At 69.6% G+C, this 57553-nt stretch carries 54 protein-coding genes (2 of these 54 running past the window's edge); 43 read left to right on the forward strand and 11 right to left on the reverse strand.

The features are described from left to right. Positions 1 to 3, forward strand: partial view of an NAD(P)H-hydrate epimerase gene (locus tag FVP77_RS04270; RefSeq protein WP_147893393.1) — the 3' end only. It extends 708 nt beyond the left edge of the window; only the last 3 of its 711 coding nucleotides appear in the window; its start codon lies off the left edge, out of view; its stop codon occupies positions 1 to 3. A gap of 4 nt (positions 4 to 7) precedes the next feature. Here FVP77_RS04270 and glgP read toward each other — a convergent pair whose 3' ends face one another. Beyond that, entirely contained in the window at positions 8 to 2554 is a 2547-nt protein-coding gene (gene glgP / locus FVP77_RS04275) for an alpha-glucan family phosphorylase (protein ID WP_147893394.1), read from the reverse strand. A 77-nt stretch (positions 2555 to 2631) separates the two neighbouring features. Between glgP and FVP77_RS04280 the strand changes: the two genes are divergently transcribed. From FVP77_RS04280 to FVP77_RS04295, 4 genes are all read left to right on the forward strand, one after another. After that, positions 2632 to 2859 carry a response regulator gene (locus FVP77_RS04280; RefSeq protein WP_147893395.1) on the forward strand — a complete coding sequence of 76 codons (228 nt, stop codon included), beginning with the start codon at positions 2632 to 2634 and terminating at the stop codon, positions 2857 to 2859. Next, positions 2856 to 3491, forward strand: coding sequence for a CYTH domain-containing protein (locus FVP77_RS04285; RefSeq protein WP_147893396.1), 636 nt, complete (start codon positions 2856 to 2858; stop codon positions 3489 to 3491). The genes FVP77_RS04280 and FVP77_RS04285 overlap by 4 nt, the downstream gene beginning before the upstream one ends. Positions 3492 to 3533: 42 nt before the next feature. Further along, positions 3534 to 3899 carry a bleomycin resistance protein gene (locus FVP77_RS04290; protein WP_147893397.1) on the forward strand — a complete coding sequence of 122 codons (366 nt, stop codon included), beginning with the start codon at positions 3534 to 3536 and terminating at the stop codon, positions 3897 to 3899. Between the two features lie 82 nt (positions 3900 to 3981). Then, positions 3982 to 5358: an HNH endonuclease signature motif containing protein gene (locus FVP77_RS04295; RefSeq protein WP_147893398.1), complete on the forward strand. Its 1377-nt coding sequence runs from the start codon at positions 3982 to 3984 to the stop codon at positions 5356 to 5358. A gap of 122 nt (positions 5359 to 5480) precedes the next feature. Here FVP77_RS04295 and lpdA read toward each other — a convergent pair whose 3' ends face one another. After that, on the reverse strand, positions 5481 to 6878 hold the full coding sequence (lpdA, locus tag FVP77_RS04300) for a dihydrolipoyl dehydrogenase (protein WP_147893399.1): 1398 nt from the start codon (positions 6876 to 6878) through the stop codon (positions 5481 to 5483). Positions 6879 to 6887: 9 nt separating this feature from the next. Further along, positions 6888 to 7553, reverse strand: coding sequence for a copper resistance CopC family protein (locus FVP77_RS04305; protein ID WP_246133964.1), 666 nt, complete (start codon positions 7551 to 7553; stop codon positions 6888 to 6890). 82 nt (positions 7554 to 7635) lie between these two features. Between FVP77_RS04305 and FVP77_RS04310 the strand changes: the two genes are divergently transcribed. The 3 genes from FVP77_RS04310 to FVP77_RS04320 all read left to right on the forward strand — a co-directional run bounded on the left by FVP77_RS04310 (position 7636) and on the right by FVP77_RS04320 (position 9479). Beyond that, a complete protein-coding gene (locus FVP77_RS04310) occupies positions 7636 to 8136 on the forward strand; it encodes an FHA domain-containing protein (protein ID WP_147893401.1) in 501 nt (166 codons plus the stop codon). Then, complete coding sequence (ftsR, locus tag FVP77_RS04315; RefSeq protein WP_147893402.1) at positions 8136 to 8825, forward strand: transcriptional regulator FtsR; 690 nt, start codon at positions 8136 to 8138, stop codon at positions 8823 to 8825. The genes FVP77_RS04310 and ftsR overlap by 1 nt, the downstream gene beginning before the upstream one ends. A 108-nt stretch (positions 8826 to 8933) precedes the next feature. Then, positions 8934 to 9479: a MerR family transcriptional regulator gene (locus tag FVP77_RS04320; RefSeq protein ID WP_116648396.1), complete on the forward strand. Its 546-nt coding sequence runs from the start codon at positions 8934 to 8936 to the stop codon at positions 9477 to 9479. A gap of 150 nt (positions 9480 to 9629) precedes the next feature. On the opposite strand, the gene FVP77_RS04325 is transcribed toward FVP77_RS04320, so the two are convergent. Further along, complete coding sequence (locus FVP77_RS04325) at positions 9630 to 10439, reverse strand: ParA family protein (protein ID WP_147893403.1); 810 nt, start codon at positions 10437 to 10439, stop codon at positions 9630 to 9632. A gap of 74 nt (positions 10440 to 10513) precedes the next feature. Here FVP77_RS04325 and FVP77_RS04330 point away from each other — a divergent pair, with 74 nt between their 5' ends. The 3 genes from FVP77_RS04330 to def are packed head-to-tail and all read left to right on the forward strand — an operon-like array spanning position 10514 to position 16335. Continuing rightward, the gene (locus FVP77_RS04330; RefSeq protein ID WP_147893404.1) at positions 10514 to 13921 is read left to right on the forward strand and encodes a pyruvate carboxylase; all 3408 of its coding nucleotides are present in this window, start codon (positions 10514 to 10516) and stop codon (positions 13919 to 13921) included. Between the two features lie 48 nt (positions 13922 to 13969). Beyond that, entirely contained in the window at positions 13970 to 15841 is a 1872-nt protein-coding gene (locus tag FVP77_RS04335) for a MinD/ParA family ATP-binding protein (RefSeq protein ID WP_246133965.1), read from the forward strand. Between the two features lie 2 nt (positions 15842 to 15843). After that, positions 15844 to 16335: a peptide deformylase gene (def, locus tag FVP77_RS04340; RefSeq protein WP_147893406.1), complete on the forward strand. Its 492-nt coding sequence runs from the start codon at positions 15844 to 15846 to the stop codon at positions 16333 to 16335. Positions 16336 to 16426: 91 nt separating this feature from the next. Here def and FVP77_RS04345 read toward each other — a convergent pair whose 3' ends face one another. After that, on the reverse strand, positions 16427 to 18253 hold the full coding sequence (locus FVP77_RS04345; protein WP_147893407.1) for an AMP-dependent synthetase/ligase: 1827 nt from the start codon (positions 18251 to 18253) through the stop codon (positions 16427 to 16429). A 138-nt stretch (positions 18254 to 18391) separates the two neighbouring features. Here FVP77_RS04345 and FVP77_RS04350 point away from each other — a divergent pair, with 138 nt between their 5' ends. The 3 genes from FVP77_RS04350 to FVP77_RS04360 are packed head-to-tail and all read left to right on the forward strand — an operon-like array spanning position 18392 to position 21390. Further along, the gene (locus tag FVP77_RS04350; RefSeq protein WP_147893408.1) at positions 18392 to 19327 is read left to right on the forward strand and encodes an ROK family glucokinase; all 936 of its coding nucleotides are present in this window, start codon (positions 18392 to 18394) and stop codon (positions 19325 to 19327) included. A 2-nt stretch (positions 19328 to 19329) separates the two neighbouring features. After that, positions 19330 to 20043, forward strand: a complete 714-nt coding sequence (locus FVP77_RS04355) for a lysophospholipid acyltransferase family protein (protein WP_147893409.1) — start codon at positions 19330 to 19332, stop codon at positions 20041 to 20043. Between the two features lie 9 nt (positions 20044 to 20052). Next, positions 20053 to 21390, forward strand: a complete 1338-nt coding sequence (locus FVP77_RS04360) for a class II 3-deoxy-7-phosphoheptulonate synthase (RefSeq protein WP_147893410.1) — start codon at positions 20053 to 20055, stop codon at positions 21388 to 21390. 124 nt (positions 21391 to 21514) lie between these two features. Here the strand turns inward: FVP77_RS04360 and pknB are convergent, their stop codons facing one another. Then, positions 21515 to 23467 (reverse strand): Stk1 family PASTA domain-containing Ser/Thr kinase, encoded by a 1953-nt coding sequence (gene pknB / locus FVP77_RS04365; protein WP_147893411.1) that lies wholly within the window; start codon positions 23465 to 23467, stop codon positions 21515 to 21517. A gap of 85 nt (positions 23468 to 23552) precedes the next feature. Then, the gene (locus FVP77_RS04370) at positions 23553 to 24455 is read right to left on the reverse strand and encodes a LysM peptidoglycan-binding domain-containing protein (protein ID WP_246133966.1); all 903 of its coding nucleotides are present in this window, start codon (positions 24453 to 24455) and stop codon (positions 23553 to 23555) included. Positions 24456 to 24597: 142 nt separating this feature from the next. Here FVP77_RS04370 and FVP77_RS04375 point away from each other — a divergent pair, with 142 nt between their 5' ends. After that, positions 24598 to 24939: an Rv2175c family DNA-binding protein gene (locus FVP77_RS04375; protein ID WP_147893413.1), complete on the forward strand. Its 342-nt coding sequence runs from the start codon at positions 24598 to 24600 to the stop codon at positions 24937 to 24939. Between the two features lie 13 nt (positions 24940 to 24952). Here FVP77_RS04375 and FVP77_RS04380 read toward each other — a convergent pair whose 3' ends face one another. Beyond that, the gene (locus FVP77_RS04380) at positions 24953 to 26050 is read right to left on the reverse strand and encodes a polyprenyl synthetase family protein (RefSeq protein ID WP_246133967.1); all 1098 of its coding nucleotides are present in this window, start codon (positions 26048 to 26050) and stop codon (positions 24953 to 24955) included. 63 nt (positions 26051 to 26113) lie between these two features. Here FVP77_RS04380 and FVP77_RS04385 point away from each other — a divergent pair, with 63 nt between their 5' ends. The 10 genes from FVP77_RS04385 (at position 26114) to FVP77_RS04430 (ending at position 37024) form a co-directional block, all read left to right on the forward strand. Continuing rightward, on the forward strand, positions 26114 to 26500 hold the full coding sequence (locus tag FVP77_RS04385; RefSeq protein ID WP_147893414.1) for a DUF3040 domain-containing protein: 387 nt from the start codon (positions 26114 to 26116) through the stop codon (positions 26498 to 26500). 255 nt (positions 26501 to 26755) lie between these two features. Beyond that, entirely contained in the window at positions 26756 to 27187 is a 432-nt protein-coding gene (mraZ, locus tag FVP77_RS04390) for a division/cell wall cluster transcriptional repressor MraZ (RefSeq protein ID WP_147893415.1), read from the forward strand. 101 nt (positions 27188 to 27288) lie between these two features. Next, positions 27289 to 28242 (forward strand): 16S rRNA (cytosine(1402)-N(4))-methyltransferase RsmH, encoded by a 954-nt coding sequence (gene rsmH / locus FVP77_RS04395; RefSeq protein WP_147893416.1) that lies wholly within the window; start codon positions 27289 to 27291, stop codon positions 28240 to 28242. After that, on the forward strand, positions 28239 to 28811 hold the full coding sequence (gene ftsL, locus FVP77_RS04400; protein ID WP_121151775.1) for a cell division protein FtsL: 573 nt from the start codon (positions 28239 to 28241) through the stop codon (positions 28809 to 28811). Before rsmH ends, ftsL begins: the two co-directional genes overlap by 4 nt. Positions 28812 to 28815: 4 nt before the next feature. Beyond that, complete coding sequence (locus FVP77_RS04405) at positions 28816 to 30600, forward strand: peptidoglycan D,D-transpeptidase FtsI family protein (protein WP_147893417.1); 1785 nt, start codon at positions 28816 to 28818, stop codon at positions 30598 to 30600. Positions 30601 to 30620: 20 nt separating this feature from the next. Continuing rightward, on the forward strand, positions 30621 to 32033 hold the full coding sequence (locus FVP77_RS04410) for a UDP-N-acetylmuramoyl-tripeptide--D-alanyl-D-alanine ligase (protein ID WP_147893418.1): 1413 nt from the start codon (positions 30621 to 30623) through the stop codon (positions 32031 to 32033). A gap of 64 nt (positions 32034 to 32097) precedes the next feature. Then, the gene (mraY, locus tag FVP77_RS04415; RefSeq protein WP_147893419.1) at positions 32098 to 33201 is read left to right on the forward strand and encodes a phospho-N-acetylmuramoyl-pentapeptide-transferase; all 1104 of its coding nucleotides are present in this window, start codon (positions 32098 to 32100) and stop codon (positions 33199 to 33201) included. Beyond that, positions 33198 to 34754 (forward strand): UDP-N-acetylmuramoyl-L-alanine--D-glutamate ligase, encoded by a 1557-nt coding sequence (gene murD / locus FVP77_RS04420; RefSeq protein WP_147893420.1) that lies wholly within the window; start codon positions 33198 to 33200, stop codon positions 34752 to 34754. The genes mraY and murD overlap by 4 nt, the downstream gene beginning before the upstream one ends. Next, positions 34705 to 35910, forward strand: coding sequence for a putative lipid II flippase FtsW (gene ftsW, locus FVP77_RS04425; RefSeq protein ID WP_246133968.1), 1206 nt, complete (start codon positions 34705 to 34707; stop codon positions 35908 to 35910). The genes murD and ftsW overlap by 50 nt, the downstream gene beginning before the upstream one ends. A gap of 40 nt (positions 35911 to 35950) precedes the next feature. Next, positions 35951 to 37024 carry a UDP-N-acetylglucosamine--N-acetylmuramyl-(pentapeptide) pyrophosphoryl-undecaprenol N-acetylglucosamine transferase gene (locus tag FVP77_RS04430; protein WP_147893421.1) on the forward strand — a complete coding sequence of 358 codons (1074 nt, stop codon included), beginning with the start codon at positions 35951 to 35953 and terminating at the stop codon, positions 37022 to 37024. Between the two features lie 6 nt (positions 37025 to 37030). Here the strand turns inward: FVP77_RS04430 and FVP77_RS04435 are convergent, their stop codons facing one another. Then, positions 37031 to 37384, reverse strand: a complete 354-nt coding sequence (locus FVP77_RS04435) for a GntR family transcriptional regulator (RefSeq protein WP_147893422.1) — start codon at positions 37382 to 37384, stop codon at positions 37031 to 37033. A gap of 100 nt (positions 37385 to 37484) precedes the next feature. On the opposite strand from FVP77_RS04435, the gene murC reads away from it, so the two are divergent. The 10 genes from murC (at position 37485) to FVP77_RS04485 (ending at position 45765) form a co-directional block, all read left to right on the forward strand. Further along, on the forward strand, positions 37485 to 38897 hold the full coding sequence (gene murC / locus FVP77_RS04440) for a UDP-N-acetylmuramate--L-alanine ligase (protein WP_147893423.1): 1413 nt from the start codon (positions 37485 to 37487) through the stop codon (positions 38895 to 38897). Between the two features lie 102 nt (positions 38898 to 38999). Beyond that, entirely contained in the window at positions 39000 to 39842 is an 843-nt protein-coding gene (locus FVP77_RS04445; protein WP_246133969.1) for an FtsQ-type POTRA domain-containing protein, read from the forward strand. A gap of 158 nt (positions 39843 to 40000) precedes the next feature. After that, positions 40001 to 41164, forward strand: coding sequence for a cell division protein FtsZ (ftsZ, locus tag FVP77_RS04450; RefSeq protein ID WP_147893425.1), 1164 nt, complete (start codon positions 40001 to 40003; stop codon positions 41162 to 41164). A 47-nt stretch (positions 41165 to 41211) separates the two neighbouring features. Continuing rightward, on the forward strand, positions 41212 to 41901 hold the full coding sequence (locus FVP77_RS04455) for a YggS family pyridoxal phosphate-dependent enzyme (protein ID WP_147893426.1): 690 nt from the start codon (positions 41212 to 41214) through the stop codon (positions 41899 to 41901). Positions 41902 to 41932: 31 nt separating this feature from the next. Next, the gene (locus tag FVP77_RS04460) at positions 41933 to 42409 is read left to right on the forward strand and encodes a cell division protein SepF (protein WP_147893427.1); all 477 of its coding nucleotides are present in this window, start codon (positions 41933 to 41935) and stop codon (positions 42407 to 42409) included. Between the two features lie 6 nt (positions 42410 to 42415). Beyond that, positions 42416 to 42715 carry a YggT family protein gene (locus tag FVP77_RS04465; protein ID WP_116648424.1) on the forward strand — a complete coding sequence of 100 codons (300 nt, stop codon included), beginning with the start codon at positions 42416 to 42418 and terminating at the stop codon, positions 42713 to 42715. Between the two features lie 146 nt (positions 42716 to 42861). After that, complete coding sequence (locus tag FVP77_RS04470) at positions 42862 to 43491, forward strand: DivIVA domain-containing protein (protein ID WP_147893428.1); 630 nt, start codon at positions 42862 to 42864, stop codon at positions 43489 to 43491. Positions 43492 to 43500: 9 nt separating this feature from the next. Further along, positions 43501 to 44133 carry a signal peptidase II gene (lspA, locus tag FVP77_RS04475; RefSeq protein WP_147893429.1) on the forward strand — a complete coding sequence of 211 codons (633 nt, stop codon included), beginning with the start codon at positions 43501 to 43503 and terminating at the stop codon, positions 44131 to 44133. A gap of 2 nt (positions 44134 to 44135) precedes the next feature. Beyond that, the gene (locus FVP77_RS04480; protein WP_147893430.1) at positions 44136 to 45056 is read left to right on the forward strand and encodes an RluA family pseudouridine synthase; all 921 of its coding nucleotides are present in this window, start codon (positions 44136 to 44138) and stop codon (positions 45054 to 45056) included. Positions 45057 to 45192: 136 nt separating this feature from the next. Continuing rightward, entirely contained in the window at positions 45193 to 45765 is a 573-nt protein-coding gene (locus FVP77_RS04485) for a GNAT family N-acetyltransferase (RefSeq protein ID WP_147893431.1), read from the forward strand. Between the two features lie 34 nt (positions 45766 to 45799). Here FVP77_RS04485 and FVP77_RS04490 read toward each other — a convergent pair whose 3' ends face one another. Next, positions 45800 to 46273, reverse strand: a complete 474-nt coding sequence (locus FVP77_RS04490) for an NUDIX hydrolase (RefSeq protein ID WP_147893432.1) — start codon at positions 46271 to 46273, stop codon at positions 45800 to 45802. 105 nt (positions 46274 to 46378) lie between these two features. On the opposite strand from FVP77_RS04490, the gene dnaE reads away from it, so the two are divergent. From dnaE to FVP77_RS04515, 5 genes are all read left to right on the forward strand, one after another. Beyond that, entirely contained in the window at positions 46379 to 49849 is a 3471-nt protein-coding gene (gene dnaE / locus FVP77_RS04495; RefSeq protein WP_246134053.1) for a DNA polymerase III subunit alpha, read from the forward strand. Positions 49850 to 49992: 143 nt separating this feature from the next. Beyond that, the gene (locus tag FVP77_RS17020; protein ID WP_246133970.1) at positions 49993 to 51153 is read left to right on the forward strand and encodes a hypothetical protein; all 1161 of its coding nucleotides are present in this window, start codon (positions 49993 to 49995) and stop codon (positions 51151 to 51153) included. 32 nt (positions 51154 to 51185) lie between these two features. After that, positions 51186 to 52487 carry a histidinol dehydrogenase gene (gene hisD / locus FVP77_RS04505; protein WP_147893434.1) on the forward strand — a complete coding sequence of 434 codons (1302 nt, stop codon included), beginning with the start codon at positions 51186 to 51188 and terminating at the stop codon, positions 52485 to 52487. Positions 52488 to 52499: 12 nt separating this feature from the next. Then, complete coding sequence (gene nrdR / locus FVP77_RS04510; protein WP_147893435.1) at positions 52500 to 52985, forward strand: transcriptional regulator NrdR; 486 nt, start codon at positions 52500 to 52502, stop codon at positions 52983 to 52985. A 23-nt stretch (positions 52986 to 53008) separates the two neighbouring features. Continuing rightward, on the forward strand, positions 53009 to 54031 hold the full coding sequence (locus FVP77_RS04515) for a quinone-dependent dihydroorotate dehydrogenase (protein WP_147893436.1): 1023 nt from the start codon (positions 53009 to 53011) through the stop codon (positions 54029 to 54031). A gap of 6 nt (positions 54032 to 54037) precedes the next feature. Here the strand turns inward: FVP77_RS04515 and FVP77_RS04520 are convergent, their stop codons facing one another. Beyond that, positions 54038 to 54610 (reverse strand): DUF3043 domain-containing protein, encoded by a 573-nt coding sequence (locus tag FVP77_RS04520; protein ID WP_147893437.1) that lies wholly within the window; start codon positions 54608 to 54610, stop codon positions 54038 to 54040. A 45-nt stretch (positions 54611 to 54655) separates the two neighbouring features. Here FVP77_RS04520 and FVP77_RS04525 point away from each other — a divergent pair, with 45 nt between their 5' ends. The 3 genes from FVP77_RS04525 to ctaC form a co-directional block, all read left to right on the forward strand. Further along, a complete protein-coding gene (locus FVP77_RS04525) occupies positions 54656 to 56050 on the forward strand; it encodes a dipeptidase (RefSeq protein WP_147893438.1) in 1395 nt (464 codons plus the stop codon). Between the two features lie 69 nt (positions 56051 to 56119). Continuing rightward, a complete protein-coding gene (gene erpA / locus FVP77_RS04530) occupies positions 56120 to 56485 on the forward strand; it encodes an iron-sulfur cluster insertion protein ErpA (protein ID WP_147893439.1) in 366 nt (121 codons plus the stop codon). A gap of 196 nt (positions 56486 to 56681) precedes the next feature. Next, positions 56682 to 57553, forward strand: partial view of an aa3-type cytochrome oxidase subunit II gene (gene ctaC / locus FVP77_RS04535; RefSeq protein ID WP_246133971.1) — the 5' portion only. It continues 37 nt past the right edge of the window; only the first 872 of its 909 coding nucleotides appear in the window; it begins with the start codon at positions 56682 to 56684; its stop codon lies off the right edge, out of view.

A 57553-nucleotide genomic window follows, 5' to 3' on the forward strand; every position in this document is an offset into this window, starting at 1 on the left:
TGATCGCTCAGGTCGCGACGGCGACGAGACCGAGCTCCACGGCCGAGACCAGGCGATCGTGGCGGGGAACCACGCGCACCGCATAACCGAACGGACCGGTGGCGTCGAGCTCCAGGCTGCCCTCGAACACGGTCGCCGCGTCGTCCTCTCCTGCGGCCGAGAGCTCGCTCGTCGCCCGGTCCCCGGCGAGTGTGCCGTCGGCGTCGATCGCACCGGAGATGAGCTGCACCGACACATCGTCGGGTGTGAGCCCGTCGAGGTCGACGATGGCCCGCACCGAGATCCGGTCGCCCGCGCGGGCCTGGGCGGAGACGGCCGTCGCATCGACCGCTCGCACCGACACCCGCGGCCACGCATCGCGCACCCGCGTGAGGAACGCTGCGAGCTCCCGGGCCCCGGCGAACCCGTCGGCGCTCAGCGCGTGATCGTTGGCGGAGGCGGGGGTGTAGAGCCGGGTGACGTAGTCGCGCACCATTCGATCGCTCGTGGCCTTGCGGCCGAGGTCGGTCATCGTGTGACGCACGCGCTCGAGCCACCCGATGGGGATGCCGCCCTCCCGCTCGTAGAAGGTCGGCACGAGCTGGTGCTCGATCAGGTCGTAGAGGGCAGATGCTTCGGCATCGTCGCGCTCGTCGTCGTTCGCCGCGGTGTCGGCCGTGGGAATCGCCCAGCCGTTGCGGCCGTCGTACCACTCGTCCCACCATCCGTCGAGGATCGAGAGGTTGAGCGATCCGTTGAGCGCCGCCTTCATGCCCGACGTGCCGCTCGCCTCGAGCGGGCGGACGGGCGTATTCAGCCAGACGTCGCATCCGGGGTAGAGCTTCTTGGCGAGCGTGATGTCGTAGTCGGGCAGGAAGACGATCCGCTCGCGCACCTTCGGGTCGCGGCTGAAACGCACGAGCTGCTGGATGAGGGTCTTCCCGGAGTCGTCGGCCGGGTGGGACTTCCCTCCGATGACGATCTGCACCGGACGGTCGGGATCGGTGAGCAGGCGCGTGAGGCGCTCGGGATCGCGCAGCATCAGCGTCAGCCGCTTGTAGGTCGGCACGCGGCGCGCGAACCCGATCGTGAGTACCTCAGGGTCGAGCACCTTCGCCGTCCACGCCGATGTCGACGCGGATGCTGCGGCCCCGAGCCGGCGGCGGGCCTCGGCCACGAGCTCCTGCTTCATCTCCATGCGGACGCCCCAGAGCTCGCCGTCGGAGACGGCGGTCCGGTCGCGCCAGTCGTGGTCTGCGGTGAGGGCATCGCCGAACCCGCGCTCGCTCAGCGCCTTCAGCGACGGGTGCACCCACGTCGGCGCGTGAACGCCGTTCGTGATCGACGTGATCGGCACCTCATCGGAGTCGATCCCGGGCCAGAGGGCGCCGAACATGCCGCGGCTGACCTTCCCGTGCAGCAGCGAGACGCCGTTGGCGTGCTGGCCCAGATGGAGTCCGAGGACGGCCATGTTGAAGACGTGCGGGTCGCCCCCGTCGTAGTCCTCGAGCCCGAGCGCGAGGGCGCGGGTGCCGTCGATCCCGGCGAGCAGTCCCCCGGAGAGGTAGTCGGCGACGAGGGTCCGCGGGAAGCGGTCGATGCCGGCCGGCACCGGGGTGTGGGTCGTGAAGACGGTCGATGCCCGCACCTGCGCCAGTGCCACCTCGAACGACAGACCATCGCGGGCGATGAACTCCGACATGCGCTCCAAGCCCTGGAATCCCGCGTGCCCCTCGTTCGTGTGGAAGACGGCGGGCGCGGGGCGACCCGTGATGCGGCACCAGGCGCGCACCGCGCGGACACCCCCGATACCCAGCAGCAACTCCTGGTGCAGCCGGTGCTCGCCGCCGCCGCCGTACAGACGATCGGTGACGCGTCGCAGCTCCTCGGAGTTCGACGGGGTCTCGGCGTCGAGAAGCAGCAGCGGGACACGACCGATGTCGGCCACCCACACGCGAGCGAACAGGGTTCGCCCCGCCGGGAGCTCGAGGGAGATCTCGACGGGTGATCCGTCGAGCTCCTGCAACTGCCGCAGTCCCAGGCCGTAAGGGTCGAGCACCGGGTAGCTCTCCTGCTGCCAGCCGTCGTCGCCGATCGATTGACGGAAGTAGCCGGCGCGGTAGAAGAGGCCGACGCCCGTGAGCGGCACGCCCAGGTCGGACGCGCTCTTGAGGTGGTCGCCGGCGAGGATGCCGAGGCCGCCCGAGTACTGCGGGAGCGATCCGTCGACACCGAACTCGGGGGAGAAGTACGCGATGTGCGCGGGCTTGGGGTCGGCGAGACCCTGGAACCAGCGCTCGCCGGTGAGATAGGCCTCCAGGCGTTCGTCCTCGGCCCGTACGCGAGCGATGAAGCCCTCGTCGGACGCCAGCTCGTCGAGCCGTGCTTGACCGATGGTCCCGAGCAGTCGTGAGGGGTTCTCGTCGACCCTGGCCCAGAGATCGTGGTCCATCGAGGCGAACAGCGACGATGTCGCGCGACTCCACGACCACCGCCAGTTTGTCGCGAGACGGTCGAGCGGCGCCAGCGCCGGCGAGAGGACAGGACGGACGGTGAACGTGCGGAGAGCCTTCACGCGAGTGATCTTAGGTCATCGCCCTCTGTGCGGAAGGGTCGCCTCCACGGCTGATGCTTCGGACTACGCTGGGCGACATGGCACTTGCACGACTGACTGGCGGGCCGCTCGACGGCCAGGTGATCCCCCTCGAAGACGACGTCGACGACTCGCTCATCGTCCCCTACGGCGAGGGCCAGCTGGTCTACCGCCGCGGCGGCGAGCTCGAGAACACGGGCGACAGCGACGGACCCACCGAGGCCGTCTTCACCTACGCCGAAGCGACCCAGGACATCAACCCGAACGAAGACGGACGAGACGATTGAGTGCGCCGGCCTCGTCCGAACCCACGCGTTCGATCGAGGTCGAGCGCACGTACGACGTGTCGGCCGAGACCCCGCTTCCCGATTGGTCGCGCCTGCCCGGCGTCGCTCGCGTCGGTGACGCGGAGATCCGCGAACTGGACGCGCGCTATTTCGATACCGCGGCCCTCGATCTCGCCCGCGCCCGGGTCGCCGTCCGCCGCCGCGAGGGCGGCCCTGACGCCGGCTGGCATGTGAAGGCATCCGTCGCCGACGGGCGCTCCGAGTGGGGATGGCCGCTGGGAAACGGCGACGAGACCACTGTTCCGCCCGAGATCGTCGACGCGGTGGCTCACTGGGCCGAACCTCCGTTCTCTCTCCTCGCCCGCATCCGCAACACGCGCACGGCCTACGCTCTGCGCGACACCGAGGGCGGGCTGGTGGCGGAGTTCGTCGACGATCGCGTGCGCGGCCGTGACGAGCGCGGGGAACGCGACACCGCCTGGCGGGAGTGGGAGATGGAACTCGGCCCCGCCGCCCCCGACGCGCCCGCTGATCGCGAGGCGTTCTTCGCCGCGGTCGACGCGGCCGTGGCAGCCGTCGGCGGCGGGCCCGCCGCATCCGACTCCAAGCTCGGTCGCGTACTCGGACACTGATCCGACCCGGGAGCGTGGCGACCGGGTCGCTAGGCTTCCGACGTGGCCGATCACGCGATGCCCAACCTGCCGTCACGCGACTTCGACGCGACCGTGACCTTCTACGGCGCGTTCGGTTTCGGTACGCACTTCCGCGACGACGGCTGGTTGATCCTCCGTCGAGGTTCGCTGCAGCTGGAGTTCTTCCCCTTCCCCGACCTGGTGCCCGAGCAGAGTTCGTTCATGTGCAGCGTGCGCGTCGACGACGTCGATGGGTTGCACCGCGCGATTCGGGAGTCCGGAGTCGAGGAGCGAAGCACCGGAGCACCGCGGCTGATGCCGGTGCGGATGCAGCCCTGGGGTCTGCGCGCGGGGGCCTTGATCGATGCGGACGGGACTCTGCTGCATCTCATCGAGAACGGTGCGTGACGCCACCGATTCGAGGTCGCTGTTATCCCCACTGCCCCTGTGAGTCCCGGCGAGTGTCGTAGGTTTGTTCTAGTATGTGAGCATGCTCGATAACGATGGCGCTCCGTTCGACGGTGAGGCGCGGCGCGGTGCCGATGGCCTCCCGGCGACCGGGGCAGTCGAGTCGTGGTTCGAGGAGCGGGAGTGGTTCGACGCGGACGGCGATCCTGTCGCGGCGGGGCGTGACGGGTTGGATGCGGTGTCTGATGTGTCGACGTTGATGTCGGTGTTCGCCGCGCAACGGTTCGAGCGGGTGGAGAGTCTGCGTCGGGAGGCGGTGGCCGAGGCTGCGGTGTTCCGGGGGAAGACGACGGAGATCGTGATGCGGTCCCTGCGCCTTGAGCTTGCGACGGTGTTGCAGGTCACGGAGTACATCGCAGAGCGGATGCTGGGCACCGCGGATGGTCTCGTGAACCGGTACCCGTTGATGCTCGACGCACTGTCGCACGCGCGGACGACGGAGCGGCACGCGGACGTGTTCGTGGAGCTGGTCGACCGGGTGGAGCCCGAGCTGCGCGAGCAGGTCGTGCCGCTCGCCGTCGACCTCGCCACCACACACGCGCTCGGGTCATTCCGCCGGTTGCTGCGCAAGCTCGTGGACACGGTGCGGGCGGCGACGCTCAGTGAGCGGCACGCGGAGGCGATCCGGGAGCGGCGGGTGGTGGTGCAACCCGGGGAGGACGGGATGAGCTGGGTGATGCTCTACACCTCCGCGGTGAAAGCCCACGCGGTTCACAACCGCGCGACCGCGATCGCGAACGTCCTCGCCGAGCGGGAAGGCGAGGAACGCACCCTCGACGAGTTGCGCGCGGATGTGATGGTCGACCTCCTCGTCGACGGCGACGTCCCGGCCCACCCCGACGCGGCCCGCGGAATCCGCGCGACGGTCGCGGTCACCGTCCCCGCACTGTCGCTGCTCAATGACGAGCACGCGAACACGGCCCCGGCGGTGGTGGAGGGGGTCGGGCCGATCCCCATCGACCACGCCCGGGAGCTGTGCGGTGGCGCGGGCGGGTGGATGCGGGTGCTCACCCACCCGGAGACGGGGATGGTGCTCTCCGTGGGACGTGACCAGTACCGCACGCCCGCACCGCTCCGGAGACTCGTGGAGTGGCGGGCCGAGACCTGCATGGCACCCGGATGCGGGACCCCCGCCCGCCGGTGCCAGATCGACCATCAACTCGCGTGGGAACACGGCGGCACCACGGAACTATCCAACCTCGCGCCCCTGTGCGTCGGACACCACACGATCAAGCATCACGGTGGGTGGAGGGTCACCCAGATCCCCGACAGTGGCGGATCCCTCGAATGGACATCCCCCGGCGGAAGACGATTCGCCGTGCAACCCGAACGGAAAGTCCCCGTCTTCCGACCCGCACCCGACAACGATCACCCACCCGAATCCACCGCACCCTTCTGACCCGCACCCTTTTGACCCGCACCTCGGGCTCGCGCCCTTCCCGCCTGCATGCGCGGGCGGAAAAACACCGCGACGCCGCCCCCGGCTTCGAATCGGGGCGGCGTCGCGGTTGTGTTTCAGTGTCAGATATTGATCATGTGTCCCGCAAGACCGTGGAACGCCTCCTGCACCGCCTCCGACAGGGTCGGGTGGGTGTGGACGTTGCGGGCGGCCTCGAGGGCGGTGAGGTCCCACTTCTGCGCGAGCGTGAGCTCGGGGAGGAGCTCCGACACGTCGGGTCCGATGAGGTGACCACCGAGCAGCTCGAGGTGCTCGGCGTCGGCGATGAGCTTCACGAAGCCGATGGGCTCGCCGAGGCCGTTCGCCTTGCCATTGGCCGAGAAGGGGAACTTCGCGACCTTGACGTCGTGACCGGCGTCGCGTGCCTGCTGCTCGGTGAGCCCGAAGCTCGCGACCTGCGGAGAGCAGAACGTCGCGCGCGGCATCATGCGGTAGTCGCCGAGCGTCTGAGTCTCGGCCTTTCCGATGGTCTCGGCGGCGACGACGCCCTGCGCCTCGGCCACGTGCGCGAGCTGCAGCTTCGCGGTGACGTCGCCGATCGCGTAGATGTGCGGCACGTTGGTGCGCATGTAGTCGTCGATCGCGATCGCGCCGCGCTCGGTGAGTTCGACACCCGTCTTATCGAGACCGAAGCCCTCGACGCGGGGCGCGAAACCGATGGACATGAGCACGCGGTCGGCGTCGATGGAGCCCTGGGCGCCGTCCTTGCCGGTGTACGTGACGGTGACCTTGTCGCCGGAGTCGACCACGGTCTCGACCTTGGTGGAGGTGAGGATGTCGACGCCGTACTTCTTGTACTGCTTCTGGATCTCCTTCGAGACCTCGGCGTCCTCGTTGGGGAGGGCGCGGTCGAGGAACTCGATGATCGTCACCTTGACGCCGTAGTTCGTCAGCACGTAGGCGAACTCCATGCCGATCGCACCGGCACCGACGACGACGATCGATTCGGGCAGGTCGCGGTTGAGGATCTGCTCCTCGTACGTCACGACGTTCTTGCTGAGCGTCACGCCCGGCAGGAGGCGCACGGTCGAACCGGTCGAGATGATCGCGTTGTCGAAGGTGACCTTCTCGGTCGATCCGTCGGCCTTCGCGACCTCGATGCTGTTCGCATCGAGGAAGGTGCCGCGGCCCTCGTACTCGGTGACCTTGTTCTTCTTCATCAGGTAGTGGATGCCCTTCACGTGGGTATCCGCGACCTTGCGGCTGCGGTCCCAGGCCACGCCGAAGTCGAACGAGACATCGCCCGAGATCCCGAACAGATCCGCCTGCGAGTGGAAGGTGTGAGCGAGGTCGGCGTTGCGGATGAGAGCCTTCGAGGGGATGCAGCCCACGTTGAGGCAGACACCGCCCCAGTACTTCTCTTCGATGATCGCGGTGGACAGTCCGAGCTGGGCGCTTCGCACTGCCGCGACATACCCGCCGGGGCCCGCGCCGAGGATGACGACGTCGTAATGAGGCATGGTTCCAGCCTAGTCGTCGGTCGTCGGCCGGTCGCCCGTCGAGCCCCCGCCGCTGCGGCCCCGGGGACGCAGAACGAGCAGGTACAGCACGACGCCGATCACGGCGAGCACGATGACGACCCCGATGATCCAGGGGAGCGGGCTCGAGGCGGATGCTTCGCTGTCGGGGGCGGTCGTCGTGGTCGGTTCGCTCGTCTCCGCCGGCGTCATGGTCGTCATCGTCGGCTCGGGCGTCTCGGACGCACTGGTCTCGGTCGGTGCGGAGGTCGGGGTCGCGGGTGCGTCGACCGTGAACGCGAACTCGCCCGAGATGGGGTGTCCGTCGCTCGAGACGACGCGCCAGATCACGGCGATCGGGCCGGATGCCGCGCCCGTCAGCGCCTGCGTGACATTGACACCGTCGACGACCGCCGCGCCGTCGATGAGCGACGTGCCCGCAGCATCCGTCACCTCGACCACGTTCGAGCCGCCGTCGCCGAGCAGTTCGGCGCTGAAGGAGAGGGTGATCTCCGTCGGCAGCGCCGTGAGCACGGCGTCGGCCGCCGGGTCGGTCGAAACGAGCTGGTCGTGCGCGAAAACGGGCGACGCGGGAGCGAACACGGCGAACAGGGCGAGGACGGCCGCGGCCACCGCGAACGGTGCACGACGACGGGTGCGCGTAGGAGAGGAAGTCACCCGACCAGCGTATCCGGGGTGCCTGTGCGGGTCTCTGGACACTACTGTCATCCGATAAGGTTTGGGGAGCGAAGGAGGACCTGTGGACGAGACCCGTCGACCCGAGCCGGAGGACGTGCGCCGCGGCTCCGACCCGAGCGCTTCCGAGCGACTCCCGCACGACATGACGCAGACGTTCGGACACGACTCCGACCTGTCGTTCATCCCCTTCGGTGCCGACCTCAGCGAGGCCGAGCTCGAGGCGATCGGGGCGCTCCCCTCGCGGGCCGCCCTGCTGATCGTCCGCTCCGGCCCGACGGCGGGGGCGAGGTATCTGCTCGACACCGACGTCACGACCGTCGGACGCCACCCCGAGGCCGACATCTTCTTCGACGACGTCACAGTCTCGCGCCGGCACTCGGAGATCACCCGCGAGGGCACCCGCTTCGACATCGTCGATCAGCGCTCGCTCAACGGCACCTACGTGAACGGCGAACGCGTCGACCGCGCGGTGCTGGTGAACGGTGCCGAGGTGCGCATCGGCAAGTTCCGTCTCAACTTCTTCGTCTCGCCCGCCGACCTGCAGCAGGCGGCCGACGCCTGATGCCCGCCGCATCCGCCCGTGGCAGGTCCACGGCGACCGCGGGCCTCCTCAGCATCGGCCAGGTGCTCGCGCGTCTGACTCCCGACTTCCCTGCGCTCACGTCGAGCAAGCTCCGCTTCCTCGAGGTGCAGGGGATCATCACCCCGACGCGCACCGACTCGGGATATCGGAAGTTCTCGGCCGCCGACCTCGAGCGACTTCGCCTGGCTCTCACCCTGCAGCGCGACCACTACCTGCCGCTGTCGGTGATCCGCGACTATCTCGCCGATGTCGACGCCGGTCGCGAGCCCGCCTCGCCGTCGTCGGTGCCCTCAATCGTCCCCGCGCCGCGTCGATACCGCCGCGACGAGCTGCTCTCGGCGGCCGGCGCCGCACCCCAGCTGCTCAACGACGCGATCTCGACCGGCGTCATCGTGGGAGCGGACTCGTACACCGAGCAGACCGTGACCCTGCTGAGGGCCCTCGTCGCGCTCGATCGCCACGGCATCGAGCCCCGACACATGCGGTCGCTGCGCCAGAGCGCGGAACGCGAGGCGACGCTGATCGAATCGGCCCTGTCGGCGCTCCTGCGCCGCACCGACACGGCCTCTCGGGCGCGCGCGAACGAACTCGCGCCCGAGCTCGCCAAGCGCCTCGACGAGGTGCGAGCGATCTTCGTCCGCGGGGCGATCGATCGCCTGCTGTCGTGATGTTCCCGTGACCTTCGCGACACGCCGGGGCTCGGCGAGCGGATGTCATTGCCGGAGGGTCGGGGCTGTTCTAGCGTGGGGAGAGATCACATGAGGAGGCACGACGGCATGAACGCTGGCGACGCTGTCGGAGAGCCTGGTTTCTCGGCGGAACTCCTCTTCACCGACGGTCTTCCCGGTCTCGACGACGAGGTGGGGTACCGCGGAGCGGTGGCCGCCCGTGCCGCCGGCATCACCTACCGTCAGCTCGACTACTGGGCGCGCACCGAGCTCGTCGAGCCCACCGTCCGCGGTGCGAGCGGCTCGGGTTCGCAGCGCCTCTACGGCTTCCGCGACATCCTCGTGCTCAAGCTCGTGAAGCGGCTTCTCGACACCGGAATCTCGCTCCAGCAGATCCGCACGGCCGTGGAGCAGCTTCGCGCATCGGGCATTCGCGATCTCGCCGGTACGACGCTCATGAGCGACGGCGCCTCGGTCTACCTGTGCACGTCGAACGACGAGGTCATCGACCTCGTCAGCCGCGGGCAGGGTGTCTTCGGCATCGCGGTCGGCAAGGTGCTGCGCGAGGTCGAGACGACGCTCATCGACTTCGATGCCACCGTGATCGATCCCGTCGACGAGCTCGCCGCTCGTCGCACCAAGCGCACCGCGTAAGACGGCGCCGCCCATCTCGGTGCGCCGGGGCACCGGCCGACGGCGTCGCGCTGGTGGTCGATGGTGTCGCGCCAGTGGTCGATGGCGGCGCGTGACCGAGCGTGCGGCGGGGCGCGTCGAAGCGCGTCCCGCGCGTAGAGCTGCCGCGCGTCAGGCGCGCGCGTCGCCGGGAATCGGGATACGGCCGGTGCGCATGATGCGGTCGAGGAGGGCGTCAAAGTCGGCCGCGAGTTCCTGCGCCGAATCGCCCGGCCACACGTGCAGCGGCTTCGCTGCACCCTGGGCCTGCTGCAGCGATGTGCGCTCGGGCAGCTGAGGGTTCAGCACGAGAGGGCCGAACATGTCGCGCAGTTCCTTGATGCGGAACTGGTGCTCGATCGACTGGGGGCGCACGCGGTTGACGACCACACCGAGCGGCTGGAGGCGGGGGGAGAGGCCCCGGCGGATCTCCTCGATCGCACGCAGTGCGCGGTCGGCGGCGGCGACGGAGAAGAGCCCGGGTTCGGTCACCACGATCACGCGGTCGGACGCCGCCCACGCGGTGCGCGTCAGAGCATTGAGCGACGGCGCGCAGTCGATGAGGACGAGGTCGTAGTCGGCCTCGATCGTCGCGAGCGCCTCCTCGAGCTTCCACACGTCGCGGACGCTCGGGTGCGGACCGTCGAAGTTGATCGCCGACGGGCTGCCGATGAGGACGTCGATGGTTCCCGGGTGGACCTTGGCCCAACCCGACGACGTGATCGCCTGACGGACGACCTTCTCCCGCGGATTGGCGAGGACGTCGGCGACATTGAGGCGTCCCGCGACCTGGATGTCCATGCCGGTGGAGACATCCGACTGGGGATCGAGATCCACGACGAGGGTGCGGACACCACGCGCGAACGCTGCTGAGGCGAGCCCGAGCGTCACGGTGGTCTTGCCGACCCCACCTTTGAGCGAGCTGACCGAGAGAACGTGCACGATCCCCTACGTTACCGTCCCCTAGGCTGTGAGCACACTTTGCCCCCTTAGGTCGTCTGCTCAGTGAGGTGCGAATGTTCCGGAAGATCCTCGTCGCCAACCGTGGGGAGATCGCCATCCGCGCGTTCCGCGCGGCGTATGAAGTCGGCGCACGCACCGTTGCGGTGTTCCCCTACGAAGACCGCAGTTCTCTGCATCGGCTCAAGGCCGACGAGGCGTATCTGATCGGGGAGCGGGGTCATCCCGTGCGCGCCTACCTCGACGTGGCGGAGATCATCCGCGTGGCGAAGGAGTCGGGCGCCGACGCGATCTACCCGGGTTACGGCTTCCTCTCCGAGAACCCCGACCTTGCCGAGCAGGCCGCCGCGAACGGCATCGCCTTCATCGGTCCTCCGGCCGCGGTGCTGGAGATGGCGGGCAACAAGGTCACGGCGAAGCACCACGCGATCTCCGCGGGCGTTCCCGTGCTGCGATCGACCGAAGCATCCGACGACATCGACGCGCTCGTCGCTCAGGCGGGCGACATCGGATTCCCCCTGTTCGCCAAGGCGGTCGCCGGAGGCGGCGGACGAGGGATGCGCCGTGTGGCGGATGCGGCGGAGCTCGCGCCGGCGCTGGCGGAGGCCATGCGCGAGGCGCAGAGCGCCTTCGGCGACGCGAGGATGTTCCTCGAGCAGGCCGTGCAGCGGCCTCGCCACATCGAGGTGCAGATCCTCGCCGATCAGGCGGGAGAGACGGTGCACCTGTTCGAGCGCGACTGCTCGGTTCAGCGGCGTCACCAGAAGGTCATCGAGATCGCCCCCGCCCCGAACCTCGACGAGGGCATCCGCGACGATCTGCACCGCTACGCCGTGGCCTTCGCCCGGTCGATCGGCTACCAGAACGCCGGCACCGTCGAGTTCCTGCTCGAGACCACGGGCCCCCGCGCCGGCGAGGTCGTCTTCATCGAGATGAACCCGCGCATCCAGGTCGAGCACACCGTGACCGAGGAGGTCACCGACGTCGACCTCGTGCAGTCGCAGATGCGGATCGCCGCCGGGCAGACCCTCATCGACCTCGGCCTCACGCAGGGCGAGATCCGCCTGCGCGGCGCCGCCCTCCAGTGCCGCATCACCACCGAGGACCCCACGCAGGGGTTCCGTCCCGACACCGGCAAGATCACGACGTACCGCTCTCCCGGCGGCGCCGGCATCCGCCTCGACGGCGGAACGACCGCGGCCGGATCGCAGGTCAGCCCCCACTTCGACTCGATGCTCGCCAAGCTCACGTGCCGTGGGCGCGACTTCGGCGCCGCGGTCGCACGCGCGCGCCGTGCCCTCGCGGAGTTCCGCATCCGCGGTGTCTCCACGAACATCCCCTTCCTCCAGGCCGTGCTCGACGACCCGGCCTTCGTCGCCGGCGACGTGAGCACGTCGTTCATCGACGAGCGCCCGGAGCTGCTGCGCGGACGCGAGTCGAAGGACCGCGGCACGAAGATGCTGAACTGGCTCGTCGACGCCACGGTCAACCGACCGAACGGGCAGAACCCGCTGTCGGTCGACCCCCGCTCCAAGCTCCCCGCCCTCGATCTGCTCAGTCCGGCCCCCGCCGGGTCGCGCCAGCGCCTGCAGGAGCTCGGCCCCGCCGGATTCGCTCGGGCGCTGCGCGAACAGACCGCTCTCGCCGTCACCGACACCACGTTCCGCGACGCCCACCAGTCGCTCCTGGCGACACGGGTGCGCACGAAGGACCTCGTTACGGTGGCGCCGTACGTGGCGCGACTGACGCCGCAGCTGCTCTCGGTCGAGGCATGGGGCGGCGCGACCTACGACGTGGCGCTGCGCTTCCTCGGCGAAGACCCGTGGGAGCGTCTCGACGCCCTGCGCGCGGCTCTTCCGAACGTCGCCCTGCAGATGCTGCTGCGCGGGCGCAACACGGTCGGCTACACGCCGTACCCGTCCGAGGTCACCGACGCGTTCGTGGCCGAGGCCGCAGCATCCGGCGTCGACATCTTCCGCATCTTCGACGCGCTCAACGACGTGTCGCAGATGCGCCCCGCGATCGATGCGGTGCTCGAGACCGGCACGGCCGTCGCCGAGGTCGCCGTCTGCTACACCGGCGACCTGCTCGACCCCGCCGAGTCGCTGTACACGCTCGACTACTACCTCGGCCTCGCAGAGCAGATCGTCGACGCCGGCGCCCACGTGCTCGCGATCAAGGACATGGCCGGCCTGCTGCGACCTGCCGCGGCCTCACGTCTCGTCACCGCGCTGCGCGAGCGCTTCGACCTGCCGGTGCACGTGCACACGCACGACACGGCCGGCGGCCAGCTCGCGACGCTCCTGGCGGCCTCCGCGGCCGGAGCGGACGCCGTCGACGCGGCCGCCGCGCCCCTGTCGGGCACCACGAGCCAACCGTCGCTGTCAGCGCTGGTGGCAGCGATGGCCCACACCGAGCGCGATACGGGATTGAGCCTGGAGGCCGTCTCCGACCTCGAGCCGTACTGGGAGGCCGTGCGGCATCTGTACGGCCCGTTCGAGTCGGGCCTCCCCGGCCCCACCGGTCGGGTGTACCGCCACGAGATCCCGGGCGGTCAGCTGTCCAACCTCCGCCAGCAGGCGATCGCCCTCGGCCTGGCCGACGACTTCGAACTGATCGAGGACATGTACGCGGCCGCGAACGCGATCCTCGGCCGCGTGCCGAAGGTGACCCCCTCGTCGAAGGTGGTCGGCGATCTGGCGCTGCACCTCGCCGCGGTGCGGGCCGACCCCGCCGACTTCGAGGCGAACCCCGGGAAGTACGACGTGCCCGACTCCGTCGTGGGCTTCATGGCCGGCGAACTCGGCGACCTTCCGGGAGGGTGGCCCGAGCCGTTCCGCACGAAGGTGCTCGCCGGACGCGATGTGAAGATCGGCGTCACCCCGCTGACGCCCGAGCAGTCCGCCGCGCTCGACGGTGCGTCCGCCGAGCGGCGTGCCGCGTTGAACACGCTGCTCTTCCCCGGACCGACGAAGATCTTCCGCGACATGCGCGATGCCTACGGCGACCTGAGCGTGCTCGACACCCCCGACTACCTCTACGGACTCGTCGCCGGAGCGGAGCACGTCGTCGAGATCGAGAAGGGCGTTCAGCTCTTCGTCGGACTCGAAGCGATCGGCGAGGCCGACGACAAGGGCATGCGCACCGTCATGACGACCCTCAACGGACAGCTGCGTCCGGTGTTCGTGCGCGACCGGTCGATCGAGGTCGACGTGCGGCAGGCGGAGAAGGCCGACACGACTCGACCGGGTCAGGTCGCCGCTCCCTTCTCGGGCGTGGTCACGCTGAAATCCGCCGAGGGCGACAAGGTCGAGGCGGGCCAGGCGGTCGCGTCGATCGAGGCGATGAAGATGGAGGCTGCGATCACCGCACCCGTCGCGGGAGTGGTCGAACGTCTCGCCGTGGGGTCGCCTCAGCAGGTCGACGCCGGAGACCTTTTGGTCGTGATCCGTCCCGCGCAGTAACCTGAGGGGATGGGCGCTCGCGCCCGATCCCCGTTTGGAGTACCCGCAGTGACGCTCGATCGACACGACGAGAACCCGCCAGAAGACGCCGAACACGGTGTCCTCTCCGACACCGGCAGTCTCGACTCCGCCGGAATCGGCCTTCTCGGAACCCCCACGGCGCAGTTGCGCGTCGTCCTCCCCGTCGGCTCCGGCGACGATGACCTCGACGACGACGACGTGATCGGCGACGAGATCCGGATCGACGAGATCCCCACCGGCGAGATCCTCGTCGAGGAGCTGCCGGCCGCCGAGACCGTCGACGCCGAAGAGATCCACGACGCAGAAGAGATCCACGACGCAGAAGAGATCCACGACGCAGAAGAGATCCACGACGCCGAGGTCATCGACGACGAGCACGCTGCCTTCGACGCATCCGGCCACGCCGACGTCGACGACGGGTCCGAGGCGCGCTGGTCCGAGCCCGCGGAGTCCGAGGCGACGATCGAGGTCGACGAGATCGAGGCCGACGACGACTCCGAGACCGCGGACGATGTCGACGCCGTCGCCGAGACGGATGCGGAGGAGGCGGATGCTTCCGAAGCGCCCGTCGAGCCGCAGCCGGAGGCCGTGGTCGTCGAGCGCGCGGACGCGACCGAGGAGCGCGCGGACTCGTCGGCGGAAGCCGAAGAATCAGCTGCCGCCGCGCCCGCCGCTGCCGCCGCGCCCGCCGCTGCTGCCGCGCCCGCCGAAGCGCCCACCGCCGCGGCCGAATCCGTCGAGAGTCCGGTCGTGCCGGCGCCCGCCGCCGCCGTCGCGGTCTCCGCGGCGCCGCTCGCTCCGCGCACCGGCAGCGTTCCGACCACCCGTCGCGAGGCGAACAACACCGGCGCGCACCCGCGCATCGACCGCGAGCACGCGTCGGAGCGCATCGCCACGCGCGAGCCCGAGGTGACGCTGGCCTCGAAGCGACTGGGGGAGTTCGACGGCAGTCGCGAGAGCTCCGATCTGCTCACGCCCGATCGTCTGCTCGACCCGTCGCAGCTCTCCCGCCCCGAGCCCGAGGGGCTCTGGCAGCAGCTCGTCTATTCGATCTCCGGCCACCGCATCAACCTCGGCGACGGTCCGAAGGCTCGTGCGCGCAAGGAGCTGGATCGACTGATCTCCGCGCCCCTGTCGGGCGGGGCGCGCTTCATCCCCGTGCTCTCCCGCAAGGGCGGAGTCGGCAAGACCACGATCACGGCGCTCCTCGGGATGGCCCTCGCCGACGCCCGCGACGACCGGGTCATCGCCGTCGACGCGAACCCCGACCGCGGGACCCTCGCCGACCGCATCTCGCGCACCAGTTCGCGCACGGTGCGAGACCTCGTGCGCGGCCGGGCCGACGTCACCGGCTACGCCGACATCTCGGCCCTGGTCGCCCGAGACGAGACCCGGCTCGACGTGCTCTCGTCCGACGCCGACCCGCGGGTGTCCGAGGCGTTCAACGACCGCGACTACCGCGATGTCGCGGAACTCGCCGCCCACTACTACTCGCTCGTCCTGACCGACACGGGTACCGGCATCGTCCACTCCGTGATGGGGGCGACCCTCGACCTCGCCGACCAGCTCGTGATCGTCGCCGGACTCAGCGTCGACGAGGCGCGCCTCGCGTCCGAGACGCTGACCTGGCTCGAGACCAACGGCTACGCGCGGCAGGCGCGGGAGGCGGTCGTCGTGCTCAACAACGCCCGCCCCGGTGCGCCGCTGGTGCGCGAGAGCGAACTGGAAGGGCACTTCCGCACCCGCGTGCGGTCGGTGGTGCGCGTTCCGTACGACACCGCCATCGGCACGGGCAGCGCCATCGTGTTCCGCGACCTGCAGCCCGCGACGCGCAAGGCCGCGCGCGAGCTCGCGGCCGCCGTCATCGGCGGCCTCCGCGCCGCCCCCGAGGCCGCCTGACCATGCCCATCCGCACGATCCGCCTCTTCGGCGACCCCGTTCTCCGCGCCCCGAGTGTTCCGATCGACGAGATCGACGACGGCATACGCGCTCTCGTCGACGACCTGGTCGAGGGCGTTGCCCTGCCGAATCGCGCGGGGCTCGCCGCTCCGCAGATCGGCGTCGGGCTCCGCGCGTTCAGCTACAACGTCGACGGCGAGATCGGCTACATCCTCAATCCCGTCCTGGTCGAGACCCGCGGCGAGCCCGAGCTCGTCGGCGAGGGCTGCCTGTCGATCCCCAACGTCTGGCACGAGGCACTCCGTCACCCCTACGCCCGGGTCGTCGGCATCGACGTCAACGGCGACGAGCTCGTCCTGGAGGGCGAGGGGCTCATGGCACAGGCGCTCCAGCACGAGACCGATCACCTCGAGGGGATGCTGTTCATCTCCCGCCTTCCGCCGGAGACGCGCCGCCAGGCGATGCGCGAGATCCGCGAATCCGACTGGTTCTGACGCGTCCGCGCACGAGACACCATTTCCGGCCGAAACGCACCGCCTGGCGGTGGGTCTCGGCCGGAACGTGTGTCTCAGCGGATGCTGACGCTCACGCCAGCGAGATGTTCGTGGTGTTGACGGGCGTGGCGTAGAGCTCCTCGATCTCGTCGGCGAAATCCCCGACGATGACGTTGCGCTTGATGCTCATCTTCGGCGTGAGGTGACCGCTCGCCTCGGTCCACTCGATCGGCAGGATCGTGAACTTGCGGATCGACTCGGCGCGCGACACGTGCGCGTTGGCGGCGTCGATCGCCCGCTGCACCTCGGCGCGGACGGCCTCGTGCTGCGCCGCGTCCGTCAACGCGAGATCGGCGGGCAGTCCGTTGTTGCCGAGCCAGGTGGGCAGCATCTCGGGGTCGAGCGTGATGAGGGCCGAGATGAACGGCTTCTGATCGCCGACGACGACGACCTGACCGACGATCGGGTTGGCACGGATGGGGTCTTCGAGCACGGCCGGGGCGACGTTCTTGCCGCCGGCGGTGACGATGATCTCCTTCTTGCGGCCGGTGATGGTGAGGAATCCGTCGTCGTCGAACGCGCCGATGTCGCCGGTGCGGAACCAGTCGCCGTCGAACGCCTCGGCGGTCGCCTGCGGGTTGCGCCAGTACTCCTTGAACACGTTGATGCCGCGCACCTGGATCTCGCCCTCGCCGGTGAGGCGAACCCCGACGCCCGGCAGCGCGGGGCCGACGGTGCCGATCTTCGAGCGGGTGGCGAGGTTCACCGTCGCGGGCGCGGTGGTCTCGGTGAGTCCGTAGCCCTCGAGGATGACGACGCCCAGGCTGTGGAAGAAGTGGCCGAGGCGCGGGCCGAGCGGGGCGGACCCGCTCACGGCGTAGACCACGCGCCCGCCCATGGCCTCGCGCAGCTTGCTGTAGACGAGCTTGTCGAACAGGGCGAATCTGATCTTCAGTCCGAGCGGGATGCGCTTTCCGTCCTGCAGCAGCTGCGAGTGCTCGACGGCTGCCGCGGCGGCGGCACGGAAGATCTTGCCCTTGCCTCCGGCCTCGGCCTTCTGCTCGGCGGAGTTGTAGACCTTCTCGAACACGCGGGGGACGGCGAGGAGGTACGTGGGCTTGAACGACCCGAGCGCCGGAAGAAGCTGCTTCGTGTCGGGCTGGTGGCCGGTCTTCACCCCGGCGTGCACGTTGAGGATCGAGATGAAGCGCGCGAAGACGTGCGCCGTGGTGATGAACAGGAGCGTAGATGCCCCGGGGACGTCGACGACCTCGCGCAGCGCCTTGCCCGAGTTGCGCGACAGCTCCACGAAGTTGCTGTGGGTGAGCACGCAGCCTTTCGGGCGGCCGGTCGAGCCCGACGTGTAGATGAGGGTCGCGATGTCGTTGCCGTCGGCGAGGTTGCGACGGCGCTCGATCTCGTCGTCTTCGACGGTCGCACCCTGCGAGACGAGGCGGTCGAGGTCGCCACCGTGCATCGACCACACGTTGCGGAGGAGGGGGAGCTCGCCGCGGACCTCTTCGAGGCGGGCCGAATGATCGGAGGACTCGACGATGATCGCGATCGCGCCGGAGTCCGACAGGATCCACTGGATCTGCGCCGGCGAGCTCGTCTCGTAGACGGGCACCATGACGGCCCCGGCGAAGAAGAGCGCGAAATCGACGAGGGTCCAGTCGTACGTCGTGCGTGCGAGGAAGGCGACCTTGTCGCCGGGCTGGATGCCGACCGCCACGAAGCCTTTCGCCAGGGACACGACCTGGCGGTGGAAATCCCGGGCCGAGATGTCGCGCCATCCGGTGCCGTCGGGTACGGCGAACAGGGCACGGTCGGGGCTCGCGGCCACACGGTCGACGAGCAGATCGCTCACGTTCGCTTGCGGGTCTGCAGGGACGACGGGGGGTGCGTCGAACTGGATCACGGCAACTCCTTTGGTACCGGGCGGGTTTCGCTGGACGCTTCGAGTCTATCCGGAGGGTCTCCGGCATCATCCGAGGCCGCGCGCCTTGGCTAGACTTCACACGCCGTCGCGAGGGCGTCGGCCGGAAGGGACAACGAGGTGCTGAACGTCGGAATCGATATCGGCGGGACGAAGATCGCCGGAGGCGTCGTGGACGCCGAAGGCCGGATCGTCGAGAAACTCCGCGTCGACACCCCGATCGATGCCGAAGCTCTCCTGGACGCCGTCGTCGACATGGCTTCTCACTTCCGTCGCTCGCACCGCGTCGCCGGCATCGGCGTCGCCGCGGCGGGCTTCATCGACCGTGCGCGACGGACGGTCATCTACGCGCCCAATATCGACTGGCGCAACGAGCCGCTGCGCGCCCGGCTCGAGGCCCGCCTCGAAGCTCCCGTCACGATCGAGAACGATGCCAACGCGGCCGGCTGGGGCGAGTTCCGCTTCGGGGCCGGTCGGGGCGTCTCCGACATGGTCATGCTCACGATGGGCACGGGCGTCGGCGGAGCGATCGTGGCCGAGGGCAGCCTGTACCGGGGCGGCAACGGCATCGCCGCCGAACTCGGGCACATGCGATTCATCCGCGGCGGTCACCCGTGCGGCTGCGGGCAGAGCGGATGCTTGGAGCAGTACGCATCCGGCCGAGCACTGCAGCGCGAGGCTCTCGAGATCGCAGACGATCCCGCGATCGGAGCGGGCCTGGCTTCCCTGCGCGACGAGCAGGGGACGATCGAGGGTCCATCGATCTCTCGACTCGTGCTCGCCGGCGACCCCGGCGCCGTCGAAGCCCTCCGCCGCGTGGCGACCGCGCTCGGAGAGGCCTGCGGCGGTTTCCAGGCGGTGCTCGATCCTGAACTGTTCGTGATCGGCGGGGGAGTGGCGCAGCTCGGCGACGACCTCCTCGAGCCGGTGCGTCTGGCGTACGAGACATCGCTGCCGGGCTTCGGAGACCGACCCGTCGCCGACTTCGTGATCGCCCGTCTCGGCAACGACGCGGGGCTGATCGGCGTCGCCGACCTCGCGGGACGGGATCGCTGACGATGTTCTACTGGCTCATGAAGTACATCGTCATCGGACCCGTTCTGAAGGCGATCTTCCGGCCGTGGATCGTCGGGCGCCGCAACATCCCCGCCGAGGGTGCGGCCATCCTCGCAAGCAACCACCTCTCCTTCGCCGACTCGATCTTCCTGCCGCTCATGATCGACCGGCCGATGGCGTTCCTCGCCAAGAGCGACTACTTCACCGGCAAGGGCCTGAAGGGCTGGGCGACCCGCATCTTCTTCAAGGCCACCGGGCAGATCCCCATCGACCGGTCGGGCGGCAAGGCCTCCGAGGCGTCCCTCAACACCGGGCTGGCCGTCCTGGGTCGTAACGATCTCCTGGGCATCTACCCCGAGGGCACCCGCAGCCCCGACGGGAAGCTCTACCGCGGCCGGACGGGTCTTGCCCGTATGGCGCTGGAGGCGCGCGTACCCGTCGTCCCCGTCGTGATGGTCGATACCGACACGATCCAGCCGATCGGACAGCGCATCCCGCGCATCGGCCGAGTGGGCATCGTCATCGGAGAACCGCTGGACTTCTCCCGCTTCGCCGGGATGGAGGGCGACCGGTACATCCTGCGTTCGGTGACGGACGAGATCATGGTCGCTCTGCAGCGACTGGGCGAGCAGGAGTACGAGGACGTCTACGCCTCGACGGTGAAGGACAGACTCGCCGCCGCCCAGGCCGCAGCGACCCCCCTCTCGGCTCGCTAGACTTCAGGGATGCTCCCTCAGCTCGACGCACTCGATCACTGGCGTTCTCTGCCGATCAAGCAGCAGCCGCAGTGGTATGACGCCGACGCCGCCGCCGCAGCATCCGAAGAACTCGCCATCCTTCCTCCCCTCGTCTTCGCGGGCGAGGTCGACCAGCTCCGCGAGCGCCTCGGACGCGCGGCGTCGGGCAAGGCGTTCCTCCTCCAGGGCGGCGACTGCGCCGAGACCTTCGCCGGCGCGACCGCCGAGCAGATCCGCAATCGGATCAAGACGGTCCTGCAGATGGCCGTCGTGCTCACCTACGGCGCCTCGATGCCGGTCGTGAAGATGGGCCGCATGGCGGGCCAGTTCGCCAAGCCCCGCTCGAGCGACACCGAGACGCGCGGCGACGTCACGCTCCCCGCCTACCGCGGCGACATCGTCAACGGGTACGACTTCACCGAGGCATCGCGCCGGGCAGACCCCGCGCGACTGCTGAAGGGGTACCACACCGCCGCGTCGACGATCAATCTGATCCGCGCGTTCACTCAGGGCGGCTTCGCCGACCTGCGTGAGGTGCACAGCTGGAACCAGGGGTTCGCGAAGAACCCCGCCAACCAGCAGTACGAGCGCCTCGCGGGCGAGATCGATCGCGCGATCAAGTTCATGGAGGCGGCGGGCGCCGACTTCGACGAGCTCAAGCGCGTCGAGTTCTACACCGGCCACGAGGGCCTGCTCATGGACTACGAGCGCCCGATGACGCGGATCGACTCGCGCACCGGCACGCCGTACAACACCTCCGCGCACTTCGTGTGGATCGGTGAGCGCACGCGCGACCTCGACGGCGCGCACATCGACTACTTCTCGAAGATCCGCAACCCCATCGGCGTGAAGCTCGGTCCGTCGACCTCGCCCGAGACGGCGCTCGCGCTGATCGACAAGCTCGACCCCGAGCGCGAGCCCGGACGCCTGACGTTCATCACGCGCATGGGTGCGGGCAAGATCCGCGATGCCCTGCCGCCGCTCCTCGAGGCTGTCCGCGACTCCGGTGCGACGCCGCTGTGGGTCACCGATCCGATGCACGGCAACGGGATCACCACGCCCACCGGCTACAAGACCCGTCGTTTCGACGACGTCGTCGACGAGGTGCGCGGCTTCTTCGAGGCGCACCGCGCCGCGGGAACGTTCCCCGGCGGCATCCACGTCGAGCTCACCGGCGACGACGTCACCGAATGCCTCGGCGGCTCGGAGCACATCGACGAGGCGACCCTCGCGACGCGCTACGAAAGCCTCTGCGACCCGCGTCTGAACCACATGCAGAGCCTCGAGCTCGCGTTCCTCGTGGCCGAGGAGCTGGCGAAGATCTGACGCATAAGCCGACGTAGGACACGGCACGGAGGTCGGACGATACCGCGAGGATCGTCCTACCTCCGTGCCATTTCCTTCGCCGGGAACGGCGAACGGATGCCGCGCACGCAGCGCGCGCCGGCGCTCAGAGCGAAGCGGCGATGCGGATCGACACCTCGGTGCCCTTGACGCGCTGCGTGTCCGCCGCGGGAGTCTGGGACTCGACCTTGGTGAACGGGTCGGGGAAGGCGTCCCACCGGGTGTCGTACTCGAGGGTGAAGCCGGCGTTGGTGAGCGCGGACTTCGCCTGATCGCGGGTCATGCCGACGACGTTCGGGATCGGGAAGAGGGGCGGCCCCTTCGACACGATGAGCGTGACGGTCTCACCCGGGCGCCAGTTGCCGCCGTCGGTGCGGCCGGCCATGTCGATGACACGACCCTCGTCGACCGAGGTGCTGAAGTCTTCGCGGGTGTCGCCGGAGACGACGAGACCGGCCTGGGTCAGCGCCGACGTCGCATCTCCGATGCTGAGGCCGCGCACGTTGGGCACGGGGCCCTTCGAGACGAGAAGCGAGACGGTGTCGCCTTCGAGAGCGGCGCACCCGTCGGTGCACGGCACCGCCTCCCCGCCCGCGCGCGGGACGAGGGTGGCGCCGAGCACCGTGCCGGCATCGGCGTCGGTGAACTCCTCCGCCCGGTCGCCGACGGCGAGGTTCAGCGCGGTGATGATCCCGTTCGCCTCGTCGGCGGTGCGTCCGTTCAGCGACTCGACCTGCTGGGGCCGGGGTCCCTGCGAGACCTGTACAGAAACCGTCGACTCCTTGTCGAGGCGCGCGCCGGCTCCGGGGTCGGTGCCGACCACGACCCCCGCGGGGATGTCGATGTCGTAGACGTCCTGCTGCACGGCCACGAGCGATTGCGCCGCGATGGCGGCCTCGGCGTCGGCGAACGACCCGCCCTCCACGAAGGGCACCGCCACGAGCGAGCCCGGGCCGGAGCCGAACCACCATCCCGTGCCGGCGGCGAGGCCCGCGAGCAGGATCACGAGCGTGAAGAGCCAGGCGCCGCGAGCGGTGCGTCGTCGCGTCTTGCCGCGAAGGCGTGCCGCGTTGTCGATCTCGTCGACCGTGGCGGTCGGCCCGGTCGGCGTGGCCGCATTCGCCGGGAGCACCTTCGTGTAGCCGCCGGAGTCGAAGGCCTCGTCGTCGACGGCGGTGCCCACGGAGACGGCTCGGGCGACCTGGGGGGCCACCCCGAGCTCGCGCTCGATGTCGCGAAGGCGCTGGAGCATGACCGACGCGTCGGTGGGCCGATCGTCGGGCACCTTCTCTGTCGACCACAGCACGAGCTCGTCGAGCTGCTCGGGAACGCTGGGGTTCTTCGCGCTCGGACGGGGGACCGAGTCGGTCGCGTGCTGGAAGGCGATCTGCATGGGCTGCTCGCCCTTGTAGGGCTGCTCGCCGACGAGCATCTCGTAGAGGAGGATGCCGAGGGAGTAGATGTCGCTGCGCGCATCCGCAGTTCCGCGGGTGACGAGCTCGGGTGCGAGGTAGGCGATCGTTCCCATGAGCATGGCGCCGCTGGCGGTGTTCGCGGTCGTCGCGCGGGCGAGACCGAAGTCTCCGATCTTGATGCGGCCGTCTTCGGCGAGCAGCACGTTCTCGGGTTTCACGTCGCGGTGGACGATTCCGGCCCGGTGTGCCGCCGCCAGACCCGAGAGCACGGCGTCCATGATCGTGATGGTCTGCGGAACCGTCAGGCGCTTCTGCTCGCGCATGAGTTCGCGCAGCGTGATGCCGGGGAGGTACTCCATGACCAGGTAGGCCATCTCGCCGTCCTGGCCCTGATCGAAGACGTTGACCACGTGCGGATCCGCCAGGCGCGCGGCTGAGCGCGCCTCCTGGATGAACCGGCTCTGGAACACGGTGTCATCGCTCAGATGGCCGTGCATCACCTTCAGCGCGACCCTGCGCTCGAGTCGCATGTCGGTGGCCACGTACACGGTAGCCATACCGCCGCGCGCAATGCGCGCGCGAACCCGGTATCGGCCGTCGACGAGACGGCCGATCAGCGGGTCGGTCTGCTGACTCGTGCTCACGCTCAGAGTCTACGGAGCGGCTCCTGTGAGCCGGGGGAGCGGCTCACCGCCGTTATCCAGCTGTGCCCGAAGCGGATGCTGCGCATCACCGCAGTGCGGCGAGCCACAGGGCGGCGGGCGCCTCCCACTGCGCGTAACGCTCGGGGTAGGCCGAGATCTGCACGGCCTGTGCCGCGTCGGCATAGCTCATGGCCTCCCACCCGGCGATGTCGAGCAGCCCGCGGGTGCGCGTGCCGTTCGGATCGGAGGGGCCGCCATAGAACACCCGCACCGAGCGCGTCGGGTCGCTGACCTCGGCGGCCGACCCCCAGCCCATGCTCGGCCGCTGCTGGAACAGGCCCAGCGAGTCGCGGTCGCCCCAGTCGAGGTTCCGCAGCCACGACTCCTGCATCGCCGTGCCCAGGGCGATGGCGATCCCGCGGTCGGGCACGCCGAGCTCGCGACCCACCCGCACGATGACCTGTGCGTTGGCGACCTGCTCGGCGTCGAGTCCGTCGATGACCGGGGCCGCGGATGCAGCGGACGCGGTTCCCGCGGGCACGGCGATGACCTGCCCGGGGTAGATGATCGACGACCGGTCCAGCCCGTTCGCGGCGAGCACGGCGTCGGTGGTGGAGCCGTGGGTTCGGGCGATCCCGCTGATCGTGTCGCCCGCGCGGATCGTGTAGCCCGTGGCCGCGGGCGGCGAGGGAGTGACGGCCTCTGGGGCGGGGGCGGCCCCAACATCCGGGGCCCCCAACTGGATCTTCTGGCCGGGACGGATGATCGACGACCACCCGAGTCCGTTGGTGCGGAGCACTTCGGCCGTGGACAGGCCGTGGCGTGCCGCGATGCCGCTGACGGTATCGCCGGGGGCGACGGTGTACTCGGCGGCGTGGGCCGCCTCGGGGACGCTGGCGAGGGCTAGGGCACCGACGAGAGCGACGGGCAGGCCCGCGAGGGCGCCCTTCGATCCGCGATGGGCAGGGTGAGCGACAGGTCGACGCATGGGGGGGACATCCGTTCTTCCGACTCCGGGTACCGTGTCACGGATGTGTACGTGTGTCAACGGAAGTGACGCATGAGGCTGATGTGAAAGTCGTTGCCCGACCGCGGATGAGGACCGCGCGCGCGGATGAGATAGTGGCATCGTGAGCGGTGCGACCTTCGAAACGACCTGGCTGTCCCTTCCCGAACTGGTGGAGGCGACCGGCGAGACGCTCAGCCGCGTCCGCCGGATGCTCGACGAGCGTCAGCTCGTCGGCACGCGACGAGACGGCAAGCTCCTCGTCCCCTCGGTGTTCCTCGTCGACGGCGAGCCGCTCGGGTCGCTTCGCGGCACGCTGATCGTGCTGCACGATCGCGGATTCACCGACGACGAGGCGATCGAGTGGCTGCTCTCCCCGGAGGAGTCCATCGGCGTCTCGCCGATCGAGTCGCTGCTCGCCGGGCGCAAGAGCGAAGTGCGTCGCGTCGCGCAGTCGCTCGGCTGAACCCTGCTTCCGCTCAGGCGGACCGGGTCGTGGCCGCGCGAGCCAGATCGCGCAGCTCGCCGACCGCCGCATTGCCGAGGCGCGCGCCCGAGAGGGCGCGATCGGCGGTGCGTGCGTAGTCGGTGATCAGCTGCTCGACGCGGTCGAGCGCACCGGTCTCGACGATCGTCTGCTGCAGCGAGGCGATCTGCTCGTCGTCCAGAGTCGGATCGCCGATGAGCTCGTCGAACACCCGACGAGACCCCGCAGACAGGCCCTCCCGGGCGTACGCCACGAGCACGGTTCGCTTGCCCTCGCGCAGGTCGTCTCCCGACGGCTTGCCGGTCACGGCTGCGTCTCCGAAGACCCCGAGCACGTCGTCGCGCAATTGGAACGCCATCCCCACCGGGTGGCCGAACGCCGAGAGCGCGTCGCGCTGCTCCTCGTCGGCTTCGCCCAGGGCGGCCCCGATGAGCAACGGCTGCTGGATGCTGTACCGCGCCGACTTGAAGGATGCGACGCGCAGCGCGCGCTCCGCGTGGTGCTCGTCGGGCTGGCGGACGAACGCCGATTCCTCCGCGATGTCGAGGAACTGACCGATCGTGACGTCGCGGCGCATGCGCGCGTACTCGGCGCGGGCAGACGCCGCCGCCGCGGTCGGGCGGGTCGTGAGGCCCTCTTCGAGCAGATCGTCGCTCCACGCCACGAGCAGATCGCCCAGCAGGATCGCGCCGGAGCGGCCGAACGCCGCGGCGTCGCCGTGCCAACCCGATTCGCGGTGCACGGCCTCGAGGGCACGGTGGGTCGCGGGGCGTCCGCGACGGGTGTCGGAGTTGTCGATGATGTCGTCGTGCACCAGCGCGGCAGCGTGGAAGATCTCCAGCGACGCCGCCGCGGCGACGATGCCGTCGGGGTCGGATGCGGCCGGGCGCCCGCCGGCTTCGACGACGGCGCGCCAGCCGGTCAGGCAGAAACGGGCGCGGAGGCGCTTTCCACCGCGGAGCGCATCGGCGGCGACCTCGACGAAACGGCCCGCTTCGTCCCCCATCTCGTCGGAAGAGCGGGTCTGCGAACCCACGAAGTTGTCGAGTCGCTGGGAAACAGCCTCGATGGGATCCGGGGAGGGCAGCACGGGCCTAGCCTAGTGATCAGCGGCACGCGTACAATCGATGCCACGAGTACAAGAGGGGGATGCATGCCACTGTCAGAGCAGGAGCAGCGTCTGCTGGACGAGATGGAACGCCATCTCATGCGAAACGACGCCGATGTCGTCACGGCCCCTGGTCGTGCCCTCAGTTATCGGAACATCGTGTACGGCACGATCCTGGTGCTCGTCGGGATCGGCGCCCTCATCGCGGGCGTAGCGATCAACGTGCAGGCCGCGAGCATCGCGGTGGGTGTGATCGGCTTCGTCGTCATGCTCGGCGGAGTGATCCTCGCCGTCACGCCTCTTCGCGGGTCGGCCCCGTCGCCCAGTTCACCCGCCGCCGCCCCGTCGGCCGGCGCCTCGAAATCGCGAGCCGGCTCCTCGTTCATGGACCGGATGAATGATCGCTGGGATCGACGCAACGACCCCTCCTAATCCACCCTGAGAAACCCCGACTCCTCGGAGTCGGGGTTTTTTCTTTGCCCGGATGTCCCTCCACGATCCTCCACGGGCCCCCCGCGTCAGACCCCCGCCCCGGAACGGCGGGGGTCTGCGGCGTTCGAGGGCGCGCAGCATCCGCCTATCACATCGCCGGACTTCCCCGGAATATCGCCGAACATGATGGTGAAGTGGAGGAGAGTGGAGTAAAGTGGGGCTCACTTCGCAGGCCGGACGAAGGGGGGAGAGCGGATGCTGCTCGGCACGCACACCCCCAAGCTCGACGACAAAGGGCGCGTCATCCTTCCGGCGAAGTTCCGCGACGACCTGAGCGGCGGCGTCGTGGTCACTCGCGGCCAGGAGCGATGCCTCTACGTGTTCAGCGAGGCGGAGTTCGAGCGGGTGCACGAGCGCATCCGTGAGGCGCCGCTCAGCAACAAGCAGGCCCGCGACTTCCTGCGCATGTTCCTCTCGGGGGCCAGCGCGGAGAAGCCCGACAGCCAGAACCGGATCACGGTGCCGCCGGCACTGCGCACCTACGCCGGGCTCGAGCGCGAGCTCGTCGTGACCGGAGTCGGCGCGCACGCCGAGATCTGGAACGCCGACGCGTGGAACTCCTACGCCGAAGCGAACGAAGACACGTATTCCGAGATGGAGCAGGAGGTGATCCCGGGCTTGTTCTGATCCTCGGCCGTGATTCCCAGCCGCTCGCCCTGACGCACTTCCCCCGCGCCAGGTCGATGCGGAGGGGGATCAGGGTCCCGGATCACGAAGCCCTTCTTCCCATGGAAGCTCGCGATCTCCACACCCCCGTCCTCCTCGACCGCTGCGTCGAGCTCCTCGCCCCCGCTCTCGAGCGCGACGGAGCCGTCTTCGTCGATGCCACCCTCGGCATGGGAGGGCACTCCGAGGCGTTCCTCCAGCGCTTCCCGGGTGTCCGGCTCATCGGCCTCGACCGCGACACCGACGCACTGCGCATCGCCGGCGACCGCCTCGCGCCCTTCGGCGACCGCGTGACCCTGGTGCACACGGTCTACGACGGCATCGCCGAGGCGATCGCGTCGGCGGGCGTCGACCGCGTCGACGGGATCCTCTTCGACCTCGGCGTCTCGTCGCTGCAGCTCGACCTTGCCGACCGCGGCTTCGCCTACGCGCAGGACGCTCCGCTCGACATGCGGATGGACCAGAGCGGGGGAGTGACGGCGGCCGAGATCCTCGCGACCTACGGCGAAGGCGCGCTCCGGCGGATCTTCGAGCGCTACGGCGAGGAGAAGCTCGCCGCGCGCTACGCCCGTGCCATCATCGCCGCGCGGCAGCAGGAGCCGATCCTCCGATCCGGGCGTCTCGTCTCGATCCTCCACGACGCGACCCCCGCGGCCGTGCAGCGCGCGGGGCACCCCGCCAAGCGCGTCTTCCAGGCGCTGCGCATCGAGGTCAACCAAGAGCTCTCCGTGCTCGAACGGGCGCTGCCCGCCGCGCTCGACGCGCTCGCGGTGGGCGGGCGCATCGTCGTCATGGCCTATCAGTCGCTCGAAGACCGTCTGGTCAAGCACGTGCTGGCGGATGCTGCCGCCTCGACCGCCCCGCGCGGACTCCCCGTCGAGCTCCCCGAGCACACCCCCCGTTTCCGCCTGCTGGTGAAAGGGGCGGAGATCGCGAGCGACGAGGAACGCGCACGCAATCCCCGAGCCACACCGGTGCGTCTGCGCGCCGCCGAACGATTGAAGGAGGCCGCATGAGCGATCTCGCCTACGAGCTCTTCCCGGCCTCACCGCGCCGCGTCGAGAACCCCGAACGACGTCTGCGGCCTCTCGACGCGCCCCAGCGCCGTCGTCGTCCCAAGCTCGCGTACGGCATCATCGCCGTCGCCGGTGCCGTGGCGATCGCCCTGGCTCAGATGACGTTCTCGATCCTCACCACCCAGGGCACGTTCGAGGTCGCCGCACTCAACCAGCAGCAGCGCGACCTGAACTATGAGAAGCAGATGCTCTACGACGAGGTCGCCGGTCTCGGCTCGCCGCAGTACCTCGCCGCGAACGCGTCGGCACTGGGGATGGTGGTCGCCGACACCCCCTCCTACCTCCGCCTCAGCGACGGCGCCCTGATCGGGGCGGGGCAGCCCGCGTCGGGCACGTCCTCCGTCGATGCGATCGGTCGCGGGGCGGTGCAGAACGCCCTCATCGCCGACACCCCGCTCGTCACGGCGCCCGACGCCACGATCCAGGGAGCGCCCATGGCCGAATCGACGGGCGATTCCGCGACACCCCCGCCGATCGCCGACGGTCTGCCGACTCCGGCGACACGCTAGCCCCATGACGACGCGCAGCACTCGCAGTTCACGCCGTCGCACGGTGGTCGCCCTCTCGGTCGTCCTCGCCGTGCTCATCGTCTTCGTCGTGCGACTCGTCGACATCCAGGTCGTCAACGCGCGCGAGCACATCGACGACTCGCTCGCCCTCGGGTTCGGCGCCTCGCAGACCCTCTTCGGGGCGCGGGGCGAGATCGTCGACGAGAACGGCGACACGCTCGCCGGCAGCATCCTGCTCTACGACGCCCAGCTCGACCCGATGCTCGCGCAGGACGGCATCACCCGGAAGGACGAGAACGGCACGTCGGTCAAGGTCTCCTGGCCCGACCTCGCCGCGCAGATGGCGCAGATCACCGGTCAGACGGCCGAAGAGGTCGAGAAGATCGTCACCGACGCCCTCGCCGTCAACGAGGAATCCCGCTGGGCCTACCTCAAGCAGGGCATCACCACCGAGCAGCGCCTCGCGCTCGCCGACCTCGGTGCGCCCTTCCTCACCTTCGTGACGCATCCGGCCCGCACGTACCCCGACGGCGCGGTCGGCGGCAACCTCGTCGGGTTCGTCGGTCGCGACGGCGAGGCGCTCGCCGGCCTCGAACTGGCGCAGAACGACTGCCTCTCGTCGGAGAACGGCACGCGGAAGTACCAGCGGGGCAAGGACGGCGTCATCCTGCCCGGCACCCAGGTGGACGACCCCGCCGTGGACGGGGGGACCCTCCAGCTCACGATCAACCGCGACCTGCAGTGGTACCTGACGCAGCTGATCGCCGAGCAGGCGCAGAACGTCGGAGCGAAGTCCGGAACCATCACCGTCGTCGATGCGAAGACCGGCAAGGTGCGCGCCGCCGCCGAGTGGCCGACCGTCGATCCGAACGCCTACGACGCCTCCGCCCCGGAGGACCGGTACAGCCGCATCTTCTCGGGCACGTTCGAACCCGGTTCGACGTTCAAGGCGCTCACCGCCGCGATCGCCATCGACGCGGGGGGACAGAACCCCGGTTCGACCGTCACGGCCGCCAATCGCGAGACCTTCCCCAACGGCGCGACCGTGCGCGACCCCACGGCGCACCCCACGAACAACTACACCCTGACCGGGGTTCTCATCGACTCGTCGAACGTCGGCATCTCGAAGTTCGGCGACACCGTCTCGGCGCAGACGCGATACGACTACCTGAAGAACTTCGGCATCGGCGAGAGCGAGAACTTCGGGCTCGGCCAGGGGGTCGGCGAACTCCGCACCCCCGACACGTGGGACAACCAGACCTTCTACAACACGAACTTCGGTCAGGGTCTCACCACGACCGTCCCCGAGCTCGTCGGCGCGTACCAGACCCTCGCGAACGGCGGGATGCGCATGCCGCTGTCGATCGTCGAGGGGTGCACCGCCTCGGACGGCACGGTCACCGACGTTCCGGATGCGACCGGTCAGCAGGTCGTGTCCGAGACGGCGGCGGGCGACGTCTCGCTGATGCTGGAGAACGTCGCCACCCAGGGGTCGCTCGCCAAGCAGGTGGCCGTGCCCGGGTACCGGCTCGCGGTCAAGACCGGAACCGGTGAGAAGAGCGATGGCATGGGCGGTTACAAGGCCGGGGCGTACTTCACCACGATGATCGGATTCGCCCCCGCCGAGGACCCGCAGTACGTCGTCGCCGTCACCCTCGACGAGCCCGTGACGGTAAAGTCGTCTGCGGCCAACGCGCCCGCATTCCAGAAGGCCATGACGCAGGTCCTCAAGACCTACCGCGTCATGCCGTCGGAATCGGAGACCCCCGAACTGCCCAAGTTCGGCTGACCGCCGCAGCCCGCGAACCTATGATCTCCCTCACTCTCTCTCAGCTCGCCGACGCCGTCGCGGGCGACCTCCACCTCTTCGGCGACGACACCCCCGAGACGGTCGTCGACGGCCCCGTCGACACCGATTCCCGCGCGATCGTCGCGGGCGGCGTCTTCGTCGCGAAGCCCGGCGAACAGACCGATGGCCATCGGTTCGTCGACGCCGCAGTGGCGTCGGGTGCCGCGCTCGCGATCGTCGAGCGGACGGTCGATGCGTCCGTGTCGCAGATCGTCGTCGCGGACGCGGTCGCCGCTCTCGCCGACCTCGCGAGATTCGTCGTCGCGCGTGTGCGCGAGCGGGGCGAGCTGCGGATCGTGGGGATCACCGGCTCCAACGGCAAGACGACGACGAAAAACCTCCTCGCCCGCATCCTCGAGGACGACGGCGAGACGGTCTCCCCGCGCGCCTCGTTCAACAACGAGGTCGGCGCCCCGCTGACGATGCTGCGGCTGACCGACGACACGAGGTTCCTCGTGAGCGAGTTCGGCGCCAGCGGCCCCGGCGAGATCGCGCGGCTCGCGGGTCTCGTCACCCCCGACATTGGGGTGGTCCTGATGGTCGGCATGGCACACGCGGGCGGCTTCGGCGGCATCGAGGCCACCTTCCACGCGAAGTCCGAACTCGTGCGCGCGGTGCGTACCGGCGGCCTCGCCATCCTCAACGCCGACGACCCCCGCGTCGCGGCGATGGCGCCGATCGCCGCCGAGCGGGGCATCGACGTCCGCTGGTTCGGACGGGGGGACACCGCCGAGGTGCGCGCCGTCGATGTGGAGGTCACCGCGACCGGCACCCGTGCCGAACTCGTCGTCGACGGAGCACCGCTGACCCTGCGCCTCCGCGTGCTCGGTGAGCACCACGTCATGAACGCTCTCGCCGCGCTCGCGGCGGCAACGGCGCTCGGTATCGATGCGGCGACCGCGGTCGCGAGGCTCGAGACGGTCGAGCTCGCTGAGCGGTGGCGCATGCAGCCCCTCGGCTCGGAGCGCGTGCGCATCATCAACGACGCCTATAACGCCAGTCCCGATTCGATGGCGGCCGCCCTCCGCACGCTCGCGCAGATCACGGGTCCGCAGGAGCGCACCGTGGCCGTCCTCGGCGCGATGAGCGAGCTCGGCGAGTACGCCGAGGAGGAGCACGACCGCGTCGGACTCCTCGCGGTGCGCCTCGGCATCCAGCGCATCGTCGTCATCGGCGCCGATGCGCGGCGGATGTTCCTCGAAGCCGTCGCCCAGGGTTCCTGGGACAGCGAAGCGGTGTTCTTCGCGACCGCCGACGAGGCCTACGACTACCTGGTGACCGAGCTGCGCGACGGGGACCGCGTGCTGGTGAAGTCCTCCAACTCGGCGGGGTTGCGCTTCCTCGGCGACCGTCTCGGGGAGTTCTTCGCATGACCTCGTCATCCATGAAGACCGCGGGACTCGGGTGCCTCGGCGATCGTCTGGGAGAATCGTCCTCGTGAGATCACTCCTGACCGCGGCGGCGATCTCGCTGGCATTCACCCTCTTCCTGACCCCGGCGTTCCTGCGACTGTTCCGCGCGTGGGGATGGGGACAGGTCATCCGCACCCCCGAGAACATCCACAACCCCTCGCACGGCGCGAAGCGCGGCACCCCGACCATGGGTGGCACGATCTTCATCGCCGGCACGATCGTCGGCTACCTCGTCGGATCGTTCACCGGCAACAACCCGCCGACGATCTCGGGCATCCTCGTGCTCTGGATGATGGTCGGCTTCGGAGCGGTCGGCTTCATCGACGACTACATGAAGCTGCGTCGACAGCGGAGCCTCGGTCTCGAGGGGTGGCCGAAGGTCATCGGCCAGGTGCTCGTCACCGTGCCGTTCGCGATCGTCGCGCTGAGCTTCCCCAACTCCGTGGGGCAGACCCCCGCCTCCGCGTACATCTCGGTCTTCCGTGACGTTCCCGGCCTGTGGTTCATGGCTCTCGGCCCGATCATCGGCTGGTTGCTGTACCTCGCGTGGATCTCCCTCATCGGCGTCGCCTCGTCGAACTCGGTCAACGTCACCGACGGGCTCGACGGTCTCGCCGCGGGCTCGGGCATCTTCGTCGTCGGCGCTTACAGCCTCATCGCGTTCTGGCAGGTGCAGCAGGTCTGCACCAACGTCGCCTCGGCGGTGCAGTCGGCCTGCTACGGAACGCGTGACCCGTTCGACCTCGCGATCATCTCCGCGTCGTTCGTCGGCGCTCTCGTCGGATTCCTCTGGTGGAACGCGCCCAAGGCGAAGGTCTTCATGGGCGACGTCGGCTCGATGGCGATCGGCGGCGTCGTCGCCGCCATGGCGATCCTGACCCGCACCGAACTCCTCCTCGTGCTCGTCGCCGGCGTCTACGTGATCGCCTCCGGGTCGGTCATCCTCCAGCGTCTCTACTTCAAGCTCACCCGAGGCAAGCGGTTGTTCCTGATGAGCCCGCTGCATCACCACCTCGAGATGCGCGGGTGGTCGGAGATCACGATCGTCGTGCGCATGTGGATCATCGCGGGGCTCCTCGCCGTATCGGGCGTCGGCTTCTTCTACGTCGAATGGCTCACGCGCGCATGAGTTCGGCCAGACTCGATCCGCTCACCAGCTGGCACGCAGACTGGCGCGGGCTGCGCGTCGCCGTGCTGGGCCTGTCTGTCACGGGATTCTCCGTCGCCGACACCCTCGCCGAACTCGGCGCCGACGTCCTCGTCGTCACCGAGTCGGCCGACGGCGAATACGCACGCCTGCTCCCCGTGATCGGCGCGCACCTCCACGTCGGCCCCCTCGACACGGTTCCCTCCGAGCTCGTCGACTTCGCACCGGAGGTGGTCATCGCCTCGCCCGGGTTCTCGCCGCAGCATCCGCTCGTCCTCTGGGCCCAGGAGTCGGGCGTCGCGCTGTGGGGCGACGTCGAGCTCGCCTGGCGCGTGCGCGACAAGGTCGTGCGCGCGGACGGCGCACCGGCGGACTGGGTGCTCGTCACCGGGACGAACGGCAAGACCACGACCACGCGGCTCGCCGCGACCATGATGGTGCACGGCGGCCTCCGCGCCGCCCCCTGCGGCAACATCGGCGTACCGGTGCTCGACGCGGTGCGCGATCCGGCGGGCTTCGACGTCCTCGTCGTCGAGCTCTCCAGCCACCAGCTCTGGTACCTCGGTCTGCAGTCGGGACCGGAGCCGCTCTCACCGCACGCCGCGGTCTGCCTGAACCTCGCCGACGACCACCTCGAGTGGCACGGGTCGTTCCAGGCGTATCGCGACGCGAAAGCCGTCGTATACGCGAACACTCGTGTCGCGTGCGTCTACAACAAGGCGGATGCGGCGACCCGCGCGATGGTCGAAGACGCCGAGGTGGTGGAAGGAGCCCGCGCGATCGGATTCGATCTGGGCGTGCCCGGACCGAGCGATCTCGGGCTGGTCGACGGCATCCTCGTCGACCGCGCCTTCCTCGAGGAGCGCAGCACGTCGGCGCTCGAGCTGACCACGGTCGCCGATCTCGCCGCGCGCGGCCTCGCCGCCCCTCACGTCGTCGCGAACATCCTGGCGGCGGCGGCGCTCGCGCGTTCGCTGGGAGTGGAGCCGCCGGCGATCCGCGAGGCGCTGGACGAGTTCGCTCTCGATCCGCACCGCATCCAGGTCGTGGCCGTGTCGGGCGGCATCACGTGGGTCGACGATTCCAAGGCCACCAACCCGCACGCGGCGGCATCATCGCTCGCGGCATATCCCGGCGCCGTGTGGGTCGTGGGTGGCCTGCTCAAGGGCGTCGACATCGGCGGGCTGATCGCTTCCCGAGGGTCGATCGCGAAGGCGGCGATCGTCATCGGCGTCGACCGCGGCGAGATCGTCGCGGCGTTCGCGCGACACGCCCCCGGGGTGCCGCTGTTCGAGGTCGACCACGCCGAGACTGAAGACGTCATGGCACGGGTCGTCGAACTGGCGGCGGGCGTCGCCGCGGACGGAGACGTGGTTCTCCTCGCCCCCGCGTCGGCATCGTTCGATCAATTCGACTCCTACGCAGACCGCGGCCGGCGCTTCGCCCGGGCCGTGACCGACCGGATCGACAACGGGAAGGCACCGCGTGACAGCGATCATCCCGCCGAAGACGCCCCCGAGCAGTCCGGCCCCTGATCCGTCCGGCCGGCGCGGGCTCTCCGCGCGGGTCTCGCTGGGCAAGGTGTTCGCGCCCGTCCCGAGCGAGTTCCTCCTCATCGCCTCCACGGCGCTGCTGCTCACCGGCTTCGGGCTGGTCATGGTGCTGTCGGCCACCTCCGCCCTGAACGGCGGAACCGACCCCTACGAGCACGTGATCAAGCAGGGCATCTTCGCGCTGCTGGGCGTCCCGCTCATGTTCGTCGCGAGCCGCATGCCGGTGAGCTTCTGGCGCAAGATCGCGTGGGTCGCGCTGATCGGGGCGACCGCTTTCCAGCTCCTGGTGTTCGTGCCGGGGCTCGGCGTCGAGTCGTACGGAAACCGCAACTGGGTGGTCATCGCCGGCTTCCAGTTCCAGCCCGCGGAATTCCTGAAGATCGCCCTCGCGCTGTGGATGGGCGCCGTGCTCTACCGAAAGCGCACGCTGCTCACGTCGTGGAGCCACGTCTTCATCCCCGTCGTGCCGGTGGGCATCATGGTCGTCGCGACCGTGCTGGCGGGCAAGGACCTCGGTACCGCGATGATCCTCGTGCTGGTCATCCTCGCCGCGTTGTTCTTCTCCGGGGTCAAGCTCAGGATCTTCATCCTCCCGGCGATCGTCGCGCTCGGCGCGGTCGCGTTCTTCGCCGTCAGCAGTCCCAACCGCATGGCGCGCATCATGAGCTTCCTCAACGCCGGCACGCTCGACTGCTACTACGACGACTGCTATCAGGCGCTCCACGGCGTCTGGGGTCTCGCCGGCGGGGGAGTGTTCGGGCTGGGTCTGGGCAACTCCCGCGAGAAATACGACTGGCTGCCGGCCGCGGCGAACGACTACATCTTCGCCATCGTGGGCGAAGAGCTCGGGCTCATCGGCTGCGCGGTCATCCTCGCGTTGTTCGCGCTGTTCGCCGTGGGCGCCTTCCACATCATCCGCAAGACCGACGACTCGTTCGTGCGCATCGTGGCGGGCGCGATCACGATCTGGATCGTCGGTCAGGCCCTCATCAACATCGGCGTCGTGCTGCGTGTGCTCCCGGTGCTCGGAGTGCCGCTGCCCTTCATGTCGCAGGGAGGCACCTCGCTGCTCTCGGTGCTCCTCGCGTGCGGTGTGCTGCTGTCGTTCGCGCGGTCGCTCCCGGTGCAGGCCCGCTGACGCAACCGTCGGCATCGGCCGCGCCGGTTAGGGTCGATAGGTGACGACGTACCTTCTCGCCGGCGGTGGCACCGCCGGCCACGTGAACCCGCTTCTCGCCGTCGCCGACGGGCTCCGCGCCCGTGATCCCGAGGCGACCGTGCTGGTGCTCGGCACGAAGGAGGGACTCGAGGCGCGCCTCGTCCCGCAACGCGGCTACGAGCTGCTGGTCGTCGACAAGGTCCCCTTTCCGAGAAGGGTGGATGCTGCGGCCGCGGCGTTCCCGAATCGGTTCCGGCGGGCGATCGCCCAGGTGCGGCGGCACATCCTCGACCACGACGTCGATGTCGTCGTCGGCTTCGGCGGCTACGCCTCGGCGCCGGCCTACGTCGCGGCTCGCCGTGCGGGTATCCCATTCGTCGTGCACGAGGCCAACGCGAAGCCGGGTCTTGCGAACGTGCTCGGCGCCCGCGCGGCCGCCGAGGTGGGCGTCGCATTCGAGGGGACGCCGCTGCGCCGATCCACGGTCGTCGGCATGCCGTTGCGCCGCGAGATCGTCGACCTCGACCGCGCTGCCCTGCGCGAGGAGGCCGCCGCTCACTTCGGGCTCGATCCCGAGCGGCCGACGCTGCTGGTCTTCGGGGGCTCGCTCGGCGCCCTGCGCCTGAACGAGGCGTTCGGGGGCTCCTGGCGCGACGTGCTCGACGCCGGGTGGCAGCTCGTGCACGTGACGGGCGAACGGTCTGAGCTGCCTGATCCGGGTGCCGACGGCTATACGCTGCGTCGCTACGTCGACCGGATGGACCTGGCGTTCGCGATCGCCGATCTGATCGTCTCGCGCTCGGGCGCGGCGACGGTCAGCGAGATCAGCGCGCTGGGCATCCCCGCGGTCTACGTGCCGTACGCGGTCGGCAACGGCGAGCAGAGCCTGAACGCCGCGTCCGCCGTGCGCGCCGGCGCCGCTTTCGTCATCCCCGACGGCGAGTTCACGCCCGAGCGCGTGCGTGCCGAGGTCGTACCGCTCCTGGCCGACAGCGCCCGCATCGCCGCGATGCGCGACGCCGCCGCATCGGTCGGCACGCGCACCGGAACCGAGAACGTCATCGCCCTCATCGACCGCGCGCTCGCGCGCTGACGAGCGTCACGCCCTCAGCGCTGCGGCCGCCAGTGAGAGGGCGTCGGTCGTGTCGATCCGCAGCGCGCGCATCTGCTCGGCGAACACGGCCGCGGCGCGCTGCGCCTGTTCGCGGGCCGGGTCGTCCGAGAACGAGACGAAGGTGCCGTTGCGCCCTCGGGTCTCGATGATGCCGGATGCCTCGAGCTCGCGGTACGCGCGGGCGACCGTGCCGGGTGCGACCCCGAGGTCTTCCGCGAGGCGACGCACGGTCGGCAGCCTGTGCCCCGCGGCGAGGTCGCCCGTCGACACGGCCGCCACGACGCCGGCGCGCAGCTGCTCGAACGGAGGGACGGAGGAATCGGGGTCGATGTCGATCACGCCTTCGATTGTGCGGCGTCCTCGCCCGATGCGCGACGCGCCCACCGCCCCGCGTGCCGCAGGTCCCCTCCCAGGGGCCCCGACTTAGGATTGACGCGCCATGATCAGACCCGACCTCAGCCTGCCCATCCCCGAGAACATCGAGGCGGCCCACTTCATCGGGATCGGTGGTTCCGGCATGTCGGGTCTCGCCCGGATGTTCCTCGCCCGCGGCATCCGTGTCTCGGGCTCCGACCGTGCCGACAGCCCGGGCCTGCGCGAACTCGCCGCCCTCGGCGCCACGGTCTTCGTGGGCCACGATGCCGCGCATCTGGGCGATGCCGACACCGTCGTGCACACCGGGGCGATCTGGCCGGAGAACCCCGAGTTCGTCACGGCCAAGCAGCGCGGCCTCGCCGTGATCCACCGCTCGCAGGCGCTGCACTGGCTGATCGGTCGGCGCAGGCTCGTCTCCGTCGCCGGTGCCCACGGCAAGACCACGTCGACGGGGATGCTCGTCACCGCGCTCCGGTCGCTCGACGCCGATCCGACGTTCGTGAACGGCGGCGTCATCGCCGACCTCGGGGTCTCGAGCGGCACGGGTTCCGACGAGCTCTTCGTCATCGAGGCCGACGAGTCCGACGGAACGTTCGAGCTGTACGACACCTCGATCGCGCTGATCACGAACGTCGACCCCGACCACCTCGACCACTACGGCTCCGACGACGCGTTCTATGCGGCTTTCGCCCGGTTCGCCGATGGTGCGAGCGAGGGCGTCGTGATCTCGGCCGACGACACCGGTGCGCGGCGCGTGCGCGAGGCGATGCAGCATCCGCGCGTCCTGACCTTCGGGCAATCGGATGCGGCCGACCTGCGTGTCGCCGACATCCGCACCGTCGGCCCGGTCCGCTTCACCGTGACGTACGAGGGTCGCACGGTCGAGGCGTCCCTGCGCGTACCGGGTGCGCACAACGCCATCAACGCCGCCGGCGCGGTCGGAGTGCTCCTGCAGCTCGGCTTCGAGCTCGAGGCCGCCGTCCGGGCGGTCGAGGGGTTCGGCGGCACCGCGCGCCGGTTCGAGCTGCACGGCGTCGAGCGCGGGGTGAGCGTCTACGACGACTACGCCCACCACCCGACCGAAGTGGCCGCCGCGCTGTCGGCGGCGCGCACGGTCGTCGGCGAAGGGCGCATCATCGCGCTCCACCAGCCGCACACCTACTCGCGGACGGCGGCGATGTACCGCGAATTCGCGAGGGTGCTCGAGTCGCACGCCGACCACACCGTCGTGCTCGACGTCTACGGGGCGCGCGAAGACCCGATCCCCGGGGTGACCGGAGAGCTCGTCAGCGACGCGTTCGCCGATCCGTCGCACGTGCATTTCGTCGCCGACTGGCAGGACGCCGCCGACTACGCCGCCGCGACGGCGCGCCCCGGCGACTACATCGTGACGCTGGGCTGCGGCAACGTGAACCTCATCATTCCGCAGGTGGTGGAGGCGCTCAGCCGGATCGAGCCCGCCGACGGCGAGAGCTGACCCCGGGTGCGCCGGCCGACCCCGCTGCCCCCGCCGCCCGAGCCGCGCCCGCCCGCGCCGCCGGAGCCCTCGGTCGTCGACCCCGCCGGCGACACTGCGCCGGTGCTCCCGTTCGAGACCGATCGACGACGCCCCGCACCGATCGGGACAGCGTCTCCCGCGCCCGCGGAGGAGGCCGCCGACCTGGGCTTCCGCGACGTGTGGCGCGCCGCGCGCGCTCGGCGTCGCGCACTGCGCGCGGAGGTGCGGCGGTTCACCGTGCGCCAGCGCCGTCGACGGATGGTCTGGCTGGGGGTGCTCGGGGCGTTCGTGGTGCTGGTCGCCGGCAGTTTCGGCGTCGCGTACAGCCCCCTGTTCGCCGTGCAGCGGATCGAGGTCATCGGCACCACGCAGCTCGACCCGACAGCCGTCGCCGCCGCCCTCGACGATCAGATCGGCACGCCGCTTCCGCTCATCGACGACAGCGAGATCAAGGCCGCCCTCGTGACGTTCCCGCTCGTGGAGTCGTACAGCCTCGAGGCGCGCCCGCCGAACGACCTCGTCGTCCGCATCGTCGAGCGTCAGCCCGTGGGGGTGGTGCAGTCCAGCGCGGGCTTCACGGTCGTCGACGCGGCCGGCATCGCGCTCTCGACGAGCCCCGATGCGCCCGCGGGGCTCCCGACGTTCGACATCACCGGCGGCACGGGGTCGGACGCCTTCCGCGCGGCCGGGCAGGTGATCCGCACCCTCCCGGAGAGCATCCGCGCGCAGGTGACGGCCGTGACCGCCGCCACACCCGACGACGTCGCCTTCACGCTGGGAGCGACGAACACCCAGGTCGTCTGGGGGAGCGCGGAGCGGTCGGCGTACAAGGCGGTGGTGCTCGCGTCGGCGATGGTCAACCGCCCGCCCGACGGTGTGCGCAGCTACGACGTCTCGACGCCCGAGGCCGTCGTCGTCAGCTGATCGGTCCGTTCCGCCGGTTTTGTCGCGACACGCCCGCCGCCTGGCGGCGCGGCGGGGGAGTGCCGCTTACCTTCGGAATCAGGAATTGCATACCGGGCAATTCTTTAACCCTTTAGCTGAGGTTGAGGGTTTCGGGGTTCGACACAACGGAGGCCGGCATGAGCCAGAACCAGAACTACCTCGCCGTGATCAAGGTCGTCGGCGTGGGCGGCGGCGGCGTCAACGCGGTCAACCGCATGATCGAGCTCGGACTGCGCGGGGTCGAGTTCATCGCGATCAACACCGACGCGCAGGCACTGCTCATGAGCGACGCCGACGTGAAGCTCGACGTGGGCCGTGAGCTCACGCGCGGACTCGGCGCCGGCGCCGACCCCGAGGTGGGTCGCCGCGCAGCCGAAGACCACGCCGAAGAGATCGAAGAGGCCCTCTCGGGCGCCGACATGGTCTTCGTCACCGCCGGCGAAGGCGGCGGCACCGGCACGGGCGGCGCGCCGGTCGTCGCCCGCATCGCGAAGTCCATCGGCGCACTGACGATCGGTGTCGTGACCAAGCCCTTCTCGTTCGAGGGGCGTCGTCGCCAGAGCCAGGCCGAGGCGGGTGTCACGAAGCTCAAGGAAGAGGTCGACACCCTCATCGTCGTCCCCAACGACCGGCTCCTCGAGATCAGCGACCGCGGCATCTCGATGATCGAGGCGTTCGCCACCGCCGACCAGGTGCTCCTCGCCGGTGTGCAGGGCATCACCGACCTCATCACGACCCCCGGTCTCATCAACCTCGACTTCGCCGACGTCAAGTCGGTCATGCAGGGGGCGGGGTCCGCCCTCATGGGCATCGGCTCGGCGCGGGGCGCCGACAGGGCGATAAAGGCGGCCGAACTCGCCGTCGAATCGCCGCTGCTCGAAGCGTCGATCGAGGGTGCGCACGGCGTGCTGCTGTCGATCCAGGGCGGGTCGAACCTCGGCATCTTCGAGATCAACGACGCCGCGCAGCTCGTCAAGGAGGCCGCTCACCCCGAGGCGAACATCATCTTCGGAACCGTCATCGACGACACCCTCGGCGACGAGGTGCGCGTCACCGTCATCGCCGCCGGCTTCGACGGGGGAGAGCCGTCGCTCCGGATCGACCCGGTCGTCGCGCAGCGCACACCGGTGCCGCCGGCGCTGCCCAGCGTGCCCGCCGCCGACGAGGCGACGCGCGAGCGCGACACCGTCGTCGAGGAGAAGAAGAAGGAGTCCGTCCCGGTCACCGCCAACGTGCCCGAGCCGGCGTACGACTCGGCCTTCGGCGACGACGACCTCGACATCCCCGACTTCCTGAAGTGACCCCGGCGTCGCGGGCGTCGAGCCCGCGGCGACCGAGAAGGAGTGACGTGGACGATCAGCTCGCCGAGCGGCTCGCCGACGTCGACGCGCGTATCGCCGATGCCGCGCGAGCGGCGAACCGCGATCCGGCGGGGATCACGCGCATCGTCGTGACGAAGTTCCACCCGGCGAGCCTCGTCGAGGCGCTGTACGCCCTCGGGGTGCGCGACGTCGGCGAGAACCGGCAGCAGGAGCTCACGTCGAAGACGGCGGAGGTCGGATCGCTCGACGGGCTCTCGTGGCATTTCATCGGCCAGGCGCAGTCGAACAAGGCGCGGGCCGTGCGCGACGCGGCCTCCGTCGTCCACTCGGTCGATCGAGGACGGATCGCCGGCGCTCTGGATGCTGCGGGCCAGCCGCAATCCGGCGTCCTCGACGTCCTCGTGCAGGTCAACCTCACCGACGATCCCGGCCGGGGCGGAGTGTCGCCCGATGGCGTCGTCGGGCTGGCGGAGCATGTCGCCGGTCTCGCCGGTCTGCGCCTCAGGGGTGTCATGGCCGTCGCCCCGCTCGACGAGGAACCCGCTCGTGCGTTCGAGCGCCTCGCCGCAGCGAGTGCGCGGGTGCGTACGGTCGTCGCCGATTCCGACTGGATCTCGGCCGGAATGACCGCAGATTTCCCCGAGGCGATCTCGATGGGTGCGACACACCTACGGATCGGCTCGGCAATAACGGGTCCGCGCCCTACTCGCGGATAGCCTCAAACCACACGAGCGAACGGAGGATGCGATGTCGAACCCGCTCAAGAAAACCATGGTGTACCTGGGCCTCGCCGACGAGGAGGAGACGTTCGATGAGCCGGCACCGCAGCCCACGAGCCGCAAGCAGCAGCCCGCAGCCGTCGAGAAGACGGCGACGGTGACTCCGTTGCACCGGCCGACCGTCGTGCGCCAGCCCACCGCCGGACCCATCAGCGAGATCCTGACGGTGCACCCCAAGCAGTACCGGGATGCCCAGACGATCGCCGAGAACTTCCGCGACGGCATCCCCGTGATCATCAACCTCTCGCAGATGTCCGACGCCGACGCGCGTCGTCTCATCGACTTCGCGAGCGGTCTGTCGCTGGGTCTGTACGGTCGCATCGAGCGCGTCACCAGCAAGGTCTTCCTGCTGTCGCCCGAGAACGTCGCCGTCTCCGGCGAAGGCGCGGTCGCGCAGGCCGACCCCGAGGCGACGCCGTTCGCCCCGGCGTCGTTCGCCCCGTAATCCGCGGTGAACGTCGTCGGCCTCGTCGCCTCGATCCTCAACGTCCTGCTGTTCCTGTACGTGCTCGTGCTCCTCGCACGGCTCGTGCTGGAGTACATCCCGATGTTCAACAGATCGTGGCGCCCGACCGGAGCAGGCCTCGTCGCGGCGGAGCTCGTGTACACCGTCACCGACCCGCCCATCAAGCTCTTCCGCCGGTTCATCCCGCCCCTGCGGGTCGGGCCGGTGGCCATCGATTTCGCCTTCATGCTGACGATGCTGCTCTGCTTCATCCTGCTCAGCGTCACCCGCGCGCTGGCGTCGTGAACTGACGCGTCGTCGACGCGCCGCAACCCGCATTCGCACTTCGACATGCCGTTGAGGCTGAGACTATGCTGGTCCGAAGCGGCACGCGGCGGTGTGCCACCCCCGACATCGGCCCCGCGACCAGATCTCTCGGAAGAGGAACCACCATGGCATTGACACCCGATGACGTCGTCACGAAGCAGTTTCAGCACGTCCGCTTCAAAGAGGGTTTCGACCCCGACGAGGTCGACGACTTCCTCGACGAGATCGTCGTCGAGTGGCGCAAGACGATCGCCGAGAACGAAGAACTGAAGGCGAAACTCGCCGCGTTCGAGTCCGGCGAGTCCGCGCCCGCTTCTGCGCCCGAGGCCGCCGAGGAGCCCGCCGCGGCTGAGCCCGTGGCCGAGGCCGAGGTCATCGAAGAGGTTCCCGCACCCGCGCCGGCGCCCGCCGCGTCGAACGAGGGCCCCGCCGCAGCATCCGCCGGCATCATCGAGCTGGCTCAGCGCCTCCACGACGAGCACGTCGCCGAGGGCAAGGCGCAGCGCGACCAGCTCATCTCCGAGGCGCAGTCGCAGGCCGCGAGCATCGTCAACGAGGCCGAGGCGAAGGGCCGCGAAGAGATGGCCCGCCTCGACCGCGAGCGCGCCACCCTCGAAGCCCGCATCACCGAGCTGCGCACGTTCGAGCGCGACTACCGCACCCAGCTGCGCAGCTACATCGAGGGCAAGCTCCGCGACCTCGACACCACCGCCACGCCGTCGGGTTCCACCCCGGTCTCGGCGATCGGTCTCTAGGCCGGCTCGGTGCCACACCGAGTCCCCCTGCGTAAGGCGGCGGCCGGCGCCATCATCGCGATCCTCGCGGTGCTGGTGCTGGCCGCCGACCAGTTCGCTAAGTACCTCGCGATCGAGAACCTCCCGCCCGAACGGGTGGTTCCGGTGCTGGGCGACTTCCTGCAGCTCTACCTGATCCGAAACCCCGGCGCGGCGTTCTCGCTGGGCGAGGGCGTCACCTGGATCTTCACCATCGCCCTCGCGGCCGTCGCGGTGGCGATCGTCTGGATCGCCGTCACCCGTCTGCGCTCGCGGGCATGGGCGATCGTTCTCGGACTGCTGCTCGGCGGCGTGCTGGGCAATCTGACCGACCGGCTCTTCCGCGAACCCGGCTTCGCGGTCGGTCACGTCGTCGACTACATCTCCACTCCCTGGATGATGCCGGCGATCTACAACATCGCCGACATGTTCATCGTGACGATGATGATCGGCGTCGCCATCATCGTGCTCGTCGGTGTGCGGTTCGACGGCACCCGCGAGCCGCGCCGAGGGTCCGACGACGCCGAGTCCGAAACGTCCGACGGCTCCGCCGACACGACGGAGGCCGGAACCGGCGCGGCGGCGACGCGCGCGCCCGAGCCCGGCGATCCGGCCGAGCGCTGATCGTGGAGTCCCGCTCCCTCCCGGTTCCCGACGGGCTCGACGGCACGCGCGTCGACGCCGCCCTCGCCAAGATGCTCGGCTTCTCCCGCACCTTCGCCGCGGAGGTCGCCGATGCCGGCGGGGTGACCCAGGACGGGCGGGCGGTCGAGAAGTCGGATCGCCTGCGCGCGGGCGCCTGGCTGAGCGTCGAGTGGACCCCCCGCCGTGAACCCGAGATCGTGCCGACCGCCGTCCCCGACCTCGGCATCGTGTACGACGACGACGACATCGTCGTAGTGGACAAACCCGCCGGCGTCGCGGCGCACCCCTCGGTCGGATGGGAGGGGCCCACGGTCCTGGGCGCGCTCGCGGCGGCGGGCTTCCGCATCGCCACGACCGGCGCGGCCGAGCGGCAGGGCGTCGTGCATCGCCTGGACGTCGGCACGAGCGGCCTCATGGTGGTCGCGAAGAGCGAGAACGCCTACACCGCTCTGAAGCGCGCGTTCAAGGAGCGCGAGGTGGAGAAGATCTACCACGCCGTCGTGCAGGGGCACCCCGACCCGCTCGCGGGCACGATCGACGCGCCCATCGGGCGGCACCCCACGCACTCGTGGAAGTTCGCCGTCACCCCGTCGGGCAAGGACTCCGTCACCCACTACGAGACGATCGAGGCTTTTCCCGGGGCATCGCTTCTCGAGATCCACCTCGAGACCGGTCGCACGCACCAGATCCGCGTGCACATGGCAGCCCACCGCCACCCGTGCGTCGGAGACCCGCTGTACGGCGCCGACCCCACCATCTCCGCCCGTCTCGGGCTCACCCGCCAGTGGCTGCACGCGCACCGTCTCGCTTTCGCGCACCCGGCGACCGGCGAATGGTCGACCTTCTCCTCCGACTACCCCGCTGACCTGGCCCGAGCGCTCGAGATCCTCCGCGCCGACTGACCCGCCCACCCTCGGCAGGAATGTGACGCATTCCTGCGAATGACCGCACCGGACGGTGGTGTCATACGCACAGAAGTGGCGCATTCGCCGTGCGGGGGCTCTGGCCGGATGCTGCGCGGTCGGGCACCCTGGATGCATGCCCCTCGAGGTGCGGCCCGCCCGCTCGTTCGCCGACATGCGCACCATGGTCGGCCCGAAGCGGGCGGACGCGAACGTGTGCTGGTGCCTGAGCTATCGCGTACCGGCGAAGCAGAATCGCGAACTCTCGGGTCCCCTGCGCGGCGAGTTCGTCGAGAAGCTCTGCCACCGGAAGGTCGCGCCCGGCGTGTTCGCGTACGACGGCGACGAGGTCGTGGGCTGGGCCGCGGTGGCACCCCGCGCCGAGACCTCCTTCGCCCGGAGCACGAAGATCCCGCACGTCGACGATCTCGACGTGTGGTCGGTGTGGTGCATCCGGGTTCGGCCCGGCCACCGGAAGAAGGGGATCTCTCACGTGCTGCTGGACGGCGCCGTCGATTTCGCACGCCAGCAGGGCGCGCCGGCGGTCGAGGGCTATCCCGTCGACAACGGCGGGTCGAAGGTCGATCTGACGATGGCCTACGTGGGGACGAAGGCGCTCTTCGAGAAAGCCGGATTCTCGCAGGCGTCGGAGACCGCCTCCGTGCTCGCGGGCTTCCCTCGGGTGCTGATGCGGCGCAGCTGCGCCTGAGCACCCGCTCGGGACGGCGGCGGGCCGTCGGCGCTCAGGCGCCCTGCTCGAAGCGGGCGTCGGGGCGGTCGGCGAGGGCCGCCGCGATCCGGGCGCGCATCTCGTCGCCGACGTCGGCGAGGTCGTCGAGGCGGTACCAGCCGACCTCGGTCATCTCGCCGTCCGCCGGGTACGGGTCTCCGGAGAGCCAGGTGCAGCGGAAGGTCAGGTCGAGGTAGTCGCTCTGGTCGCCGTTGTCGTAGGTGACCCGCGGGATCTGGTGCACCCAGGCGAGGCGATCGGCGCGGATCACGACCCCCGCCTCCTCCAGAGCCTCCCGGCAGGCGGCGTCGGCGGGTTCCTCCCCGGGGTCGACGATGCCGGTGACGGGGGTCAGGGCGCCGTTGTCGGACCGGCGGCCGAGGAGCACCTCGCCCTCGCGCACGATCACGGCCGTGACGCCGACGAGGGGGAGCGGGCGCGTACCGACGAGCTCACGCAGTTCGAGCACGAAATCCGGGGTGGGCATGCTTCAACGGTAGCGGGGGAGGGCGATCGTGTCGGAGCCCGAACGTAGACTCGGGGCGTGGCAGCAGACTCCTTCGTTCACCTTCATGTGCACAGCGAGTACTCGATGCTCGACGGCGCGGCCCGCATCGGGCCGATGGTCCAGGAGGCGGCCCGGCTCGAGATGCCGGCGATCGCCGTCACCGACCACGGCAACACCTTCGCCGCGTACGAGTTCTACAAGACGGCGAAGGATGCGGGGATCAAGCCGATCATCGGCATCGAGGCCTATGTCACCCCCGGCACGCACCGCTCCGACAAGGCCCGCGTGCGGTGGGGCAGCCCCGAGCAGCAGAGCGACGACGTGTCGGGTTCGGGTGCGTACACCCATATGACTCTGCTCTCCGAGACGACCCAGGGCATGCACAATCTGTTCCGGCTGTCGTCGAGGGCGAGCATGGAGGGCTACTACTTCAAGCCCCGCATGGACCGCGAACTGCTCCAGACCTACTCCAAGGGCCTCATCGCCACCACCGGCTGCCCCTCGGGCGAGGTGCAGACCCGCCTGCGACTCGGCCAGTACGACGCTGCGAAGGCCGCGGCCGCCGAGTTCCAAGACATCTTCGGCCGAGACAACTACTTCGTCGAGCTGATGGATCACGGCCTCTCGATCGAGCGCCGCGTCATGGGCGATCTGTTGAAGATCGCCAAGGAGCTCAGCATCCCGCTCGTCGGCACCAACGACCTGCACTACACGCACCAGCACGATGCCACGAGCCACGCCGCCCTCCTCTGCGTGCAGTCGGGGTCCACCCTCGACGACCCGAAGCGGTTCAAGTTCGACGGCGACGGCTACTACGTGAAGACCGCCGCCGAGATGCGGCAGGTCTTCCGCGACCACCCCGAGGCATGCGACAACACGCTCCTCATCGCCGAGCGCTGCGACGTCGAGTTCGACACCTCGGCGAACTACATGCCGCGCTTCCCGGTGCCGGCGGGCGAGACCGAGGAGTCGTGGTTCGTCAAAGAGGTCGAGAAGGGCCTCGAGTACCGCTACCCCGACGGCATCTCCGACGAGGTGCGCAAGCAGGCCGAGTACGAGACCGGCGTCATCGTGCAGATGGGCTTCCCGGGCTACTTCCTCGTCGTCGCCGACTTCATCAACTGGGCCAAGGAGAACGGCATCCGCGTCGGGCCCGGTCGAGGCTCCGGTGCGGGATCGATGGCGGCCTATGCGATGCGCATCACCGACCTCGACCCGCTGCAGCACGGGCTGATCTTCGAGCGGTTCCTCAACCCCGACCGCGTCTCGATGCCCGACTTCGACGTCGACTTCGACGATCGTCGCCGTGGCGAGGTCATCCAGTACGTCACCGAGAAGTACGGCAGCGAGAGGGTCGCGCAGATCGTGACCTACGGCACGATCAAGGCGAAGCAGGCGCTGAAAGACGCCGGTCGCGTGCTCGGCTTCCCCTTCAGCATGGGTGAGCGCCTGACGAAGGCGATGCCCCCGGCGGTGATGGGCAAAGACATGCCCCTCGGCGGCATGTTCGACAAGAACCACCCCCGGTACAAGGAGGCGTCGGAGTTCCGCACCGTCATCGAGACCGACACCGAGGCGAAGACGGTCTTCGACACGGCGGTCGGGCTCGAGAACCTGAAGCGGCAGTGGGGCGTCCACGCGGCGGGCGTGATCATGTCGAGCGAACCGCTCATCGACATCATCCCGATCATGCGCCGCGAGCAGGACGGCCAGATCGTCACGCAGTTCGACTACCCCGCGTGCGAGTCGCTCGGTCTGATCAAGATGGACTTCCTGGGGTTGCGCAACCTCACGATCATCAACGACGCGCTCGACAACATCGAGGCGAACCGCGGGCACCCGCTCGTCCTCGAAGACCTGCCCCTCGACGATCGCGGCGCCTACGATCTGCTCACGCGCGGTGATTCGCTCGGCGTGTTCCAGCTCGACGGCGGCCCGCTGCGAAGCCTCATGCGGCTCATGCGGCCCGACAACTTCGAAGACATCTCGGCCCTCATCGCGCTGTACCGTCCGGGCCCCATGGGTGCGAACTCGCACATCAACTACGCGCTGCGCAAGACGGGTCAGCAGGAGATCACGCCGATCCACCCCGAGCTCGAAGAGGCGCTGTCCGACATCCTCGATACGAGCTACGGCCTGATCATCTACCAGGAGCAGGTGATGGCGATCGCGCAGCGCGTGGCCGGCTTCACCCTCGGCGAGGCCGACATCCTCCGCCGGGCGATGGGCAAGAAGAAGAAGTCCGAGCTCGACAAGCAGTACGCGGGCTTCGAGGGCGGCATGAAGAAGAACGGCTTCAGCGAAGCGGCCGTGAAGACTCTCTGGGACATCCTCCTGCCGTTCTCCGACTACGCCTTCAACAAGGCGCACTCGGCCGCCTACGGCATGATCTCGTACTGGACCGCCTACCTGAAGGCTCACTATCCGGCCGAGTACATGGCCGCGCTCCTCACGAGCGTCGGCGACTCGAAGGACAAGATGGCCGTCTACCTCAACGAGTGCCGTCGCATGGGCATCAAGGTGCTGCCGCCCGACGTCGGCCAGTCGATCCGCTACTTCGCGGCCGTCGGCGAAGACATCCGCTTCGGTCTCGGCGCCGTGCGCAACGTGGGCGCGAACGTGGTCGACGGGATCGTCGCGGCCCGCGCCGACGGGCCCTTCACGTCGTTCCACGACTATCTCGCCCGCGTGCCCGGGCCCGCCGCGAACAAGCGCACGGTCGAGTCGCTGATCAAGGCCGGCGCGTTCGACTCGATGGGGGCGACGCGTCGCGCGCTCCACGAGATCCACGAGGATGCCGCGGAAGCGGCGGTCGACGTGAAGCGGAAGGAGGCGACGGGGGCCATCGGCTTCGACTTCGACAGCCTCTACGACGAGGCCGAGGAAGCCGTACCGGCCAAGGTGCCCGACCGCCCGGAGTGGACGAAGAAGGACAAGCTCGCATTCGAACGCGAGATGCTCGGCCTCTACGTGTCAGATCATCCGTTGGCGGGGCTCGAGGTGCCCCTCGCGAAGCACGCGTCGACCAGCATCCACGACCTCCTCGCCTCGGAGAACATCGAGGACGGCGACCAGGTCACCGTCGCGGGCCTCGTGACGAGCGTGCAGCATCGCGTGGCGAAGGCGAGCGGCAACCCCTACGGCATGATCACGGTCGAGGACTTCGACGGTGAGGTCACCGTCATGTTCATGGGCAAGACCTACCAGGAGTTCTCGCCCGTCCTCCAGCAGGACTCGATCCTCGTGGTGCGCGGGCGCGTGTCCCGGCGCGACGACGGGTTGAACCTGCACGCGCAGTCCGCGCTGTCTCCCGACCTGGGCGCGGTGGACGCCTCGGGGCCTCTCGTGCTGCTGATGCCCGAGCAGCGCGCCACGGAGGTGCTGGTGAAAGACCTCGCGGAGGTGCTCGAGCGTCATCGCGGCGAGACCGAGGTGTCGCTCCGCCTGCACAGGGGAGGGATGGCCAAAGTCTTCGAGGTGCCCATGCCGGTGCGTGTCACGGCCGATCTGTACGGCGAACTGAAGGGCCTCCTGGGCCCGAACTGCCTCGGCTGAGAGCGCGTCTGTGCGCACCCTGCGAGCGGCTCGATCCGTCGTCGTCGAGTGACGTCGAACGTCGCGCCGCGCAGGAATTCGCAGCGACGCGCGACTAGGATCGGACGGCGCGCACCCCCGGCGCGACAGCGGAGAGGACCATCGTGACCGACGAGAATCTGAACGACAAGAACCTGGCCGACACCTCCGTGGACGAACCCACGGCGGAGTCGAGCGACCAGGTCGCGGCGACCGAGAGCACGAGCAGCGAGCGCGAGGCCGCGTCGTCGACGGATGCTGACGACGCGAAGGCGACGGGTGCTCCTCCGCAGTACGGCGTCGGCCCCTTCTCGCTCCGCGAGGTCATTCTCGGCGGCGTGTGGCTCGTCGCGTTCATCGTGTCGTTCTTCCCCGTGAACCTTCTCGTCGGCGCGCCCGCCGCTCTGGTCGGCGGCGTGAACGTGTGGGTCTCGGGCCTGGCCTGGATCCTCTCGATCGGTGTGCCGACGGTCGCCGTCTTCCTCGTCATCCTCCGCCGCCTCTCGCCGCAGGGAATCCCGCGCGTCGGGTCGCTCGGCATCGACCAGTTCGCCTCGGTCGCCTTCTCCGTCGCCGCGATCTACTGGCTGCAGTCGGTCTGGGAGACCGTCGCGATCTCTCTCGAGACGGGCGCCTGGGTGCGCTCGTGGGTGATCTGGGTCGAGCTGGTCCTGATGCTCGCCGGCGTCGTGCTCACGGTCTTCGCGCCGTTCATCCCCGCGCTCGAGCAGGACTTCCAAGACCGCCGCGAGGTGCCCGCGCACCGCAACGCCCGTCCGATCCGCGCGGTCGTCGCCCGGCCGAAGACCCCCCGTCCGGAGCGCCCCGCCCCGGCGCCCGCCGAGCAGCACGCGGCCCCGGCCTACGTCCCGCCGGCAGCGCACGACACCGGGTCGTACGACACGGGCGCGCAGCCGGCTGTCGCCGATCAGTCGGACACCGGTGCCTACAGCAGCCCGACCGCCGACACCGGCGCGTACGGGACCGACGTGTTCGCCCCGCTGCACACCGGTGAGACGACGCAGACCTCGGACGACGACTGGGCTCCCGCGAACGACGACACCGTCCGCACCACGCAGATCCCCGCACAGTCGCAGACCCAGGCTTTCTGGGCGCTCGTCCCCGTCGAGCGCGACGTCGTCGACGACTACGGCAACCCGCTCTTCCGCATCGGCCCCACAGCCTGGGCGCTCGTCATCGAAGACCGTGGTGAAGCCTTCGTCGTCCGCCACGAAGACGGGCGCGTGGGGTACCTCCACGACGTCACCGGCGTGACGCGCGGCTGAGCTCCACCGGCTCCAGCCGGTAGCCTTGAGGGATGCTTCGTACCATCGATCTGCGCGGTCGCGCCCTGTCACCGGCCGAGTTCCTCGCGGCCGTTCCGCGAGCCGACGGGGCCCGTGACGAGGCGCTGAGCGTCGCCTCGGAGATCGTCGCCGACGTCGCGGAGCGCGGCGAGACCGCGCTCCGCGAACAGGCCACCGCGTTCGACGGGGTCAGCGGCCACGACCTCCGTGTCCCGGCCTCCCACCTCGTCGAGGCGCTCGACCGGCTCGCCCCCGACGTGCGGGCCGCTCTCGAGGAGGCCATCACGCGGGTGCGTCGGGCATCCGCCGCGCAGGTGCCCGCTCCGGTCGTGACCGAGATCGCGCCGGGCGCGCGAGTGGCGCAGCGCTGGCAGCCGGTGCGCAGGGTCGGTGTCTACGTGCCGGGCGGCAAAGCCGTGTATCCGTCGAGCGTCGTGATGAACGTCGTTCCCGCGCAGGTCGCGGGCGTGTCCCAGGTCGCCCTCACGTCGCCGCCCCAGCGCGAGTTCGGCGGGCGTGTGCACCCCACGATCCTCGCGGCCGCCCACCTGCTCGGCGTCACCGAGGTCTACGCCCTGGGCGGTGCCGGAGCGATCGGTGCCCTCGCCCACGGTGTGGCGGCCATCGGACTCGAGCCCGTCGATGTCGTGACCGGCCCGGGCAACAACTTCGTCGCCGCCGCCAAGCGCGCTGTCGCCGGTCGGGTCGGCACCGACTCCGAAGCCGGCGCGACCGAGATCCTCGTCGTCGCCGATGCTTCGGCCGACGCCCGGTGGGTCGCGGCCGACCTCGTGAGCCAGGCCGAGCACGATGAGCAGGCCTCCGCGGTGCTCGTGACCGATTCGCCCGAGCTCGCCCTCGCGGTCTCGGCCGCCGTCGACGCCCGCGCTGCGTCGACCCGGCACAGCGCTCGGGTGACGGCCGCGCTCACCGGCCCGCAGTCGGCGATCGTGCTCGTCGACGACATCGACGCCGCGACCGCCTTCAGCAACGCCTACGCACCCGAGCACCTCGAGCTGCAGATCGCGGACGCCCGACCGGAGGAGTTCGTGCACGCCGGAGCGATCTTCGTGGGCCCGCACACCCCGGTCAGCCTGGGGGACTACCTGGCGGGCAGCAATCACGTGCTCCCGACGGGTGGGCAGGCGCGCTTCCAGCCGGGCCTGTCGGCGGCCACCTTCCTCCGCCCGCAGCAGGTCATCGAGTACGACCGCGCCGCTCTCGCGACCGTGCGCGACGGAATCGTCGCCCTCGCCGAGGCCGAGGCCCTGCCGGCGCACGGCGAGGCCGTCGTGGCCCGGTTCGAGGCGTAGTCTTTCGGTGCCATGCACTGCCCCTTCTGTCGCCACCCCGATTCCCGTGTCATCGACTCCCGAACGAGCGATGACGGCCTCAGCATCCGTCGTCGACGCCAGTGCCCCCAGTGCGGCGGTCGCTTCTCCACGGTCGAGACCGCGAGCCTGAACGTCATCAAGCGCTCCGGCGTGATCGAGCCGTTCAGTCGCGAGAAGGTCATGTCGGGCGTGCGCAAGGCCTGCCAGGGCCGCCCCGTCACCGACGCCGATCTCGCGATGCTGGCCCAGTCGGTCGAGGAGGCCGTGCGTCAGACCGGTTCTTCGCAGATCGATGCGAACGAGATCGGTCTGGCGATCCTCGGCCCGCTCCGCGAGCTCGACGAGGTCGCCTTCCTCCGCTTCGCCAGCGTCTATCAGGCGTTCGAATCGCTCGAGGACTTCGAGACGGCCATCGAGCAGCTGCGCGTCGATCACCGGGATCGTCGCCGGGCGCACGATGCGGCGCAGGTCGACTGACGCCGTCCAGTAATCTGGCGGGGATGTATCCCCTTCTCTTCCGGCACGTGCTGTCGCGGATCGATCCCGAGCGCGCCCACCACCTCGCCGTGCCGGTCATCCGGCTGTCGGGCGTGCGCCCGTTCTCCTGGGTCGTCCGCGCTGTGACGGCGCCCGCTCCCCAACTGCGAACGCGGGCCCTCGGTCTTGAGTTCGATTCGCCGTTCGGCGTGGCCGCCGGGTTCGACAAGGACGTCCGCATGGTGCGCGGTCTCGGAGCGCTCGGCTTCGGTCACGTCGAGGTCGGCACGCTCACGGCGCTCCCGCAGCCCGGTAATCCGCGTCCGCGCCTGTTCCGCCTCGTGGCCGATCGAGCCGTCATCAACCGGATGGGGTTCAACAACTCGGGTGCCGCCGCGGCTGCGCAACGCCTGCGGCGACTGCGTCGGCGCGGCGGGCGCACGGTCGTCGGAGTGAACATCGGCAAGAGCCGCGCGGTCGAGGTCGAGGCCGCGACCGCCGACTACGTGCGCAGCACCGAGCTCCTCGCCCCGTTGGCCGACTACCTCGTCGTGAACGTGTCGTCACCGAACACGCCCGGTCTCCGCGGCCTGCAGGCCGTCGAGACGCTGCGTCCTCTGCTCGAGGCGGTGAGGGATGCTGCGGGCGGCACGCCGTTGCTGGTGAAGATCGCCCCCGACCTCCCCGACGACGAGGTGCACGCGGTCTCTCGTCTCGCGGTGGACCTGGGACTCGCCGGCCTCATCGCCACGAACACGACGATCTCGCGAGAAGGGCTCATGACGCCCGCGGGCGTCGTCGAGGCCGCGGGCGCCGGCGGTCTGTCGGGCGCGCCGCTGAAGGAACGCGCCCTGGCGGTGCTGCGCCTCGTGCGCGAGGTGGTACCGGAAGAGTTCGCCGTGATCTCGGCCGGAGGGGTCGAGACCGCAGACGACGTGCGAGAGCGCCTTGCGGCGGGCGCGACCCTGGTTCAGGGGTACACGGCGTTCCTGTATCGCGGACCCCTGTGGGCCCGCCAGATCAACCGCGGACTCCGCCGCGGCTGACCGGGGTCAGACCGGGTAGCCGCCGCGCTTGACCTGCGGCTTCGGCAGGCGCATGAACCGCATCTGCACGGTGCGCATCGCGGCGTACCAGCCGAGACCCTTCTCCATGCGGGCCTCGCCGAACTTGTTGCGGGCTTCCTTCTTCACGCGACGCGCGGTGAGCACCATGTCGCCGATCGTCAGCAGCACGAAGACCATCAGCACCGGGTAGGCGAAGAGCTGGATGTAGACGTTCGGGATCAAGGTGAAGAGGATCACGAGGATCGCCATCGGCATGAGCGCCTCGCCGAGGTGCCACCCGGCGTCGACCCAGTCGCGGGCGAACCGGCGCTGCGGACCCTTGTCGCGCAGCGGAAGGTACTTGTCCTCGCCGGCGGCCATGCCGGCGCGGGCGCGGTCGCGGGCGACAGCGAGTTCGGCGCGGGCGCGGGCGCGGGCTTCCTTCGTGTCGGCCACCAGCGGGCGCTTGCGCGCGGCCTCCTGCTCGGCTCGCGTGGGCGTGGCGCGGCCCTTGCCGCTGCCGGGCGCGAACTCCTCTTCGGGAGCTTCGTTCGATGCGGGGGCGGGGGACTTGGCCACGGTGAACCTCGAAAACGTCGTTGCGGGAGCCTTAAGATTACCCGCATGACCCCCGAAACTTCCCGACAGGACGCTGTGCGCTCCGCCGCGACCGATGGCATCCCGACCGCTCTCGCCGATCTCGGCGCCCTGGTGCGGATCCCGTCGATCGCGTGGCCGGCGTTCGATCAGACGCAGCTGCAGCGCAGCGCCGAGGCCATCGCGGATCTCGCCCGCGAGATCGGGGTGTTCGATTCCGTCGAGATCGCCCGCGCAGGCATCCCCGGAACGGACGAACTCGGCCAGCCCGCCGTGCTCGCGGTCCGTCGGGCGCGCAACGGTCGGCCGACCGTGCTGCTCTACGCCCACCACGACGTGCAGCCTCCCGGAGAAGAGTCGCTGTGGGAGTCGCCGCCGTTCGAGCCGACGGTGCGCGGCGGCCGTCTCTACGGTCGCGGGGCCGCCGACGACAAGGCGGGGGTCATGGCGCACCTCGCCTCCCTCCGCGCGCTCGCGGCCGCGCTCGGCGATGACTTCGACCTCGGCGTCGCGCTCTTCATCGAGGGGGAGGAGGAGTACGGTTCGCGCTCGTTCGCGACGTTCCTCTCCGACCACGCCGATGTGCTGCGCTCCGATGTGATCGTCGTCGCCGACTCGGGCAACTGGGACGAGAAGACCCCGGCCCTCACGGTCTCCCTGCGCGGCAACGCGCGGTTCACGCTGCGCGTTCGCACGCTCGACCACGCCTCGCACTCGGGAATGTTCGGCGGCGCCGTCCCCGACGCGATGCTGGCCACGGTGAAGCTCCTGGCGACCCTGTGGGACGACGACGGCGCGGTCGCGGTCGACGGGCTGCAGGAGAGGGATGCGGCTACGCCCGACTACACCGAGCAGACGCTCCGCTCCGAGACGGGGCTCCTCGACGGCGTCTCGCCGATCGGCACCGGGTCGTTCCTCGGACGCATCTGGAACAAGCCGTCCGTGACCATCACCGGCATCGACGCCACGAGCGTGGAGGCGGCGTCCAACACTCTCGCGCCCGAGACCTCCGTCGTCATCAGCGCCCGTGTCGCCCCCGGTCAGCGGGCCGAGGACGCCTATGCCGCGATCGAGGCGCACCTTCGCGCGCACGCCCCGTTCGGCGCGCAGCTGGAGTTCTCCGACGTCGACTGCGGCGACGCGTTCCTCGTCGACACGAGCGGATGGGCCGTCGACGACATGCGCGACGCCTTCCGGGAGGGCTACGGCGTCGAGTCCGTCGACGTGGGCGTGGGAGGGTCGATCCCGTTCATCGCCGACCTCGTCCGCGAGAATCCCGGCGCGCAGATCCTCGTCACCGGCGTGGAGGATCCCCACTCCCGAGCGCACAGTCCGAACGAGTCGCTGCACCTCGACACCTTCCGCAAGGCCGTGGTGTCGGAGGCGCTGCTGCTCGAGAAGCTCGACGCGCGCACGATCTGATCGAGCCGGTGCCGCCGGGGGCGGCGTACAATTGCAGCATCCGTTCGCCCCACACGCCTGAGGAGAGTCATGACCGACACTGCCCTGTCGAACGAGCCGACCGTCCGTGACCACGGTGTGTCGCTGACCGATACCGCCGCCGAGAAGGTCAAGAGCCTGCTCAGCCAGGAGGGTCGCGACGACCTTCGACTGCGTGTGGCGGTCCAGCCCGGCGGCTGCTCCGGACTCATCTACCAGCTCTACTTCGACGAGCGCTTCCTCGACGGCGACAAGGCCGTCGACTTCGACGGTGTCGAGGTCATCGTCGACGACATGAGCGTCCCGTACCTCGACGGCGCGAAGATCGATTTCAAGGACACGATCTCCGAGCAGGGCTTCACCATCGACAACCCGAACGCCGCCGGAAGCTGCGCCTGCGGCGACTCGTTCCACTGAGACGAGCGCGCTGACGTCAGGCCGTTCGACGTCGAGACATCTCGACGGCAGGCGACACGCCCAGACCCGCGGAAGTCACCGGAAATCCGGTCACTTCCGCGGGTTTCGTCTTTTCGTACCTGAATGCTTGGCCCGAGAACCATAAGAGGTTGCTCTAGACTGAGACAGCAATATTCTCGACCCGGAAAGGTGCACTGTGCCCTTGAAGACAGCGCCCTCCAGACGACGCCTCCGCCTGGCCGCACTTCCCGTCGGGATCGCCACGGCGCTCGTCCTGGCCGGCTGCACGACGACCGAGCTCAACGGGTTCCTCCCCGGCTTCACCGACGACGGTGTGCAGGCGACGAACCACACCGAGATGATCTCGGGCCTGTGGGTGAACTCCTGGCTCGTCCTCCTCGCCGTGGGCATCGTGACCTGGGCGCTCATGCTGTGGTCGGTCATCGTGTACCGCCGCCGCAAGGGCCAGACCGGTCTGCCCGTGCAGCTGCGCTACAACATGCCGATCGAGATCTTCTACACCGTCGTCCCCCTCATCCTCGTCGTCGGATTCTTCGCGTTCACCGCGCGTGACCAGACGATCCTCGAGACGCAGTACGACGATCCCGACGTCTCGATCACCGCGTTCGGCAAGCAGTGGGCGTGGGACTTCCAGTACAACGGCGACCGCGAGGACAACTCCGACGCGGTCTGGACCATGGGCGTGCAGGCCGAGCCCGCGTCCAACGGCGACGTCGACCAGGACGCACTGCCCACGCTCTACCTGCCGGTCGACAAGACCGTGAAGATCGAGCTGCAGTCGCGCGACGTGATCCACTCGTTCTGGATCGTCGACTTCCTGTACAAGAAAGACATGTACATCGGTCGCGACAACTACATGTCGTTCATCCCGACGCGCGAGGGCACCTACGCCGGCAAGTGCGCCGAGCTGTGCGGCGAGTACCACTCCGCGATGCTCTTCAACGTCAAGGTCGTCAGCGAGGCGGAGTACGAGGCTTACCTCTCGACCCTCCGCTCCGACGGTCAGACCGGTGACATCGACGACGCCTACGACCGGTTGCAGAACAA

The organism is Microbacterium hatanonis (assembly GCF_008017415.1).
GTDB classification, from domain to species: domain Bacteria; phylum Actinomycetota; class Actinomycetes; order Actinomycetales; family Microbacteriaceae; genus Microbacterium; species Microbacterium hatanonis.

Bases quoted from the DNA above. Each gene is read 5' to 3' on its own strand.
- FVP77_RS04280 (WP_147893395.1), top strand. From the start codon at position 2,632: ATGGCACTTGCACGACTGACTGGCGGGCCGCTCGACGGCCAGGTGATC.
- nrdR (WP_147893435.1), top strand. From the start codon at position 52,500: ATGCACTGCCCCTTCTGTCGCCACCCCGATTCCCGTGTCATCGACTCC.
- rsmH (WP_147893416.1), top strand. From the start codon at position 27,289: ATGGAAGCTCGCGATCTCCACACCCCCGTCCTCCTCGACCGCTGCGTC.
- ftsL (WP_121151775.1), top strand. From the start codon at position 28,239: ATGAGCGATCTCGCCTACGAGCTCTTCCCGGCCTCACCGCGCCGCGTC.
- FVP77_RS04460 (WP_147893427.1), top strand. From the start codon at position 41,933: ATGTCGAACCCGCTCAAGAAAACCATGGTGTACCTGGGCCTCGCCGAC.
- murC (WP_147893423.1), top strand. From the start codon at position 37,485: ATGATCAGACCCGACCTCAGCCTGCCCATCCCCGAGAACATCGAGGCG.
- FVP77_RS04385 (WP_147893414.1), top strand. From the start codon at position 26,114: ATGCCACTGTCAGAGCAGGAGCAGCGTCTGCTGGACGAGATGGAACGC.
- murD (WP_147893420.1), top strand. From the start codon at position 33,198: ATGAGTTCGGCCAGACTCGATCCGCTCACCAGCTGGCACGCAGACTGG.
- FVP77_RS04515 (WP_147893436.1), top strand. From the start codon at position 53,009: ATGTATCCCCTTCTCTTCCGGCACGTGCTGTCGCGGATCGATCCCGAG.
- FVP77_RS04320 (WP_116648396.1), top strand. From the start codon at position 8,934: ATGAACGCTGGCGACGCTGTCGGAGAGCCTGGTTTCTCGGCGGAACTC.
- FVP77_RS04470 (WP_147893428.1), top strand. From the start codon at position 42,862: ATGGCATTGACACCCGATGACGTCGTCACGAAGCAGTTTCAGCACGTC.
- FVP77_RS04370 (WP_246133966.1), bottom strand. From the start codon at position 24,455: ATGCGTCGACCTGTCGCTCACCCTGCCCATCGCGGATCGAAGGGCGCC.
- erpA (WP_147893439.1), top strand. From the start codon at position 56,120: ATGACCGACACTGCCCTGTCGAACGAGCCGACCGTCCGTGACCACGGT.
- ftsR (WP_147893402.1), top strand. From the start codon at position 8,136: ATGCCCGCCGCATCCGCCCGTGGCAGGTCCACGGCGACCGCGGGCCTC.
- FVP77_RS04295 (WP_147893398.1), top strand. From the start codon at position 3,982: ATGCTCGATAACGATGGCGCTCCGTTCGACGGTGAGGCGCGGCGCGGT.
- FVP77_RS04355 (WP_147893409.1), top strand. From the start codon at position 19,330: ATGTTCTACTGGCTCATGAAGTACATCGTCATCGGACCCGTTCTGAAG.
- ftsZ (WP_147893425.1), top strand. From the start codon at position 40,001: ATGAGCCAGAACCAGAACTACCTCGCCGTGATCAAGGTCGTCGGCGTG.
- FVP77_RS04405 (WP_147893417.1), top strand. From the start codon at position 28,816: ATGACGACGCGCAGCACTCGCAGTTCACGCCGTCGCACGGTGGTCGCC.
- mraZ (WP_147893415.1), top strand. From the start codon at position 26,756: ATGCTGCTCGGCACGCACACCCCCAAGCTCGACGACAAAGGGCGCGTC.
- FVP77_RS04490 (WP_147893432.1), bottom strand. From the start codon at position 46,273: ATGCCCACCCCGGATTTCGTGCTCGAACTGCGTGAGCTCGTCGGTACG.
- hisD (WP_147893434.1), top strand. From the start codon at position 51,186: ATGCTTCGTACCATCGATCTGCGCGGTCGCGCCCTGTCACCGGCCGAG.
- FVP77_RS04360 (WP_147893410.1), top strand. From the start codon at position 20,053: ATGCTCCCTCAGCTCGACGCACTCGATCACTGGCGTTCTCTGCCGATC.
- FVP77_RS04410 (WP_147893418.1), top strand. From the start codon at position 30,621: ATGATCTCCCTCACTCTCTCTCAGCTCGCCGACGCCGTCGCGGGCGAC.
- FVP77_RS04525 (WP_147893438.1), top strand. From the start codon at position 54,656: ATGACCCCCGAAACTTCCCGACAGGACGCTGTGCGCTCCGCCGCGACC.
- lpdA (WP_147893399.1), bottom strand. From the start codon at position 6,878: ATGCCTCATTACGACGTCGTCATCCTCGGCGCGGGCCCCGGCGGGTAT.
- dnaE (WP_246134053.1), top strand. From the start codon at position 46,379: ATGCTCGACGGCGCGGCCCGCATCGGGCCGATGGTCCAGGAGGCGGCC.
- FVP77_RS04485 (WP_147893431.1), top strand. From the start codon at position 45,193: ATGCCCCTCGAGGTGCGGCCCGCCCGCTCGTTCGCCGACATGCGCACC.
- FVP77_RS04330 (WP_147893404.1), top strand. From the start codon at position 10,514: ATGTTCCGGAAGATCCTCGTCGCCAACCGTGGGGAGATCGCCATCCGC.
- def (WP_147893406.1), top strand. From the start codon at position 15,844: ATGCCCATCCGCACGATCCGCCTCTTCGGCGACCCCGTTCTCCGCGCC.